The following is a 57,671-nucleotide window of genomic DNA, read 5'->3' on the forward strand; positions in this document are numbered from 1 at the left end:
GTGCCGTGCCCGGGCAGCAGGGGCAGGGACACGGTCAGGCCGTGTGCCGCATGGTGTTCCGCCCAGGGGCGCAGCGACTGGGGCGAGCCGGTGAAACCGTGGCAGAGGAGGACGCCGGCCTCCCCGCCGGCATGGCGGTACGGCTCGGCTCCGGGGAGAACCGGCACCTTCGGTCTCCAATTCATTTCGAGTTCGTTCGAGGATGCGGAACTGCGGGAGCCGTGGACGACGACTCCAGTTGTGCTTCACCGTACGCGACGGCACTGACACCGACCAGGGTCGTCGGGCCCATTCCCGGCGCTCCGGGTTAAGGTCTGATCGACGGAAACAGGAGGCACTCGGTTGTTGTACGGCGCGATGAAGGTCGCTATCGGGGGACCGCTGAAGGTCACCTTCAGGCCCTGGGTGGAGGGCCTGGAGAACGTCCCGGCCGAAGGCCCGGCGATCCTGGCCAGTAACCACCTGTCCTTCTCGGACTCGTTCTTCCTGCCCGCGGTGCTGGACCGCAAGGTCACCTTCATCGCGAAGGCCGAGTACTTCACCACGCCCGGTGTGAAGGGCCGCCTCACCGCGGCCTTCTTCAAGGGCGTCGGCCAGCTCCCGGTGGACCGCTCCGGCGCGCGCGGCGCCGGCGAGGCGGCGGTGCAGAGCGGCATAGACGTGCTCAAGCGCGGGGAGCTGTTCGGCATCTACCCGGAGGGCACCCGCTCGCCCGACGGCCGTCTCTACCGGGGCAAGCCCGGCGGCCTCGCGCGCGTGGCGCTCGCGACCGGCGCCCCGGTCGTCCCGGTCGCCATGATCGACACGGAGAAGATCCAGCCGCCGGGGCAGGTGATGCCCAAGCTGATGCGGCCGGGCATCCGGATCGGCAAGCCGCTGGACTTCAGCCGCTACCAGGGCATGGAACACGACCGGTTCGTGCTGCGCGCGGTGACCGACGAGGTCATGTACGAGATCATGAAACTCTCCGGCCAGGAGTACGTGGACATCTACGCGACGGCCGCCAAGCGGCAGATCGCGGAGGCCGCCAAGGCCGAGAAGGACGCGGCGAAGGCCGAGAAGAAGGCCGCCGAGTCCTAGACCGGCGGCAGGGGGCCCGCGGCCGGGGGGACCGGCGGCCGGGGAGGGCAGGGGGGACCGGGGGACATGAGCAAGCGGGAACGCGTCGTACGGATGTCGGTCGAGCAGCCGCTGTGGCGCGCCCTCACCGGCTACCGCGTACTGACCCTGCTGTACGCCATCGGCCTGTTCGCCTCCGCCTACGACGACTACGACCGCGCGGGCGTCGCCATCGCCTACTACGCCGTCCTGACCGTCTGGACCCTGGCGACCCTGCCCCGCGTGCAGAACGCGGCGGCCTGCACCAAGCGCTTCCTCGCCGTCGACCTCGCCGTCGCGCTCACCGGCATCGTGCTGACCCCCTGGGTGGTCACCCAGGGCCACATCGACCGCGGCGGCCCGACCCTGCCGTCGATCTGGACCGCCGGCTCGGTCCTCGCCTACGCCCTCAAGGGCGGCTGGCGCTGGGCCGCGTTCGCCTCCACGCCGGTCGCCGCGGCCAACCTGATCGAGCGCGGCCACCCGGCCCGCGACACCGTCCACAACGTGATCCTGGTCTGGGTCGCCTCCATCGCCATCGGGTACGTCGTCGAGGTCGCCCGCGCCTCCGAGCGCACCCTCGCCCGCGCCCTGGAGATCGAGGCGGCGACCCGGGAACGGGAGCGGCTCGCCCGGGACATCCACGACGGCGTGCTCCAGGTGCTCGCCATGGTGCAGCGCCGCGGCACGGTCCTCGGCGGCGAGGCGGCCGAACTCGGGCGGCTCGCCGGGGAGCAGGAGGTGGCCCTGCGGACGCTGGTCTCCGGCGGCCTGGTGCCGCCCTCGCGGCTTTCCGAGGACGAGGCCGAGGGCGCCGTCGTACGCCTGGTCGAGGAGCCGGACGACGGCGGGCCCGTCGACCTGCGCACGCTGCTCTCGCGGTATGCCGGATCCCGGGTCGGCCTGGCCGAGCCCGGCGCTCCGGTGGAGCTGCCGCCGGGCGCCGCACGCGAGGTGGCGGCCGCCGTCGGCGCCGCCCTGGACAATGTGCGCAGGCACGCGGGCGAGGCGGCGCGGGCCTGGATCCTGGTCGAGGACGAGCCCGGCGAGGTCGTGGTGACCGTACGGGACGACGGCCCCGGCATCCCGGAGGGACGGCTGGCCCAGGCGGAGGGGGAGGGGCGGCTCGGGGTGGCCCAGTCGATCCGGGGGCGGCTGCGCGACCTGGGCGGCAGTGCCGAGCTGTTCTCGACTCCCGGGCAGGGCACCGAAGTCGAGCTGAAGGTACCGAAGGTCTCCCCGGGGAAGGCGGAGCGGCGATGAGCATCAAGGTCATGGTGGTCGACGACCACCCCATGTGGCGGGACGCGGTGGCCCGGGACCTGACCGAGTCCGGTTTCGAGGTGGTCGCCACCGCCGGGGACGGCGACCAGGCGGTGCGCCGCGCCAAGGCCGCCGCACCCGACGTCCTCGTCCTGGACCTCAACCTGCCGGCCAAGCCGGGCGTCCAGGTCTGCAAGGAACTCGTCGGCCACAACCCGGCGTTGCGGGTCCTGGTGCTCTCCGCGAGCGGGGAGCACGCCGACGTCCTGGAGGCGGTGAAGTCCGGCGCGACGGGTTACCTGCTGAAGTCGGCCTCGACGGAGGAACTCCTCGACGCGGTCCGCCGTACCGCCGTCGGCGACCCGGTGTTCACGCCGGGCCTCGCCGGCCTGGTCCTCGGCGAGTACCGCCGGCTGGCCTCCGAGCCCGCCCCGGAGGCGGACCCCGACCGGCCCGACGCGCCCCGGCTCACCGACCGCGAGACCGAGGTGCTGCGGCTGGTCGCCAAGGGCCTGAGCTACAAGCAGATCGCCGAGCGCCTGGTCATCTCCCACCGCACGGTCCAGAACCACGTGCAGAACACCCTCGGCAAGCTGCAGCTGCACAACAGGGTGGAGCTGGTGCGGTACGCGATAGAGGCGGGGCTCGACGACGACTGAGGCGGCTGATCTGATCTGATCTTCGGGCGGCGCGTAAACCAACCGCCCGACAATTCACCGGAATTGCCCTTCCGCGCCCATCCCTGTGTGAGCTGGATCACCATTAGCGTGAGTCCCACAGGCAACCGCGGCGAAGGGACATTTCCATGCGGGTCGGAGTACTGACCGGAGGCGGCGACTGCCCCGGGCTCAACGCCGTCATCCGGGGCATCGTCCGCAAGGGCGTGCAGGAGTACGGCTACGACTTCGTCGGCTTCCGGGACGGCTGGCGCGGGCCCCTCGAAGGCGACACCGTCCGCCTCGACATCCCCGCCGTACGCGGCATCCTGCCCCGCGGCGGCACCATCCTCGGCTCCTCGCGGACCAATCCGCTCAAGCAGGAGAACGGCATCCGCCGGATCAAGGACAACCTCGCCAAGCTGGAGGTCGACGCGCTGATCGCGATCGGCGGCGAGGACACCCTCGGCGTCGCCGCCCGTCTCACCGACGAGTACGGCGTGCCGGTCGTCGGCGTGCCGAAGACCATCGACAACGACCTGTCCGCCACCGACTACACCTTCGGCTTCGACACCGCGGTCGGCATCGCCACCGAGGCCATCGACCGGCTGCACACCACCGCCGAGTCCCACATGCGGGTCCTGGTCTGCGAGGTGATGGGCCGGCACGCCGGCTGGATCGCCATCCACTCGGGGCTCGCCGGCGGCGCCAACGTCATCCTCATCCCGGAACAGCGCTTCGACGTCGACCAGGTGTGCGCCTGGGTCACGTCCCGCTTCAAGGCGTCCTACGCCCCGATCGTGGTCGTCGCCGAGGGCGCCATGCCCAAGGACGGCGAGATGGTCCTCAAGGACGGCACGCTGGACTCCTTCGGGCACGTCCGGCTCTCCGGGGTCGGCGAGTGGCTGGCCAAGGAGATCGAGAAGCGCACCGGCAAGGAGGCCAGGACCACCGTCCTCGGGCACATCCAGCGCGGCGGCACGCCCAGCGCCTTCGACCGCTGGCTGGCCACCCGCTTCGGCCTGCACGCCGTCGACGCCGTCCGCGACGGGGACTTCGGCACGATGGTCGCGCTGCGCGGCACCGACATCGTCCGGGTCCCGATCGCGGAGGCCACGGCCAGGCTGAAGACCGTCGACCTGAAGCTGTACGAGGAGGTCGGGGTGTTCTTCGGCTGACCGCCGGCTTCTCCTGCTCGGCCCGCGCGCGCGGGCCGAGCTTCGACGCAACGGCTACGGCGGGACACCTGAGGGGCGCGGGGCTGTATTCGGTATGCGGCTCCGCCGCGTGGGCGCGACAAGCCCCCACGCCCGAAACTCAAGCCTGAACTGTTCCAGTGCCGCGCAGCTCTCCCACCAGCTCCCGCACGATCACCGCCCCGTTCAACGTGAGCACCGACTCGGGATGGAACTGCACCCCGGCGAACCCGGGGCCCCGCACCGCGTGCACCTCGCCGTTGTCCGCCCGGCTCACCTCGACGCCGTGCGCCGCCAGCTCCCGTGCCGCCTCGTCGTCGCAGCGGGCCACGAAGCTGTTGTAGAAGCCGACCGTCTCCGGCCGCCCGAACAGGTCCACGGTCGTCTGCGCCCCCTGGTAGGGGACCTCCTTGCGGACGAGCTCCAGCCCCAGCTCCGCCGCGATCAGCTCGTGCCCGAGGCAGACGCCCAGCACCCCGTGCCGGTGCTCCCGGATCGCGGCCGCCGTCAGCTCCCGCAGGATCCGCATCTTCGGATCGTCCAGGTCGGACGGGTCACCGGGCCCCGGGCCCAGCACCACCGGGCCCTGGTGCGCGAGCACGGCCGCCCGCAGCCCCGGCTCGTCGTAGCGCCGGACGGTGACATCGAGCCCGCCGGCCCGCAGCACGTGCCCGAGCATCGCCGTGAACGTGTCCTCGCCGTCCACCACGAGCGCGTGCCCCGCCGGCTCGCCGCTCCGCTCCTGCATTCGCAGCCAGAACGGCGCGAGCGAGGCGCGGCGCCCGTCCAGCGCGGCCCGCACCCGGGGGTCGTCGGCCAGCCGCGGGCCGGTCCGCTCGGCGCGCGGCCGTGACGGCCGTACCCCGAGGGCCGCCAGCACGCCCGCCGCCTTGGCATGCGTCTCGGCGACCTCGCTCGCCGGGTCCGAGCCGCGGACCAGGGTGGCGCCGACGGGGACCCGCAGCCGGCCGTCCGCGTCGATGTCCGCGGTGCGGATCAGGATGGGGGAGTCCAGGGTCTGGGCGCCGCCGGAGTCGCGGCCGAGCAGGGCCAGGGCACCCGCGTAGTAGCCGCGGCCGCCCACCTCGTGCCGCTCGATCACCCGGCAGGCGTTCTGCACCGGCGACCCCGTGACGGTCGCCGCGAACATGGTCTCCCTGAGGACCTCCCGCACGTCCAGCGAGGACCGCCCGCGCAGCTCGTACTCGGTGTGCGCGAGGTGCGCCATCTCCTTGAGCCGCGGCCCGACGACCACACCGCCCATGTCGCCCACCGTGCACATCATCTTGAGCTCCTCGTCGACGACCATCGACAGCTCCTCGATCTCCTTGCCGTCGGCGAGGAAACCGAGCAGGTGCTCGGGGGTGGGGCCCTCGGCGGGATAGCGGTACGTGCCGCTGATCGGGTTCATGACCACCGTGCCGCCGGACATCCGCACGTGCACCTCGGGGCTCGCGCCGACCAGCGTCCGGTCCCCGGTGTGCACGACGAACGTCCAGTACGCGCCGCGCTCGCCCTCCAGGAGCCGCCGGAACAGCGCCAGCGCGTCGGCGCGTCCGAAGCCCGGGATCTCGCCCTGGTACGTCCGCCGGATCACGAAGTTCGCGCCCTCGCCCCGGCCGATCTCCTCGCGCAGGACGCGGCCGACGATCTCGGCGTACGCGTCGTCCTCGACGTCGAAGGCGCCGGAGTCGACCTGGACGTCGTGGGAGGGGAGGGTGGCGAGGGCCTCGTCGAGTGGAATGTGACATACCACTGTCGGGGTCAGCACCAGCAGCGGTGTCCCGTCGTCCCGCACGTCGAACCCCCGCTCCCGGATCTGCCGGTACGGGATCAGGGCCAGCCCCTCCTCGGGCAGGTCGGCGAGACGGTCACGGGCGGTGACTGGGCCGAGCAGGAGCTCCACCGTGCTCTCGTCGTGGCCGGGGGTGCGGCGGCGGAGCAGGGCGAAGGGGCGGTCGTCGTCGAGCAGCTGGGTCAGGTCCATGGTTCCTCTGCCTGGGGGGCTGGTGAGGGAGGAACGACCCCGGGAACGCCGAAGGCCGCCCCTCCGGGCGGCCTTCGCGAAGTCTTGCGTACGCGCAGTCAGTGGGCCGCCGGAGAAGCGGTCCACCACCAGTTCTGGGTCGAATGCGCGAACATGCCGGAAACCCTACCCCACCGCGCACCCTGTCCACAGGACAATCGCAGCGTCTCACCAGTCGAGCCGGAGGAAAAATATGGCGACACGACCCCGTAATGTTTACGAGGTGACCGTGAACGCTAAGACCAGCCTCGGTGCTGGCAACACCTGGCGAAACCTGCCCGCGGCGCAGCAGCCCGAGTACCCCGACCCCGAGGCTCTGCGCAAGGTCGTTGCGGAGCTGGAGTCGTATCCGCCCCTCGTCTTCGCGGGCGAGTGCGACCAGCTGCGCGCCCGGATGGCGGCCGTCGCCAAGGGCGAGGCGTTCCTCCTCCAGGGCGGCGACTGCGCCGAGGCCTTCGACGCGGTGTCCGCCGACCACATCCGCAACAAGCTCAAGACCCTCCTCCAGATGGGTGCCGTACTGACGTACGCCGCGTCGGTGCCCGTGGTGAAGGTGGGGCGGATCGCCGGCCAGTACAGCAAGCCGCGCTCCAAGCCCACCGAGACCCGCGACGGCGTGACGCTGCCGACCTACCGCGGCGACTCCGTCAACGGCTTCGACTTCGACGAGGCCTCGCGGATCCCGGACCCCGAGCGGCTGAAGCGGATGTACAACGCCTCCGCCTCGACGCTGAACCTGGTGCGGGCCTTCACCACCGGCGGCTACGCGGACCTGCGCCAGGTGCACGCCTGGAACCAGGACTTCGTGAAGTCCTCCCCGTCCGGCCAGCGCTACGAGCAGCTCGCCCGCGAGATCGACAACGCGCTGAACTTCATGCGGGCCTGCGGCGCGGAGCCCGAGGAGTTCAAGACGGTCGAGTTCTTCTCCTCGCACGAGGCGCTGCTGATGGACTACGAGTCCGCCCTGACCAGGGTCGACTCGCGCACCGGCAAGCTGTACGACGTCTCCGCGCACATGGTGTGGATCGGTGAGCGGACCCGGCAGATGGACGGGGCGCACATCGAGTTCGCCTCGAAGATCCGCAACCCGATCGGCCTCAAGCTCGGCCCGACGACGACCGCCGAGGACGCGCTGAGGTACATCGACCGCCTCGACCCGGACCGCGAGCCGGGCCGGCTGACCTTCGTCGTCCGCATGGGTGCGGACAAGGTCCGCGACAAGCTCCCCGAGCTGGTCGAGAAGGTCACCGCCTCGGGCGCGACCGTCGCCTGGGTGACCGACCCGATGCACGGCAACACCTTCGAGGCGGCCTCGGGCCACAAGACGCGCCGCTTCGACGACGTGCTCGACGAGGTCAAGGGCTTCTTCGAGGTCCACAAGAGCCTCGGCACCCACCCCGGCGGCATCCACGTCGAGCTCACCGGTGACGACGTCACCGAGTGCGTGGGCGGCGGCGACGAGATCTTCGTCGACGACCTGCACCAGCGCTACGAGACGGCCTGCGACCCGCGGCTGAACCGCAGCCAGTCCCTGGACCTGGCGTTCCTCGTCGCGGAGATGTACCGCGACCAGTAGGGCGGCTTCATGGGGGTGGGGGGGGGGGGGGGGGGGGGGGGGGGGGGGAGGGGGGCGGGGTGGGGGGGGGGGGGGGTGGGGTGGGGGGGGGGGGGGGGGGGTGGGGGTGTGTGTTTCGTCCCCTGTCCCCCCCCCCCCCCCCCCCCCCCCCCCCCACTCCGCTTTTGCGTCCGCCGAGTGATGGGTAAGGTTAGGTTTGCCTCACCGATCAGTCGGGACGGCACCACTGGTCGATCCCGGCGGGAGGTGAATCCGCGTGTACGTCTGCAGCTGCTTCGGAGTGACCGAGGCGCAGGTCAAGCAGCACGCGGAGGACGGTGCCTGCACCCCCCGCCAGATAGCGTCCGCCTGCAAGGCCGGCACGGACTGCGGTTCGTGCGTCCGCCGCATCCAGGCGATCCTCGGCCGCGGCGCCTGCCCGCGCCGCGAGCCGGCCGACCAGGGCCGTCCGGTGCTCTCCGGGCTCGAAGCGGTCGACGCGCTCGGCGAAGCGGCCTGACTCAGCTTGTCTCGGGCTGCTCGATGATCTGCGAGATGTAGAGCGCCTCGCCGAGCTTGTCCACCAGCTCCAGCTGGGTGTCGAGGTAGTCGATGTGGTGCTCCTCGTCCTCCAGGATGTCCTCGAAGATGTTCGCGGACGTGATGTCGCCCTTGTCGCGCATCACTTTGATCCCGCGCCTGAGGCGGTCGATCGCCTCCACCTCGATCTGCCGGTCGGCCTCGAACATCTCCTTCACGGTCTGTCCCACGCGGACGTGGAACAGCCGCTGGTAGTTGGGCAGGCCCTCCAGGAACAGGATCCGGTCGGTGAGCACCTCGGCGTGCTTCATCTCGTCGAACGACTCGTGCCGGGTGTACTTCGCGAGCTTGTACCAGCCGAAGTTCTCCTGCATCTTCGCGTGCAGGAAGTACTGGTTGATCGCGGTGAGCTCGCCGGTGAGCTGCTCGTTGAGGAATTCGATGACCTCGGGGTCGCCCTGCATCGCAGAGGCTCCTTCCAGGGGCTGGGGTGCTTGCGGCGCATGATTGCACCGGCATGGAAGATCGTCCAGTAAGTGCGTACTTAGTAAGTAAGTGCATGGTTGGCGCCAGTTGGCCGATTTGCCGATTTCCGGGGGGTCTGCCTGGTCAGGTGCACTGCCCGTGGTCTGTCAGGATGGAGAGCATGGGTCATCGGGTGGAGCGCGCGTCTCGGGAAACCGCGGGAGCCGGGCTTCCGCCGGGGCAGCGACTCCAGCGCGGCTGGCCCGTCACGCACTACGGTCCGGTCCCCAGGTTCCGGCCCGAGCGCTGGGAGTTCCGGATCTTCGGCGCCACCGCCGACGGGGGCGCGCACGTCTGGAACCACGAGCAGTTCACGGCCCTGCCGTACGCCACCGTGGTCGCCGACCTGCACTGCGTGACGAAGTTCAGCATGCTCGGCGCGGAGTGGGGCGGGATCCCGGCGCGGACCGTCCTGGAGCTCGCGCCGCCCGCTCCCGAGGTCACCCACGTGATGGTCTGGGCGGAGTACGGCTTCAGCTCCAACCTGCGCCTCGCGGACTTCGCCGCCGAGGGCGCCCTCTTCGCCACCCACAAGGACGGTGAACTGCTCACCGCCGAGCACGGCTTCCCGGTCCGCCTGGTCGTCCCGCACCTGTACGCCTGGAAGGGACCCAAGTGGGTCCGCGGCGTCGAGTACATGACCGCCGACCGCCGCGGCTTCTGGGAGGAGCGGGGCTACCACAACATCGGCGACCCCTGGAAGGAACAGCGCTACTCCTACCAGGAGGAGCCGGGGGACGGCCCGGAACTCTGAGCCGCCGGAGCCGGGCCGGCTCAGCTCTCCCGGAGCCGCTTGAGGCGCTCCACGTCGGCCGCGTGCCCCTCCTTGCCGCCGGGCGTCTCGATGACCAGCGGTACGCCCGCGGTCGCCGGGTGGGTCATCAGCGCGCGGAACGCGTCCTCGCCGATGTGTCCGGCGCCGATGTTCTCGTGCCGGTCCTTGTGCGCGCCCACCACGTCCTTCGAGTCGTTGGCGTGGATCAGCTTCAGCCGTCCCTCGCCGACGGTCGACACGAGCAGGTCCAGCGTCCGGTGCATCCCGCCCGGCCCGGTCAGGTCGTGCCCGGCGGCGAAGACGTGGCAGGTGTCCAGGCAGACGCCCAGCTTCGGATGCGCGTCCAGCGCCTCGAAGTACGGGCCGAAGTCCCAGGTCCGCGAGCAGAGCGAGGCGCCCTGCCCGGCGGTGGACTCGAGCAGCAGGAACGGGTCGTCGTCGTGGGTCAGCTCGTCGAGCAACGGCAGCAGACGCGTCCGTACCTGCTTCAGCGCCACGTCCCGGGCCCGGCCGCCGGTCGCGCTCCCGGTGTGCACGACCACCCCGAGCGCCCCGATCTCCCGGCCGCGCCGCAGCGAGTGCCGCAGCGACTCCACCGACCTCTCCACGGTCGCCTCGGTGTGCGAGCCGAAGTTGATCAGGTACGGAGCGTGCACGTAGGCCGGGATCGACTCCTCCGCACAGGCCGCGCGGAACGCCTCGTCCTGCTTCGGGCTGCCTGCCGGGGTGGCCCAGCCGCGCGGGTTGGCGACGAACACCTGCACGGTCTCGGCCCGCAGCTCACGGGCGTAGGACAGCCCCACGGAGTGCAGACCGCCGGCCACCGGGACATGGCCGCCGACGGGATTGCGGGAAGGACCTGACTGCTCGCTCTTCACCCGTCAAGGGTGTCACGCCGCGGACCGGTCCCCGTCACCGGATGGTGATCGTGATCGTCGACCCCTTGGGCGCCTGCTCCCCGGCGTCCACCGACTGCTTCTTCACGGTGTCGCCGAACAGCCCGAGCAGCCCGCGGTCCTCCTTGACCTGGAAGCCGGACTGCTCCAGCAGCTTGGTCGCGTCGTCCACGGTGGCCCCGACCACATTCGGCACCTCGACCAGCTCCGGGCCCTTGGACAGCGTCAGCGTCACCGTCTCGCCCTCGGCGGCCTGCGCGTCGCCCGCCGGGGTCTGCCGGGCGACCTGCCCCTGGTCGTACCCGGAGTTGACCTCGGTGGCGGAGACCGTCACCTTCAGCCCGGCCTCCTGGAGCTCCTGCCGGGCGTCGTCCAGGTCGTCGCCGGTGACGTCCGGGACGTCGACCGGGGCGCCCTTGCTGACGACGAGCGCGATCGCGGTCCCCGCGTGCCGCTGGGCCCCGGCACCCGGATCGGACGAGATGACCGAACCCTTGGGCACGTCCTCGCTGAACTCCCGCGTCACCATGCCCGGTTCGAGCCCGTCGGCGGTCAGCAGCAGCCTGGCCCTGGCCAGCGTCCGCCCCTGCACGTCAGGCACCTTCACCGTCTCGGGGCCGTCGGAGATGGTGAGCCGCACCGAGTCGTTGCTGCGGATGCGCTTGCCGGCCGCCGGGTCGGTGCTGATCACCGTGCCCCGCCTCACGGTGTCGCTGTAGGCGTGCTCGACCGATCCGACGTCGAGCCCGGCCTCCTTGAGCCGCGCGGTGGCCTGGGCCTCCGTCTTCGACAGCAGCGGCGGGACCTTGGTGAACTGCCCCGAGTTGATGTACCAGACGCCGGCGCCGGCACCGAGGACGATCAGTACGGCGACGACCAGCGTCAGCAGCCCACGCCGGGACCGACGGCCCCCGCGCCGCCGCTCCGGGACCGGCGGCGCCTCGAACCTGCTGGTCCGCAGCACCTCCTCGTCCTCCTCGTTGACGGGCAGCGGCCGCGGCACCGTCAGCGACCGGGGTATGACACTGGTCCGGTCCTCGGCGATGTCGTGCCCGTCCGCCAGCGCCTGCGGCGGTACGGCGTCCAGCTGCTCGGCACGGAGCACGGCCCGCGTCTGCCGCAGCAGGGCGAGCAGCGCGACGGCGTCGTGCGGCCGGACCGCGGGATCACGGGCGGTTCCGTGGGCGACCAGTTCGTCCAGCTCGTAGGCGAGCCCCGGCACCACGCCGGACGGCGCGGGCACGTCCTCGTGCAGGTGCTTGTAGAGGATGACCGCGGGCGAATCCGAGTCGTGCGGCTTCTCCCCGGTGAGCATCTCGTACAGCACGACGCCGCACGCGTACACGTCGACGCGCGGATCGGCGGCCCCGCTCTCGACCTGCTCGGGCGCGAGGTAGGACACGGTGCCGAGCACGGCGCCGGTCGTACTGGTGACGGAGTCCACGGACCGCACCAGCCCGAAGTCCGCGACCTTGACCCGGCCGTCGTCCCCTATCAGCACGTTCTCGGGCTTCATGTCCCGGTGCACGAACCCGGCCCGGTGCGCGGCGCCCAGCGCGGCCAGCACCGGCTCCAGGATGTCCAGCGCGGCCCTCGGCTGCAGCGCGCCGCGCTCGCGCAGCACGTCACGCAGGGTGCAGCCGGCGATGTACTCCATGGCGAGGTACACGTACGTGCGGTCGGCCCCCTGGTCGTAGACCTGCACCACGTTGGGGTGGGCCAGCCGGGCGACCGACTTCGCCTCCCGGATGAACCGCTCGACGAAGGACCCGTCGGCGGCGAGCGCCGGGTGCATCACCTTCAGCGCGAGCACACGGTCCAGCCGGATGTCCAGGGCCCGGTAGACCGTGGCCATCCCGCCGACGGCGATCCGCGCGTCGACGCGATACCGGCCGTCGAGCACCTGCCCGACGAGAGGGTCCTGAAGGGTCATATCCACCCGGCGAGTGTACGAGCACCGGCTGACACCCCCACAGGTGAGACCGCTTTCTCAGTGACTTGCAGCGCACCTGTGACGCTTCGCACCTGGCCGAAATACGCACCTACTCCCCACCCCACCGCCCCCACCCACCCCCGACCGCCCTCCCACCCACCGCCCCCGACCAGCCCTCCCACCCAGCCGCAGCCGCCGCCCCCACCCGCATCCGGGCCAGATCTCCCACCCACCCGCAGCCGCCACCCCCCACCCGCCCCCGGGCCAGGCCTCCCACCCACCCGCAGCCGCCACCCCCACCTGGCCCCGGGCCAGGCCTCCCACCCACCCGCCGCCGCCCCCACCCGCCCCCGGCCAGGCCCCCCGCGCACCCGCAGTCGCCGACGGCGGTCGGCCCCCGCGGGAGAGTTCCGCTTCTCGGCAGACGGTTTCGGGTGGTGCGTGGGTGGGAGAGGGGGGCGGGAGTGGAGAGGGGCTCAGAACGCAGGGCGCTCGGGGTCCAGCACGGCCAGGCCCTCCGCAGGAGACGACGCCTCCGCGAGGTAGCGGCGGGGAATCCGCCCCGCCAGCCGGGCCAGCCGCCCCGCCTCCACCCCGGCCCGCATGGCGTGAGCCATCCGCTCGGGATCCTGGGCCCGCGTCACCGCCGACGCCAGCATCACCCCGGCGCACCCCAGCTCCATCGCCAGCGCCACGTCCGACGCCGTACCGGCCCCCGCGTCCAGGATCACCGGCACGCGCGCGTGCTCGACGATCAGCTGGAAGTTGTGCGGGTTGCGGATCCCGAGCCCCGACCCGATCGGCGACCCGAGCGGCATCACCGCGGCGCACCCCACGTCCTCCAGCTTCCGGGCCAGCACCGGATCGTCGTTCGTGTACGGCAGCACCGTGAACCCGTCGTCCACCAGCGTCTCCGCCGCGTCAAGGAGCTCCACCGGATCGGGGAGCAGGGTCCGCTCGTCGGCGATGACCTCCAGCTTGATCAGGTCGGTCCCCAGTGCCTCCCGCGCCAGCCGGGCCGTCAGCACCGCCTCGCCCGCGGTGAAGCACCCGGCCGTGTTGGGCAGCACCCGGATCCCGAGCCGGTCGAGCACCGAAAGGACGGAGCCCCGCACCCCCGGGTCCACCCGCCGCATCGCGACCGTGGTCAGCTCGGTCCCGGACGCGACGAGCGCCCGCTCCAGCACCTCCAGGCTGGGCGCACCCCCGGTACCCATGATCAGCCGGGAGGAGAACGTCGTACCTCCGAGGACGAAGGGATCGTCGGCCATGGCGCTCAGCCTCCCTGCACGGCGGTCAGGACTTCCACCCGGTCGCCGTCGGCGAGCCCGGTCGTCGCCCACTGCCCGCGCGGTACGACGGTCTCGTTGACGGCCGCGGCCACCCCGGAGGGCGCGGCGGTGAGGGACCGTACGAGCGAGTCGAGAGCGGTGCCCGGGGCGATCTCCCGGCGCTCCCCGTTGACGGAGATGGTGACGGAGAGGTTCATGCGGTCTGCTCCACAAGGACGCGGGGGACGGAATCGAATCGCCTCGGCGTGAACGGACGGGCCTCCGCCGGCAGCTCGCCGCCGGTCAGCAGCTCCGCCATGACGTCTCCGGTGACCGGCGTGAGCAGCACCCCGTTGCGATAGTGCCCGGTGGCCAGCAGCAGCCCGGCGAGGCGGGTCGGCCCGAGCAGCGGCGCGTTGTCGGGGGAGCCGGGACGCAGTCCGGCCCGGGTCTCGGTCAGGGGCAGCTCGGTGATCCCGGGCACCAGCTCGTGCGCGTCGCGCAGCAGTTCGTACACGCCGCCCGCGGTGACCGTGGTGTCCCAGCCCAGCTCCTCGCTGGTGGCGCCGACGACCAGCTCGCCGTTCTCCCGGGGCACCAGGTAGACGTTCCCGCCACGCACCACGGCCCGTACGGTCCGGCTGAGGAACGGCGCGTACCGCGCGGGCACGGTCAGCCGCAGCACCTGCCCCTTCACCGGCCGTACCGGCGGCAGCACGTCGTCGGGCACGCCCGCCAGACGCCCGCTCAGGCTGCCGCCCGCGAGCACCACCTGCCCGGCGCCCAGGGCGTCACCCGCGCGGGTGCGGACACCGGCGGCGCGCTCCCGCACCACCTCCAAACGCTCGGCCCAGTCGCGGTGGAACACCACCCCGGACCGCTCGCACGCGGCCACCAGCGCGGCCGCCAGCCGGCGCGGGTCGATCTGGTGGTCGCCGTCCACCCGCAGCCCGCCGCGCACGCCCGGCGCGAGCATCGGCTCCAGGCGCCGGCACTCCCGTCCGGACAGCCACTCGGACTCCAGGCCCGACTGCTGCTGGAGGGTGTGCAGCTCGCGCAGGTGGGCGCGGTCGTCGGCGTCCAGCGCGACCGCGAGCGTGCCGCAGCGCCGGTAGCCGAGATCGTGGCCGGTGAACTCGGTCAGCTCGGCGGCGAAGGCCGGATAGCGGCGCGCGGAGGCCAGGTTGAGCCCCAGCAGGGTCTGCTCGCCGTAGTGCAGCTCGGTGACCGCGGCCAGCATCCCCGCCGCGACCTGCGCGGCACCGCCGCCGGGTTCGGGGTCGACCACGGCGACGGCGAGCCCGCGCCGGGCCGCCCGCCAGGCCGTGACCAGGCCGATGATTCCGCCCCCGATGACGAGGACGTCGGACGTACGTGAGGACATGGGCGTCCAGCCCCTCCCTTCGCCGGCATGACCCGGATCAGGTTCGTACGGTCGGAGGCCGCCAGCCTCCCTCTCAGCCCGGTGCGTCCGGGCTCCCGCGTGTGCTTCACCGCCACCCTAGCCCGCGGGGCTCCGCCCCCGTAAGACGGCCCCGTACCGCTCCTTGTACCGCGCCGCGGGCCGTGCTGTGGAACAGGTCACCCGCCACGCCCCCTGACTGACTCTTTGTCAGTTGTCTATCGTTCTTGTCTATGGTGATCACGTGAGCGAGCAGACGCAGCGACGGAGCACGTCACAGACGCGGCGCGTGGTCGTCGTGGGCGCGGGGATGGCCGGGGTGCAGACCGCGGTCGCCCTGCGCGAGCAGGGGTTCACCGGGACCGTCACGCTGATCGGCGCCGAGCCGCACCAGCCGTACGACCGGCCGCCGCTCTCCAAGGCCGTGCTGCTCGGCAAGTCGGAGGGTTCCGCCTTCGAGGTGGACTTCGAGGCGCTCGGCATCGAGCTGGCGCTGGGCCGCGAGGCGCTGGGCGTGCGCACCGCCGACCACGAGCTGGACACCGAGGCGGGACCGGTGCCCTACGACGTCCTGGTCCTCGCCACCGGTGCCGAGCCGATCACGCTGCCCGGCACCGAGGGTGTGCCCGGCGTCCATCTGCTGCGCACCCTGGACGACGCCGAGCGGCTGCGGCCCGTGCTCGCCCGGCAGCACGACATCGTGGTCGTCGGTGCGGGCTGGATCGGCGCCGAGTTCGCCACCGCGGCCCGCGAGGCCGGTTGCGCGGTCACCGTGGTCGAGGCCGCCGACCGGCCGCTCGCGGGAGCGCTCCCCGCCGAGGTCGCCGCGCCGATGACCGCCTGGTACGCGGACAGCGGCACGGATCTGCGCACGCACGCGCGCGTGGCGGGCGTCGAGCCCGGCGCGGTGGTGCTCGACGACGGCTCGCGGCTGCCCGCGGGCGCCGTCGTGGTCGGTATCGGTGCCCGCCCCGCCACCGCCTGGCTGACCGGCTCGGGCATCGGGCTCGGCGCGCACCGCGAGGTGCTCGCCGACGACCGGCTGCGCACCACGGTCCCCGACGTCTACGCGGTCGGCGACTGTGCGTCCTTCCCGTCCGGCCGCTACGGCGAGCGCCTGCTGATCCACCACTGGGACAACGCCCTCCAGGGCCCGCGCACGGTCGCCGCCAACATCCTCGGCGAGACCGACGCCGTCTACGACCCGGTCCCGTACTTCTGGTCCGAACAGTTCGGCCGCTTCGTCCAGTACGCCGGCCACCACGCCGCCGCCGACCGCCTGGTCTGGCGCGGCGACCCGTCCGGCCCGTCGTGGAGCGTCTGCTGGCTGCGCGAGGATTGCCTGGTCGCTCTGCTGGCGGTAGGCCGCCCACGCGACCTCGCGCAAGGACGGCGTCTGATCGAGGCAGGCCGCCACCTGGACCCGGAGGCCCTGTCCGACCCGGGGAATCCGCTCAAGAACGCCACGACCGCCTGAAAGCGCCCTGCCGGAAACCCGCCCCGAAGGGGCGCGGGGACCTGCGCGACCAGCCCTCACCGCGCCGCACCCGAACGACCACCCATCGCGACCTCACCGGCGAAGCGCCTACCCTGGATCCCGTGACCGAGATTGACACGAAGATCGATGCTCTCGTCCCCGCCTGGCTCACCCTCCCCGACATCGCAGAGATGATGGACGTCGAGGTGACGCGCGTGCGGCAGCTGGTCAAGGAGGGCCAGCTCATCGCCGTCCGCCGCGGTGAGAACAGGGCACTGCACGTCCCCGCCGCCTTCATCGACGGGGACAAGGTCGTCAAGGGCCTGACCGGCACCCTGACGCTCCTGCGGGACGACGGCTTCACGGACGAAGAGATGCTGGAGTGGCTCTTCACTCCCGACGCGACCCTGCCCGGCACCCCCGCGCAGGCGCTCAGCGAGAATCGCGGCACGGAGGTGAAGCGCCGCGCCCAGGCGCTCGCCGTCTGAGGCAGCAGCCGGTACCGACACAAGACGGGGGACCACCGATGACCGACACCGCCCGCGCCCAGCTGGCCGACGCCCGGCTCTACCTGTGCACGGACGCGCGCAAGGAGCAGGGCGACCTCGCCGCGTTCCTGGACGCGGTCCTGGCGGGCGGTGTCGACATCGTGCAGCTGCGCGACAAGGGCATGGAGGCCGCCGAGGAGCTGGAGCACCTCGCCGTGTTCGCCGATGCCTGCGCCCGGCACGGCAAGCTGCTCGCGGTCAACGACCGCGCGGACGTGGCCCACGCGGCCGGTGCCGACGTGCTCCACCTCGGCCAGGGCGACCTGCCGGTCCCGGCCGCCCGCGCGATCCTGGGCCCGGACGTCCTGATCGGCCGTTCCACGCACGCCGCGTCCGAGGCCGCCGCGGCCGCCGTGCAGGACGGCGTGGACTACTTCTGCACCGGCCCCTGCTGGCCCACCCCCACCAAGCCCGGCCGCCCCGCCCCCGGCCTCGACCTGGTGCGCCACACCGCCGCCCTGGGCACCGACCGCCCCTGGTTCGCCATCGGCGGCATCGACCTCGGCAACCTCGACCAGGTCCTGGACGCGGGCGCCCGCCGGGTGGTCGTGGTCCGCGCCCTCACCGCGGCCGACGACCCGGGCGCGGCGGCGGCCGAGTTCGCGAAGCGGCTGCGGTCGCTGTAGCCGCGGCGGCAGTGCGGCGCGGTGGCAGTGCGGCGCGGTGGCAGCGGCAGCGGCAGTGGGAGCTGTGGGGCCCGGCTGTCCGGAAACTTGTCCAGTATCCGGACACGAGCTCCGCAAGAGGCCGACAATTCGGGCAATTGTCCCGAGTGTGGTTGGGTGACCGGCCGCCCCTGACTAACCTGCGGGTATGGCCCTCGGAACCGCATCCACCAGGACTGACCGCGCACGCACCGTGCGCGACATGCTCGCCGGCGGCAAGACCACGTACTCGTTCGAGTTCTCGGCGCCGAAGACCCCCAAGGGTGAGCGGAACCTGTGGAGCGCCCTCCGGCGTGTCGAGGCGGTCGCCCCCGACTTCGTCTCCGTGACCTACGGCGCCGGCGGTTCCACCCGCGCGGGCACCGTCCGGGAGACCCAGCAGATCGTCGCGGACACCACGCTCACCCCGGTCGCCCACCTCACCGCGGTCGACCACTCGCTGGCCGAGCTGCGCAACATCATCGGCCAGTACGCGGACGCCGGGATCCGCAACATGCTCGCCGTGCGCGGCGACCCGCCCGGCGACCCGATGGGGGAGTGGGTGGCGCACCCGCAGGGCCTGACCTACGCGGCCGAACTCGTCCGCCTCATCAAGGAGTCCGGCGACTTCTGCGTGGGCGTCGCCGCCTTCCCGGAGATGCACCCGCGCTCCAGCGACTGGGACACCGACGTGCGGCACTTCGTCGACAAGTGCCGCGCGGGCGCCGACTACGCCATCACGCAGATGTTCTTCCAGCCCGAGTCGTACCTTCGCCTTCGCGACCGGGTCGCGGCGGCCGGCTGCGAGACTCCGGTGATCCCGGAAATCCTGCCCGTCACCAGTGTGAAGATGCTGGAACGGCTGCCCAAACTCAGCAACGCGGTATTCCCGGACGCCCTGAAAGAGCGGATCCTCACAGCGAAAGGCGATCCGGCGGCGGTACGCTCCATTGGCATCGAACACGCCACGGAGTTCTGCGCGCGGCTGCTGGCCGAGGGAGTGCCAGGACTGCACTTCATCACGCTCAACAACTCCACGGCGACGCTGGAAATCTACGAGAACCTGGGCCTGCACCAACCTCCGCAGGCCTAGACCGGCCGCACCGGAGTACGACACACTGCGTAGCGGTTACAGGGAGAGGGGCGTACATGGGCTGGACGGTCCTCTACGTAGCGTTCGGCATCGTCGCGCTGTGGCTGCTGGGCGAGGTACTGCTGCAGTACAAGGCGCGGCTGCGCTGGCGGCTGCTCGCCTTCGTCGGCTTCCTCGGCGTCGTCTTCGGTGTCCTGATCCCGTCGGTCGTCGTGATCGGCGTGGGCGCGATCGCCTTCGCGGTCGGCCAGACCTACGTCACGCTGTCCTTCCGCCGCGGCTTCGAGGCCGGCTGGGCGGTCAAGCGCCCCGGTGCGGACGGTGACGGCGGCGGCCTGACCAAGCGCCGCCGCGGCGAGCCCGACGAGGACGAGGACCAGGGGCCGACGGCCGGCGACCCGGACGCGGCCGACTCCTCCTACGCCGACCAGCAGGGCGGCCACGCCACGGCCGGCGGCGGTCCGTCCTACGGCGGCGACGACTACGACCGCGACGACGTCTTCACCCCGGCGGCCCGCACCATGGAGCCCGGCGCGGCCGAGGCCACCGCGGTCTACGAACCGCAGCCGATGCCCGAGGACACCGGCTCCTACGGCGTCTACCGCGACGGCTACGCCGCCACCGGCGACCAGCAGGCCGCCTACGCGACCGCCGCCCAGGACCAGGCGTACGCCGCCCAGGGCACCGACCAGAGCTACGCCTACGACTACTCCGGCTACGGCCAGCAGCAGTACTACGACACCAGCGGCGGCCAGCAGCAGTACGCCAACTACTCCGACCCGTACATCGGCAACCAGACCTACGGCGGCGCCGGGTACGACCAGTCGTCGTACGGCACCCAGCAGTACGACCAGCAGGGCTACGCCCAGGGCCAGTACGGCACCGGCGGCTACGGCGAGACCCCGGCCGGCGGGGTCTGGGTCCCGCAGCAGCGCGCCGACGAGACCTACGGCGGCGAGCTCCCGCAGGAGCAGCAGTACCCCTACCAGGGCCAGGGCGACGGCCAGGGGCAGCAGCACGGCCACCAGGGCAACGGGTACGACGAGCAGTACCGTTTCTGACGTCTTCTTCTCTGACGTCTTCTTCTCTACGTCTTCTTCTGAAGTCTTCCCGCGGCGCCCGGCTCACTGCGAGCCGCGGAACTCCGGCCCCTCCACGATCAGCCCGGCCACCAGCGCCCCCGACATACCGGCATGCGCCAGCCCGCCACCGGGGTGCGACCAGCCGCCGACCCGGTACAGCCCCGGCAGCCGGGTGGTGTTGGCCGGGTGCAGGAACCGCCCCCCGCCCGCGGCCAGAGCGGGAGCGGAGATCCCCCCGAACCCCGTGCCGTCCGTAGCGGGTTCCGGCAGCCGCGTCTCGTGCCAGAGCAGACGCTCCCGCAGCCCCGGCACGGCCGCCTCGGCGGCTTCGACGAGGAGGTCCGTGCAGGCCCGGCCCGTGCTGTCCTGCTCCCAGCCGGCCTCGGCCGGCAGCACCGCCGACAGCACCACGGACTCGTGCTCGCCGTCCGGTCTGAGCGCCGGGTCGGCGGGGCGCAGTACCGTCACGGTGGGGCGTACCAAACGGTCGCCGCCGGGCGCGGTCAGCAGGTCCAGCTCGGTCTCGTCGTCCGGGGCGTGCACGACCGTGCGGTGCGCGGCACCGGCCTCCGGCCCGCCACGGAGCGCGAGCAGCACGGTGAGGCGGACCGGGCGGGGCGCCTTCGGTCCGGCCGCCACGTCGCCGTCGGCGTCGAGCCGGTACCCCGTGGCCCGGGTGAGGGTGTCGAGCCGCACCGGATCCACTCCGGCCACCACATGGTCCGCGTCGACCACACGGCCGTCGGCAAGCGCCACCCCCGCCGCCCGGCCGTCCTTCGCCCGCACCGCCACGACCTCGGCACCGAACACGAACTCGACTCTCCTGCGCACACACCGCTCGTACACCGCGCGCGCCAGCTCGCGTATGCCACCGCGCACATACCAGGTGCCGAAGGCGTGCTCCAGGTACGGCAGCACGGCCGCGCTCGCCGGCGTGTCACGGGGGTTGAGGCCGTACGCGAGCGCGTGGCTGTTGAGGAGCGCGGCCAGCCGCTCGTCGCGCAGCTCCCAGGCGCCGATCTCGTAGAGGGTGCTTGCCCGGCGGGTGCGGAGCAGCTTCTTGTGCGGGACCGACGGGTACGGCTCGCGCTCGGCCAGCACCTGCCAGTTCGGCCACAGCGGCTCCTCCAGGAGCGGGCGCCGGGTGCGGTCCCAGGCCTCCCGGGCGCGCACCAGGAAGTCGCCCCAGCGCTGACCCGCACCGGCGCCGAGGGCCTCGTCCAGGGCGGTGACGACACCCGCACGGGACGCGTTCGGCAGCGACACCTGCGTGCCGTCCGCGAACACGTGCCGTGCCGACGGGTCCACCTGGACCAGCTCGACGCAGTCCTCCAGCGGCTCCTTGCCGGTCTTGACGAACAGGTCGCGGTAGACGGCGGGCAGCGGCAGCAGCCCCGGGCCGGTGTCGAAGGCGAAACCGTCGCGCTCGAAGCGGCGCACCTCGCCGCCGTACGTCTCCGTACGCTCGTACACCGTCACCCGGTGGCCCGCGACGGCCAGCCGGGCGGCCGCCGCCATGGCGCCCATCCCGGCCCCGATCACCGCAATCCGTCCCATGCCCGCGACTTTATCGACCGCCACCGACAGTCCGGACCGGCGGGCCGTCAGCCGGGCGGCCGTCCCACCTGCGCCGCGAGCCGCCGTTCCTCCCGGCGCTGGGCCCGGCGGCGCCAGAAGCGCCGGATCCGGGAGATCAGGAACACCAGCACGACCAGGCCGGTCGCCAGCAGCACCGCCGCGACGACCGCCGCGGCCAGCGGGTGGAACATCGCGAACGACACGATCCCGGCGACCCCGAGATCCTCGGCGAAGCTGAGCACGATGTTGCTGAACGGCTCCGGGGAGGTGTTGACCGCCATCCGCGTCCCGGCCTTGACCGTGTGGCTGGCCAGGGCCGTGGAACCGCCGACCAGCCCGGCCACCACGTCGTTGACCGAGCCGCTGTGCCCGGCGAGCAGCGCGCCGACCCAGGCGCCCGCCACCGGCCGGACCACCGTGTGCACGGAGTCCCACACCGAGTCGACGTACGGGATCTTGTCGGCGACCGCCTCGCACAGGAACAGCACGCCCGCGACGATCAGCACCTCGGGGCGCTGCAGCGTCTCGGGGACGTCGTCGCTCAGGCCCGTCGCGCCGAAGAGGCCGAGCAGCAGCACCACCGCGTAGGCGTTGATTCCGCTGGCCCAGCCGCTGGTGAAGACCAAGGGGAGTACCGACACGGACGCGATCGTAGCCAGTCGGCCGCCGCGCGTCGTGGGCCTCGGTGCGCAGACCTGAGTACAGGTACCCAGGGAGCGAGTTGAGTACGCGCACGGATGGGCCGCGACCTGCGTGAACGAGAGAGTGGGAACACGGAAAGGGGCGCGGGGTCCGGCACCGCCGACACGGGGCGGCGGAACGGCACCTTCGCCCTCGACCGCTCCTTCCGCCGATGCGCGTCGGCGGAAGCGAGACACGGGGGAGAGGGGACCCGGGGGAACAGCGGGAAACCGGGGGAGCACGGGGGTGCACGGAAGGCGCCGGTCCGACGGCGGCCCGCGGGGGACGCGGCCGCCGACGGCCGGCGCTTTCGCACGCCCACGCGCGCGTGCCGGTGCCCCGAGGGCTCTCAGCCCTTGCCGCTCACCCGCCCCTGGAGCAGCCGGGACAGCGCCGCGTGGACGTCGTCCAGGGAGCGCTCCGGCTGGAAGGACTTCCAGTCCAGCGCGGCCACCAGCACCATCCCGACCAGTGCGGCCGCCGTCAGCTGGACGTCGATCTCGTCGCTGAACTCGCCGTTCGCCACGCCCTCGCGCAGCACCCCCTCGACCACCGCGACCGCCTGCTGCCGGACCACCATCAGCGTCGACTGCCAGGCCCGGTTGGTGCGCCACAGCTCCGCCACGTAGAGCTGCGTGAAGGCCGGGTAGCGGTCGATGAAGACCAGGCCCGCGCGGACCATCGCGTCCAGGGCGTCGACCCGGCTGCCGCCCTCCCGCGCGGTCTGCTCGGCGGCGTCCTTCAGGGAGGCCGTGAGCAGGCCCACGCCGTGCCGCAGCAGCTCCTCGAAGAGGACCGACTTGCTCGCGAAGTTGTAGTAGACCGTGCCCTTCGCGACGCCCGCCCGTTCGGCGATCTCGTCCACCGTGGTGGCCGAGAAGCCCTGCTCGGCGATGAGCGTGACGGCGGCCTCGTAGAGCTTCTGCCGGGTGGCCTCACGGCGTGTGCTGCCCCCCGTGGTGCTGCTGCTTTCCATGGTCCTGATTCTCACAGGAACGGCGGGCCCGGTGGGCACGGAGGACGAGGTCATCGAGGTCCTCACAGACTCAGCTCGGGATGCAGCCGGTCCAGCGTCCACACCTGGCGGCGCCGGGCCGAGAGGGCGGTGAGCGCCAGGGCACCCGCGGTGAACGCCACCAGGACGGCACAGGCCTGCCAGACCGGCCCGAGCCCGCCGCCCGTGATCAGCCGCCGCAGCGCCGACACGACGTAGCTCATCGGCAGGAACGGGTGGATCGCGTTGAAGAAGCCCGGGCTGGTCTGCACCGGATACGTGCCGCCCGCCGACGTCAGCTGGAGCATCAGCAGCGCGAGGACCAGGATCCGTCCCGCCGCCCCGAAGCGCGCGTTCAGCCACTGCACGATCGCCGCGAAGCAGGCCGCCACCAGGAACAGGAACCCGACCGTCCCGGCCGCCCGGACCATCTCCAGGCCGATCGCCCAGTGCAGGACGGCCATCAGCGCGGCCGTCTGCAGCACCCCGACCGCGACCACCGGCAGCCAGCCCGCCAGCGCGATCCGCCAGGCCGCGGAACCGGCCGCCAGGGCACGCCGGTTGAGCGGCTGGATCAGCATGTACGCCACCATCGCGCCGACCCACAGGGAGAGCGGGATGAAGTACGGGGCGAACCCGGTGCCGTAGTTGGGCGCCTTGTGCAGGTCGTGCGAGGCGAGCTGGACCGGGTCGGACATCACCCCGGTGCGCTGGTCCCGGTCCTGCTTGTCGTAGTCGGGGATCTTCGCCGCGCCGTCGTGCAGGCCGCCGGCGAGTGTGTTGGACCCGTCGGCGAGCCGGTACATCCCGCCGTTGAGGTCGTAGGCGCCGGACTTCAGTTTGCCGAGGCCGCTGTCGAGCCCGGTGGCGCCGGTGACGGCCGTACCGAGTCCGGTGTGCAGCTTCGCGGCGCCCGCGGCCACCTGGGCCGCGCCGTCGTTCAGCTTGTCGATCTTCTTGACGGCGCCAGCGACGTCCTCGGAGAGGTGCGGGGCGCGGTCGGCGAGGGCCCGTGCCTGCGTCTGGAGAGTGCCGAGGTTCTTGTCGAGCGTCTTCAGGTCGCCGTTCTGGTCGGCGATCAGCCCGTTCAGGTCGTCGGCGACGCCGGCCACGTCGTCGGCCGCGTCCCTGGCCTTCTTCAGGTCGGGGCAGACCGGGTCGGTCAGCAGGCCCGCCGAGCAGCGCGCCGTGTAGACCTCGTCCAGGGTGTCCGCGGCCGCGTGCGCGGTCTTCGCGGCCGCCGGGGCGGTCTTCACCAGGACGCCCAGGTTGTCGCGGACGGTCTGCGCCGAGTCGGCGACCAGCCGGGCGGTGTCGCCGATGGTCTTCTCGTTCTTCGCCAGGTACGGGCCGACCTTGGCGTAGACCCCGTCGACCTGGTCCGCCAGGGCCTGGGTGCCGGCCGCGACCTGCCGCGAGCCGTCCTCCAGGGTGCCTGCGCCCGTGTCCAGTTTCCTGATCCCCTTGGTGAGCTTCGCGCTGCCGGTCTTGGCGTCCGTCAGGCCGTCAGCGAGGTCCTTCGACCCCTGCTCGGCCTTCCCGATGCCGCCGGCGAGGGTGTCGGCGCCCTGGGCGGCCTTCACGGTCTGCCCGTGGATGTCGGCGAACGAGACGAAGATCCGGTCCAGGAAGGACCGGGACGCCTTGGCCGACGCGGCCGAGCGCACCTCGTTGAAGACCGTGCGGGAGATCTGCCCGACGATGTAGTTGTTCGCGTCGTTCGTGCGCACCTGGAGCGCGCCGGTCTCCGGCGAGTCGCCCGCGCTGGAGGCGACGCGCGCGCTGAAGTCGGCGGGCACGGTCAGCGACAGGTAGTACGTGCCGTTCTCGACACCCCGGCGGGCCTCGGCGTCGCTCACCTCGTGCCAGTCGAAGCTCTTGCTGTCCCTGAGCCCGGCCACGAGGTCGTCGCCCGCGGTGAGCCGCTTCCCGCTCGCGGTCGCGCCCTTGTCGTCGTTGACGAGCGCCACGGGGACACGGTCGAGGCGGCCGTAGGGATCCCAGAACGACCACAGGTACAGCGCGCCGTACAGCAGCGGCAGCACCAGCAGGGCCACCAGGGCCGCGCGCGGCAGCCTGCCCCGTCCGAAGCGCCTGAGCTCAAGCGCGGCCAGTCGCGGAGAACGCATCGCCGGCCTCCTCGTCTTCCGATGTCTTCGCTGTCTTTGACGGCTCCGCTGTCTTTGATGGCTCCGCTGTCTCCGACGGCTCCGATGGCTCCGCTGTCCTCGTCGCCTCCGTGGCTCCGGCTGGCTCGGCGTCTCCGGCGCTCGCGGCGTTCTCGGCCTCGGTGTTCTCGGCGTTTCCGGTGTGGACCACGACGGCCCCCGGCATCGCCTCCCCGCACACCGCCACCACTGTCGTCCCGGCCTCGGCGATCGACGCCAACAGCGCCCGCACCGCGGCCCGTTCGGAGTCCGACAGCTTCAGGTCCGCGTCGTCCACGGCCAGCAGTCGCGGCCTGCCGACCAGCGCAAGGGCCACGGACAGCCGCAGCGCCTCGATCCGCTCCAGATCCCGTACGGCGGTCCGGGCGCCCTTGGGCAGCGACTCCAGGTCGAGCCCGGCGGCGGCCAGGGCGTCGTCGATCCGCCGCTGCGCCCGCGCCCGGCGTTCCGCGCGCGGCCGCACCAGATCCCGCAGGGAGTCGCCGAACCGGCGCTGCAGCAGGGCCCGTTCGCGCAGGTGCTCGCCGACGGTCAGGGCGGGTTCGAGGTCGGTGACCCCGGCCACGTTGGCCACCGCGCTGATCCGCCGTGCCGCCGCGAGCTGTTTGGGCAGCCGGGCCGCGCCGACGGCCGCGGTGCCCTCGGTGGCCTTCATCCGGCCGGTGAGCGCGAGCAGCAGACAGGTGCGGCCGGAGCCGGACGGCCCCTCCACCGCTATCAACGCGCCGGGCCCGGCGTCCAGGGAGATCCCCCGGAACGCCCAGCCCCGTGGGCCCTCGAGCCCGAGGCGCTCGGCCGTGACAGGTACGCCGTGCACAGGTTCCCCCCTGTGGCATCGTTTTTGAACTGACTGGTCAGTGCAAAAACTACTCCGAACCTACGATCGAAGCAAAACCCCAGGTCAGAACCGATTGTCAGTGCCATACCTCACGATGGGCGCATACGGCACCCCGTGTGAGGGCGCCGTCACTCAGACGACAGGAGGTTCGTCATGGCCAACTCGTCAGCGTCCGCCGCCCACCGGCGCCGCGCCACCGGCCCTGCCCCCTCACTGACCGGCCCGGCGAGCGACGTGCACCCCGTGCTCCGCCGGGCCACGGCCCCGCCCGCCGCCCTCGACCTGCTCACCCAGGCCCGCGCCGCACTCGACGAGGCCGAACTGCTCGACACCCCCAACGAGCGCTACGCGACCGCCCACCTGGCCGCCCTGCGCACGGCCGCCGCCGTGCTCGCCGCCCGCGCACGCCCCGAGACCTCACCCCGGCGCCGGGCCCGGATCCGCAGCGCCTGGGAGGTGCTCCCCGAGGTCGCGCCCGAGCTCACCGAGTGGAGCGCCCTGTTCGCCTCCGGCGCCGCCCGCCGGGCCCGCGCCGAGGCCGGCATCCAGGGCGCGGCGGGCCGCCGGGACGCCGACGACCTGATACGGGACGTCGCGATGTTCGTCCGTATCGTCGAGCGGATGCTCGTCCTCCAGCCGGTGCTGCCGCAGCCGCGCCTGCAGGACGGGGAGCGGCCGGCCGGCGACCCGGGAAGGGAGCTGCCCGACGCGGGATGACCAGGCAAGGCGACGGAGGCATCGGGCGGTGGAGGCAATAGGGTGGAGAGCGCCTGAAGCCTTCCCGCCTCCCGCACCCGGGCGCGGGGAGGCACCGAGTTAGCGCCGCCGGGCAACAGGCGGTGCCGCGCCGAGGAGTCAACTGCCGTGCCGGACCCCACTCGACCCCGCGCTTCTCTCCGTACCGCCGTGGTCTGGGAGGTTCTTCAGGACGCCCTCGACCGCCGGGTCAAGGCCACCGGCCGGGACGTGCTGGACGTCCTGGACACCGGCGGCGGCAGCGGCAACTTCGCCGTTCCCCTGGCCCGCCTCGGCCACCGCGTCACCGTCGTCGACCCCAGCCCGAACGCGCTGTTCGCGCTGGAGCGCCGGGCCGCCGAGGCCGGCGTGGCCGACCGGGTCAAGGGCGTCCAGGGCGACGTCCTCGGCCTGTTCGACGTGGTCGAGCGCGGTGCGCACGACGTGGTCCTCTGCCACGGCGTCCTGGAGCACGTCGACGACCCGGCCGCGGGCGTGCGCAACACGGTGGCCGCGCTGCGCTCCGAGGGCGTTCTCAGCCTGCTCGCCGCCGGGCTCGGCGGAGCCGTGGTCGCCCGCGCCCTCGCCGGCCACTTCACGGAGGCCAAGCAGGCCCTGGAGGATCCCGACGGGCGCTGGGGCAGCGGCGACCCGATGCCGCGCCGCTTCACCGCCGAGCAGCTCACCGGCCTCGTCGAGGGCGCGGGCCTGGCGGTGACCGCCGTGCACGGCGTGCGGGTCTTCGCCGACCTGGTCCCCGGCGTCCTGGTGGACACCGAGCCGGGCGCCCTGGACGCGCTGCTCACGCTGGAGGCCGCCGCGGCCGAGATCCCCGCCTTCCAGGCCCTCGCCACCCAGCTGCACGTGCTCGGCGAGACACCGGGTGCCACCGGGGTCTGAGAGTCTCCTGAGACGAGCCCGCTGATCAGGGCCTCGACAGCGGATGGAGTACGCCACAGGCCCCCCGATCGAGGGGTTTGCGCCGTATGATCGAGGGAGACCAGCCCGGCATGACGGGTCGGCTGCCGGGGAATGGAAGCCTCAGCGAGCCGGGACTGCCATGGCGGGCTCCGGTTGGCCAATTGGCCTAGAGGGGCGGGTTTCACGGGGGCGATTCCCTGCCTATCCTGAAGGGACCCCCCGGGTCGCCCCGGCGACTGCACGATGAGGAGGACGCCGTGCCGCTCTCGGAGCACGAGCAGCGAATGCTTGAGCAGATGGAGCGAGCGCTGTACGCCGAAGACCCCAAGTTCGCGACAGCGCTTGAGGGAAGCGGCCTGCGGACGTACACCCGGCGCCGGGTCTACCAGGCGGTGGCCGGCTTCCTCGTCGGTATCGCGCTCCTCATCGCCGGAATGGTCGTCCAGCAGGTCTGGGTCAGCGTGGTGGGTTTCCTCGTCATGCTGGGCTGCGCGGTCCTCGCCGTCACCGGCTGGCGCAAGGCCCCCAAGCCCGGCGAGCAGCCCGCGGGCCCGCAGGCCCGGCGCCAGGGCCGGCCGAAGCGGTCGATGATGGACCGCATCGAGGAGCGCTGGCAGCGGCGGCGTGACGAGCAGGGCCGCTGAGGGCTCCGCCGGAGGGGCCGACAGGCCGAACTGAGCGTGACTGAGGGGTGACCGCCGACTGGTGGTCACCCCTCAGGCGTTGTTCCGTCGGCCGGAGCCAAGGAACTTTGCTGCGGACCGTGCGTCACCGCGGGTGCGTGGGGGCTGGTCGCGCAGTTCCTCCCCCAGCCTTCGGCCGGGGGCCCCAGCGCCCCTTACGGGGCGCTGCAGCCAGCCACATAGCTGCGGGCAGGCGTGCCGCAGGGCGGCACGGGTGGGCGCAGCGGCACCCTGCCAGCGCCGGTGAGCGTCCCCACCCCCCGGCGCCGGCCCCCTTCAGCCCTCCTGCTCCGACGGCTTTCGCAGGGTTGGCCTTGCTGCGGCCAGGCGTTCCCGCAACCGGGCCCAGCCCGCCGACGTCGCCCACACCGCGCGCACGCTCGACCGCGGAGCGAACAGGGTCCGCAGGCGCGCGGCGACACCGACGGTGCCGTTGAACGCGGCCGTCACCCTGCGGACGTCGTCCGCGAGGCCCGCCGCCGGTTGCGGCCGCGGCGCGTACAGCACCTGTTCGACCGCGTCCGCCACCCGGTGCACCGAGGCCGCGGCGGCCGGATCCAGACGGCCGAGCCGGACGATCCGGACGGCCGCGTTGCGCGGGGTCTGCGACTCGTCCGGAAGGATGCCGAAGTCCCAGGCGGTGTCGGTCAGTTCCAGCCAGACCGCCATCGTGTGCGCCGCCATGCCCGAAGACGTACGGTCGTGCGCCCCGAGCCGGGCCGCCCGCGTCCGCTGCCGGTACAGCATCGGTGACAGCGGCACCGCCAGGACGACGAGACCGCCGAGCGCCCACAGCGCCAGCTGCCACCACGGCGGGCCGCCGTCGCCGCTGGGCACCGCGGCCGCCGCCGACGGGCCGCCGCAGGCGTCCTGCCTGCGCTGCTGCGGCGTGCAGCTCTCGCTCTGCGAGGCCGAGGCCGACGGCGCCGCCGAGGCGCCCTTGGAGGGCAGGGTCTCGTCCGGCACCGAGGAGCCGGGCGTCTGCGACACCGTGTACGACGGGGTCGTGCCCCGGGTCGGAGTCGGTTCGAAGCGGGTCCAGCCCACGCCCTCGAAGTACAGCTCGGGCCAGGCGTGCGCGTCCTTCAGGCCCACCGAGACCGTGCCGTCGGCCTGCGGGGTGCCCGGTGCGAAGCCCACCGCGACCCGGGCCGGGATGCCCAGCGTCCGGGCCATCGCGGCCATCGCGAAGGAGAAGTGCACGCAGAAACCACGCTTCTGCTTGAGGAAGTTCGCGATCGCGCCCTCGCCCCGGCCGACCTCCACCTGGGTGTCGTACTGGAAGCCGCCCGTGACCGCGAAGTAGTCCTGGAGCTTGACCGCCTCCTCGTAGTGGTTCGCCGAACCCGCGGTGACCTCCTTCGCCGTCTGCGCCACCACCGACGGCAGCGAGGAGGGCACCTTGGTGTACTCCTTCTTCATCGCGGCCGAGGCCTCGGGCGCCGCGGCCAGCTGCTCCGCCGTCGGCTGCACGTCCAGGCTGGTGACGAGGTAGGTCTCACCGCGTGTGTTCTGCCCGTGGTCGCCGACGAGGGTCATCCCGACCGGCTCGTAGCGCCAGGTGCCGGCCACCTTCACCCTGCTCGGCGGGTACGGCATCGGCAGCCAGTCCTGGGCGTACCAGTCGGCGGCCGCGATCGACGACGTCACCGTCGTCCGCCGGACGTCGGCGCCCAGTCCCGCCGGGGTCGGGAACTTGTCCGGCACGCCGGTGATGTGCCGCTGGGCCGGCTTCCAGGTGGTGCCGTCGAAGTCGTCCAGGGAGACGATCCGCAGGTACAGGTCCGAGACGTCGTCGCTGCTGGTCCGCACGGACAGCACCTGGCGGTCCTCGTCCACGTTGAGGCTGTCCCGCAGCGACACCAGCGGGTTGACCGCGGAGATCGTGCCGCCGTTCCCGTCGCCCACGCCGACCCCGGCCCCCGCGCCGTCCAGCAGGCCGCCCTGGATCGAGGGCATCACGAACGGCACGAACAGGGCGAGGCCCAGCACGGCGAAACCGATCCGGCGCCCGGTGCGCACCGGGGCCACCGCGCCGCTCTCCTGACCGCCCGGGGTGCGCGCGGCCCCGCCGAACACCCGGCCCCACTGCGAGAGCCGGTCCCGGCCCTCGGCGAGCAGCAGCATCAGATAGCCGGCCGCCGCCACCAGGAACCACAGCCAGTCGGTCGGCCCGTCGGAGAGCCCGGCTGCCACCGAGTACAGCGCGAGCAGCGGCAGCCCGGCCGGGGCCGCGCTGCGGAAGGTCACCGCGAGGGTGTCCACGATCAGCCCGACGACCAGGACTCCGCCGATCACCATCAGCCGGATGCCGGGTGTCAGCGGCGCGGGTATCGCGTACCGGCTGACGTCGTCCGAGCCCTGCTGGAGCAGGTCGCCGAGGTAGCGGATGGTGTCCGGGCCGGGGATCACCCCGGCGATCGCGTGGCTCCGGGCGCAGACCGCGCTCAGCATCAGCAGTGTGGCCAGGGCCTGCGCGGCCACGGTCAGCGGCCGGGCCAGCGGCACCCGCCGGGCGGTCGCGCCCACACCCGTCTGGACCGCCAGCAGGAACGCCGCCTGGAACAGCCAGGTCACCGGGGTGACCAGCGGCAGCAGCGCGCAGGACGCCATCAGCGTCGCCGCGGCCGCGGTGAGGGCGAGCCGGGCGCGGCCGCTCATCGCCGTGCCTCCCCGCTCAGCGCGGCGGCGCCGGTGCGTTCCCGGTCGGCCTGCCGCCACAGCTCGGCCACGCCGACGCCGCGTGGCACGCTCACGGCCGTCCAGCCGGCCTCGCGCAGCATCCGCAGCCGCTCCTCGTGCGCGTCGCCGGGGGCGGGCACGTCGGCCGGCTCCCTGATCCAGGTGTCCGGGTCCAGCACGAAGGCCACGGCACCGCCGCTGCGCTGGCGCATCTTCGCGGCCACCGTCGCCTGTTCCTCGTCCAGGTCGCCCAGGAAGGCCACCAGCAGCCCCTCGTTCCCGCCGCGCAGCACGTCGTAGGCGCGGGACAGGCCCGTGCCGTCCGAGTGGTCGATCACCGCCAGGGTGTCCATCATCAGCCCGGCCGCCTCCGCCGACTCCTGGCCGCTGCCCGCGAAACCGTCGGCGCCCTCGCCGGGCACCGAACTGCCGGTGTCCGTCAACAGCCGGACCGAGAAGCCGCGTTCGAGCATGTGGACCAGGACCGACGCGGCACCGGACACCGCCCACTCGAAGGCCGAGTCCGGGCCCGCGCCTTCGTACGCACCGCCCCGGGTGTCGAGGAGGACCGTGCAGCGGGCCCGCTGCGGCTGCTCCTCGCGGCGCACCATCAGCTCGCCGTAGCGGGCGGTGGAGCGCCAGTGCACCCGGCGCAGGTCGTCGCCGTGGCGGTAGCCGCGCGGGATCACGTCGTCCTCGCCGGCCAGGGCCAGCGAACGCTGCCGCCCGTCGCCGTACCCCTTCGCCTCGCCGCTGAGCCGGATCGGCGGCAGCGGCTCGACCTTCGGGATGACGGTCAGGGTGTCGAACGTGGAGAAGGAGCGGGTCAGTTCGCACATGCCGAACGGGTCGGTCAGGCGCAGCTGGAGCGGGCCCAGCGGATAGCGGCCGCGCAGGTCCGAGCGGACCCGGTAGGACACCTCGCGGCGGCCGCCCGGCTCCACCCGGTCCAGGACGAAGCGGGGGCGCGGGCCGAGGACGTAGGGCACCCGGTCCTGGAGCATCAGCAGGCCGGTGGGCAGCCGCGAGACGTTGTCCATCCGCAGGTGCACCCGGGCCTCGCTGCCGGCCGGCACCCGCGCGGGGGAGAGCCGGCGGCTGCCGGCCACGCGGTAGCGGGTGCGGTGCAGCACGGCCGCGCAGAGCAGCGGCAGCACGGCGAGCAGCAGCCCGACCCGGCGCAGATCGGCCTGGCCGAGGATGTACGCGCAGATCACCGCCGCGATGCCGGCCGCGAGGAAGGAACGCCCGCGGGTGGTCAGCCCGGCCAGGGCCGTGCGGATGCCGCCCGTCTCCCCGCGGTCGGCCTCCGCCGGAGCACCCATCACAGACTCCGCGGAGGCTGCTGGGGATACGCCGGCACGCCCCGGCCCAGACCGCCGAAGCCGGTCTGCTGCTGGGGGGCCGCGGGCACCGGGGTGGACTGCAGGATCTCCTGCACGACCTGCTCCGCGGTGCGCCGGTTGAGCTGGGCCTGGGCGGTGGGCAGCAGCCGGTGCGCGAGGACCGCCACGGCGAGCGCCTGCACGTCGTCCGGCAGTGCGTACTCCCGGCCGCTCAGGGCCGCGGCCGCCTTCGCAGCGCGCAGCAGGTGCAGTGTCGCGCGCGGGGAGGCGCCGAGTCTGAGGTCGGGGTGGGTGCGGGTGGCCGAGACCAGGTCCACCGCGTACCGGCGGACCGGCTCGGCGACGTGCACCCCGCGCACCGCCTCGATCAGCTTCACGACGTCATGGGCGTGCGCGACCGGCTGGAGGTCGTCGAGAGGGTTGACCGCGCCGTGGACGTCGAGCATCTGCAACTCGGCCTCCACGCTGGGGTAGCCCACCGAGACGCGGGCCATGAAGCGGTCGCGCTGGGCCTCGGGCAGCGGGTAGGTGCCCTCCATCTCGACCGGGTTCTGGGTCGCCACCACCATGAACGGGCTCGGCAGTTCGTAGGTCTGCCCGTCGATGGTGACCTGCCGCTCCTCCATCGACTCCAGCAGCGCGGACTGGGTCTTGGGCGAGGCGCGGTTGATCTCGTCGCCGATCACGATCTGCGCGAAGATCGCGCCCGGCTTGAACTCGAAGTCCCGGCGCTGCTGGTCCCAGATGGACACGCCGGTGATGTCCGACGGCAGCAGGTCGGGCGTGAACTGGATGCGCCGCACCGTGCAGTCGATGGACCGCGCCAACGCCTTCGCCAGCATCGTCTTGCCCACGCCCGGGACGTCCTCGATCAGAAGATGCCCCTCGGCGAGCAGCACGGTCAGCGAAAGCCGTACGACCTCGGGCTTGCCCTCGATCACACCCTCCACCGAACTGCGGACGCGCTCCACAGTGGCGGTCAGATCAGTGAGGCTCGCTCGATCGTCATAGGTCGTCACCCGGCCCTCCTCGGCCCGTCATTGCCCGGCCGGCGCGTCGTTTCGCACAACCGGCCCACCCCGAATCACGGACACCACGCGTGAATGGTTCCGCGCGACGTCCCACACCGCATTCTTGCTGCCGTTACCGATTCGTGTCACTCGCCTGTGGACAACTGCCCGCAGTATGTCGGTCTTACGGCCTTTCGACCGCCTATTCGACAGGGAGCCGACAGCTTACGGCGGGCGCGTTCCGGGGCGTGCGGTCCGCTCCGCGCGGGCGAGGTGACCTGTGGGGTGCGCGGCGAAGCGGCCGGCCGCACGGCGGGGCGATCGGGGCGGGGCGGCCGAGGCGGGCGGGCGGCGTGGGGTGCCGCGGACCGCCGGCCCGGCGCGGAGAGGGCGGGCCGGGCCGGAGCAGACCCGAACGGTCCGCCGGCCCGGCGGCGGGGCGACGCGGGTGGCCCGGTCGGCCGGGTGAGGCCTTCGGTGCGCGCGGGCCGGGCCGGTTCCCGGTCAGGCCGGGTCGATCTCGCGGAGGAGGCCGGTGCGGACGTCGAAGACGAAGCCGCGTACGTCGTCGGTGTGCTGCAGGAACGGCGAGGTGCGCACCCGCTGCATGGACTGCCGTACGTCCTGGTCGACGTCCCGGAAGGACTCCACCGCCCAGGCCGGGCGCTGGCCGACCTCCATCTCCAGCTCGGTGCGGAAGTCCTCGGTGAGGGCCTCCAGACCGCATCCGGTGTGGTGGATCAGCACGATGCTGCGGGTGCCGAGCTTGCGCTGGCTGATGGTGAGAGAGCGGATCACGTCGTCGGTGACCACGCCGCCGGCGTTGCGGATGGTGTGACAGTCGCCGAGCTGCAGGCCGAGCGCCTTGTGCAGGTCGAGGCGGGCGTCCATGCAGGCCACCACGGCCACGTGCAGCACGGGCCGGGCGTCCATGCCGGGGTCGGTGAAGGCCGACGCGTAGGTCCGGTTGGCGTCCACCAGGCGGTCCGTCACGGTGCCGTCCGTGGTTATGGCGCCTTCGGATCCAGTGGGAACTGCTGCGGAAGTCGTCATAGTCATGACGTTACTGGTCACGCGTGGTCACGGCCTCCTGTGAGAGGGGACAAAGAACGTCATCGTGGCTTGTTGTGAGCTAACCCACACGGAGGGCAAAAGACATCCGCACGGGTGAATCCCGGTGAATCCCCATCCCGGCCGGGACGCCGTACGCGCCGCGCAGGCCGGTTGATTGACCGCGCGACACGGTGGACTAAAGTGACGCGAAGCGGGAGGCGAGGCTCTCCCCGCTGGTGAAATCCCCTGGAGACCCCGGCACGGTGCCCGGGCCGTCTCCCCACGTGCGCGGTGCGCGTACCGAGCGGGCGGGGACCCGGCGGTGCGTCCCCGCGCCGGAACTGAGAGGCCCCCTTGAGCCAGAGTCGACACGTCCCGGTGATGCTCCAGCGGTGCCTGGACCTGCTGGCACCCGCCCTGGAGCGGCCGGGCAGCGTGGTCGTCGACTGCACCCTCGGCCTCGGCGGCCACAGCGAGGCGCTGCTGACCCGCTTTCCCGAGGCCCGCCTGGTCGCCCTGGACCGCGACAAGGAGGCCCTGCGCCTGTCCGGCGAGCGGCTCGCCCCCTTCGGTGACCGCGCCACCCTCGTGCACGCCGTCTACGACGAGCTCCCCGCCGTACTCGAACGCCTCGGCATCGCGCGCGTGCAGGGCGTCCTCTTCGACCTCGGCGTCTCCTCCATGCAACTCGACGAGGCCGACCGGGGCTTCGCCTACGCCCAGGACGCGCCCCTGGACATGCGCATGGACCAGTCGACCGGCATCAGCGCCGCGGAGGTCCTCAACACCTACCCGGCCGGCGATCTCGTCCGCGTGCTGTTCCAGTACGGCGAGGAGAAGCAGGCCAAGCGGATCGTCTCGGCGATCGTCCGGGAACGCGAGAAGGAGCCGTTCAGCAACAGCGCCCGGCTCGTCGAGCTGATCCGGGACGCGCTGCCGCAGGCCGCCAAGCGCACCGGCGGCAACCCGGCCAAGCGCACCTTCCAGGCGCTGCGCATCGAGGTCAACGGCGAACTCGCCGTCCTGGAAAGGGCGATCCCGGCCGCCGTGAAGGCCCTCGCGGTCGGCGGCCGGATCGCCGTGCTGTCGTACCACTCGCTCGAGGACCGCCTCGTCAAGCAGGTGTTCGCGGCCGGCGCCGCCACCACCGCGCCGCCCGGACTGCCGGTCGTGCCCGAGCAGTACCAGCCCCGGCTCAAGCTGCTCACGCGCGGTGCCGAACTTCCCACCGAGGAAGAGGTCGCCGAGAACCGCCGGGCCGCTCCGGCGCGTCTTCGGGGGGCCCAGCGCATCAGGGAGGAAGCCGAGTGAGCGAGCGGGGTTCGCGGACCCACCGGAGGACACGTGAGTAGGAAACCCGAGCTGCGGGGGCGGGCGGCCCGGCTCGCCCGGCTCTTCCCGGCCGGCCGTGCCCGCCAGGCCGCCCGCACCCCGTTCGTCCTGCTCGTCGTCCTGCTGCTCGGCGGCGGCCTGATCGGCCTGCTGGTGCTGAACTCGGCGCTCAGCGAGGGCTCGTTCAAACTCGACGACCTGCAGAAGCAGACGAAGAACCTCACCGACGAGGAACAGGCGCTGCAGCGGGACATCGACGCCTACTCCGCCCCCGACGCCCTCCAGCGCCGCGCCCACGAGCTCGGCATGGTCCCCGGCGGCGACCCGGTCTTCCTCGGTCCGGACGGCACCGTGAAGGGTGTCCCCAGCCCCGCCGCCCTCCGGCAGACCACCGTGCCGCCCGCCCCCGAGGCGCTCGGCACACAGTCCGCGGGCGCGCCCGCCCCGACGCCCACCGGCTCCGCGACGGGGACGGCTCCCGCGGCCTCCGCGCCGGTGACGGCGGCCGGACCGACGCCCACCCCGGCCCTCACGCCCGGGACAGCCCCGACCACGACCCCCGGCAGGTGACGGAAGTGCCCGACACTTCTGGAAACAGGCAGCCGCCGCGCCGCCGCGTGCCCGGCCCCGCCAAGCCACCCCGTCCCCGGGACCCCAGGGGCGCCGTCCGGAGCCGGTCCGCCCCCGGACCCGGCGCCCGCCCGGTCCGCCGCCCGGGCGGACCGCGCCCCCCGGCCGCACCTCCCCTGCGGCTCGGCAGCCCCCGGCCCCGGCTGCGCATGGTCGGCCTCGCCCTGACCCTGGTGCTGATGGTCTTCGTCGGCCGCCTGCTCCAGGTCCAGGCCGTCGACGCCAGCGCGTACGCGGCGAAGGCCGAGCAGAACCGGTACGTCGTGCACACCCTGGCCGCCGAGCGCGGGGGGATCACCGACCGCAACGGCGTGGCGCTGGCGATCAGCGAGGACGCGTACGACATCACCGCCGACCCCACGATGTTCACCGGCAAGCAGCTCAAGGTGGCCGACGGGCCCGAGCAGGCCGCCGCGCTGCTCGCCCCGATCCTCGGCAAGAGCCAGGCCGACCTCGTCAAGCTGCTGCGGCCCGCGAACAAGGACCTGCGCTACGTCCGGCTCGCCACCCGGCAGACCCCGCAGGTCTGGAAGCAGATCAAGGACCTGAAGGCCGCGCTCACCGCCAAGGCCGCGACCGACCACACCACCGTCAACGTGCTGGCCGGCGTCTTCGCCGACCCGAGCAGCCAGCGCGTGTACCCCAACGGCGACCTGGCCGCCGGGATACTGGGCTGGGTCAACGCCGACGGCAGGGGCGGTGGCGGCATCGAGCAGCAGCTCGACAAGGAGCTGACCGGCAAGGACGGCAAGATCCGCTACGCCCAGTCCGGCGGCCGCGAGGTGCCCACCGCGGGTTCCACCGAGACCCCGGCCGTGCCCGGCTCCGACGTCGAGCTGACCATCGACCGGGACATCCAGTGGGCCGCGCAGAACGCCATCACCGAGCAGGTCAAGAAGTCCAAGGCGGACCGCGGCTACGTGGTCGTCCAGGACACCAGGACCGGGCAGATCCTGGCGATGGCCGACTCGCCGGGCTTCGACCCGAACGACCTGTCGACGGCCGACGCCGACGCGATGGGCAACGCGGCCGTCCAGGACGCCTACGAGCCCGGCTCCACCGCCAAGGTGATGTCGATGGCGGCGGTCCTGGAGGAGAACGCCGCCACCCCGCTCACGCACGTGGTGGTGCCCAACCGGCTGCACCGCGGCGACCGGCTCTTCAAGGACGACGTCGACCACGACACCTGGTACCTCACGCTCAACGGCGTGCTCGCCAAGTCCAGCAACATCGGCACCATCCTCGCCGCCGGCCAGCTCGGCAGGACCCAGCAACAGGCCAACCAGGTCCTCTACTCGTACCTGCGCAAGTTCGGCATCGGCAGCTACACCGGGCTGGACTTCCCCGGCGAGACCAAGGGCATCCTGGCCGCGCCGGGCAAGTGGTCGACCTCGCAGCAGTACACGATTCCTTTCGGTCAGGGCTTCTCCATCAACGCCATGCAGGCGGCCTCCGTCTACTCGACGATCGCGAACGGCGGGGTCCGGGTCGAGCCGACCCTGGTGCGCGGTGCCAAGGGCGCCGACGGACGCTTCACCCCGGCCGCCCAGCCGAAGAAGACCCGGGTGATCAGCCAGAAGACGGCGAGGACCCTGGCCGAGATGCTGGAGTCCGTGGTGGACGACGAGCAGGGCACCGGTGCCAAGGCGGCCATTCCCGGGTACAACGTCGCGGGTAAGACCGGTACCGCCAACCGAGTGGATCCGGCCACCGGGAGGTACCGCGGCTACACCTCGTCGTTCGCCGGGTTCGCACCCGCCGACAAGCCCCGCATCACCGTCTACTGCGCCATCCAGAACGCCACCGCCGGCAGCTACTTCGGCGGCCAGATCTGCGGCCCGATCTACAAGCAGGTGATGGAGTTCGCCCTCAAGACGCTGCAGATCCCGCCGACCGGCGCCAAGGCGGCGAACCTGCCCGTCGACTACAAGCCCTGATCAGCACTTCAGCACCTCGCACAGACCACCAGGAACGAGCTCGTGACAACGATCACCCCCGACCCCGGGAACCACGGGACGCCGCGCCCCTCGCTTCGCTCCGGAGCGGGTGCGCCCGGTACGCTCACCGCCGTGCCACACGCTGATCAGTCCCAAACCACCCAGAAGGGCGCATCCGTGACATATCCGGGGCCGCCCAGGCCGGTTCAGGTCTCCGCAACACCCCTCGCGGAGCTCGCCGATCAGCTGGGTGCCGCCGAGCCGGAACCCGCGGAGAGCACCGTCGAGGTCACGGGCATCACCCACGACTCGCGCGCGGTCCGCCCCGGCGACCTGTACGCCGCCCTGCCGGGCGCCCGGCTGCACGGCGCCGACTTCGCCGCCCAGGCCGCCGGTCTCGGCGCGGTCGCCGTGCTGACCGACCCGGCGGGCGCCGAGCGCGCCGCCGCGACCGGCCTGCCGGTCCTGGTCGTCGACGATCCGCGGGGGCGGATGGGCGAGCTGGCGGCCACCATCTACGGCCGTCCGGGCCGCGACCTGCTGCAGATCGGCATCACCGGCACCTCGGGCAAGACCACCACGGCGTACCTGGTCGAGGGCGGCCTGAAGACCGCGCACAGCACCGGTCTCATCGGCACCGTCGAGATGCGCATCGGCGACGAGCGCATCAAGTCCGAGCGCACCACCCCCGAGGCCACCGACCTCCAGGCCCTGTTCGCGGTGATGCGCGAGCGAGGGGTCGAGGCGGTCGCCATGGAGGTCTCCAGCCACGCCCTGGTCCTCGGCCGGGTCGACGGCTGCGTCTTCGACATCGCCGTCTTCACCAACCTCAGCCCGGAACACATGGAGTTCCACTCCGACATGGAGGACTACTTCCGGGCCAAGGCACAGCTGTTCACCCCGGAACGCAGCAGACGGGGTGTGGTCAACGTCGACGACGAGTACGGCCGCCGGCTCGCCCGGGAGGCCTCCGTCCCGGTCGTCACCTACTCCGCGGAGGGCCACCCCGACGCCGACTGGCGGGCCGCGGACGTGCACATCGGCCCGATGGAGTCGACGTTCACCGTCACCGGGCCCGAGGGCGTCCGGATCGCCGCCAAGTCGCCGCTGCCGGGCCCCTTCAACGTGGCGAACACCCTCGCCGCGATCGTCGCCCTCGCCGTCGCCGGGCTCGACCCGCAGACCGCCGCCGACGGCATCGCCGCCGTACCGGGCGTGCCGGGCCGCCTGGAGCGCGTGGACGCCGGGCAGCCCTACCTCGCGGTCGTCGACTACGCCCACAAGACGGACGCCGTCGAGTCGGTCCTCAGGGCCCTGCGCAAGGTCACCAAGGGCCGGCTGCACATCGTCCTCGGCTGCGGCGGCGACCGCGATCGGACCAAGCGGGCCCCGATGGGCGCCGCCGCGGCCCGGCTCGCCGACATCGCCGTGCTGACCTCCGACAACCCCCGCTCCGAGGACCCCCTCGCCATCCTCGCGACCATGCTCGAGGGTGCCGCCTCGGTGCCCGCCCACGAGCGCGGCGAGGTACTCCTCTTCGAGGACCGGGCCGCCGCGATCGAGGCCGCCGTCGCCCGCGCGCACCCCGGCGACACCGTGCTGGTCGCCGGCAAGGGCCACGAGCAGGGCCAGGACATCGCCGGCGTGATCCGCCCCTTCGACGACCGCCAGGTCCTCCGCGAAGCCATCCGGAAAACCCAGGGATGAAAATCCAGAAGACCCAGGGGATGAACTTGTGATCGCCCTCTCTCTCGCCGAGATCGCAGAAGTCGTCGGCGGGCAGACGCACGACATACCGGATCCGTCCGTCCAGGTCACCGGGGAGGTCGTCCGGGACTCCCGCGAAGCGGGGCCGGGCAGCCTGTTCGCAGCCTTCGCGGGCGAGCGCGTGGACGGCCACGACTTCGCCCGGCAGGTCGTGGCCGCCGGCGCGGTCGCCGTCCTGGCGTCGCGCCCCGTCGGCGTGCCCGCGATCGTCGTGGACGACGTCCAGACCGCTCTCGGCGCCCTCGCGCGTCATGTCGTACGACGGCTCGGCGCGACCCTCGTGGCGCTGACCGGATCGGCCGGCAAGACCAGCACCAAGGACCTCATCGCCCAGGTGCTGCGCACCAAGGCGCCGACCGTCTTCACGCCCGGCTCGCTCAACAACGAGATCGGGCTGCCGCTGACCGCCCTGTCCGCCACCGAGGCCACGAAGTTCCTGGTGCTGGAGATGGGCGCCCGCGGCATCGGCCACATCCGCTACCTCACCGATCTGACGCCCCCGAAGGTCGGCCTGGTCCTCAACGTCGGCACCGCCCACATCGGCGAGTTCGGCGGCCGGGAGCAGATCGCCCAGGCGAAGGGCGAGTTGGTGGAGGCGCTGCCCGCGGCCGAGGACGGCGGGGTCGCGGTCCTCAACGCCGACGACCCGTTGGTGCGGGCCATGGCCTCCCGTACCAAGGCGAAGGTGGTCCTTTTCGGAGAGTCGGCCGAAGCGGACGTTCGGGCCGAGAACGTGCGACTCACGGACACGGGACAGCCCGCGTTCAGCCTTCACACACCCTCCGGTGCAAGCGATGTGACCATGCGCCTGTACGGTGAGCACCACGTGTCGAACGCGCTCGCCGCGGCCGCCGTCGCCCATGAGCTGGGCATGTCCGCGGAAGAGATCGCCCTCGCGCTCTCCGAGGCGGGCTCCCTCTCCCGCTGGCGTATGGAGGTCACCGAGCGCCCGGACGGCGTGACCATCGTCAACGACGCCTACAACGCCAACCCCGAGTCCATGCGAGCCGCGCTGCGCGCGCTCGCGGCCATGGGCCAGGGGCGCCGCACGTGGGCGGTGCTCGGCAAGATGGCCGAGCTCGGGGACGAGGCGCTCGCCGAGCACGACGCGGTCGGACGGCTCGCCGTCCGGCTCAATGTCGGCAAGCTCGTCGCCGTCGGGGGAGTGGAAGCCTCCTGGCTGCAACTGGGCGCATATAACGAGGGTTCGTGGGGTGAGGAGTCGGTGCACGTGTCCGACGCACAGGCGGCGGTCGACCTGTTGCGCAGCGAGTTGCGCCCGGGGGACGTCGTACTCGTGAAGGCGTCACGGTCGGTGGGCCTGGAGAGCGTTGCGCAGGCGCTCCTGGAGTCCGGTGCCGAGGGTGTTGATGCCCGATGATGAAGCAGATCCTCTTCTCGGGCGTCATCGGTCTCTTCCTGACGCTGATCGGCACCCCGCTGCTGATCAAGCTCCTCGCCCGCAAGGGCTACGGCCAGTACATCCGTGACGACGGCCCGCGCGAGCACGCCAGCAAGCGCGGTACGCCGACGATGGGCGGTATCGCCTTCATCCTGTCGACGGTCGCCGCCTACTTCCTGTCCAAGGTGATCACCGGCTACACCCCGACCTACTCGGGCCTGCTGGTGCTCGGTCTGATGTGCGGGATGGGCCTGGTCGGCTTCCTGGACGACTACATCAAGATCGTCAAGCGGCGCTCGCTCGGTCTGCGGGCCAAGGCGAAGATGGCCGGGCAGCTGATCGTCGGCATCTCCTTCGCGGTGCTGTCGCTGCAGTTCGCCGACGCCCGCGGCAACACCCCGGCCTCCACCAAGCTGTCCTTCATCACGGACTTCGGCTGGACCATCGGCCCGGTGCTGTTCGTGGTGTGGGCGCTGTTCATGATCCTCGCGATGTCCAACGGCGTGAACCTGACCGACGGTCTGGACGGTCTGGCCACCGGCGCCTCCGTGCTGGTCTTCGGCGCCTACACGTTCATCGGCGTCTGGCAGTTCCAGGAGTCCTGCGCCAACGCGACGACCCTGACCAACCCCAACGCCTGCTACGAGGTGCGCGACCCGCTGGACCTCGCGGTCATCGCGTCCGCGCTGATGGGTTCCTGCCTCGGCTTCCTGTGGTGGAACACCTCGCCGGCCAAGATCTTCATGGGCGACACCGGTTCGCTCGCGCTCGGTGGCGTCCTCACGGGCCTGGCGATCCTCTCCCGCACGGAGCTGCTCGTCGCCATCATGGGCGGCCTGTTCGTCCTCATCACCATGTCGGTCGTCATCCAGGTCGGCTCCTTCCGGCTCACCGGCAAGCGCGTCTTCCGGATGGCACCACTCCAGCACCACTTCGAACTCAAGGGCTGGTCCGAAGTCCTTGTGGTGGTCCGCTTCTGGATCATCCAGGGCATCTGTGTGATTGTCGGACTCGGCCTCTTCTACGCAGGATGGGCAGCGGACAAGTGACCGACTGGCAGGGCAGGCACGTCACCGTCGCCGGGCTCGGCGTCTCCGGTGTCCCGGCGGCCAGGGTGCTGCACGCGCGCGGGGCGGTCGTCACGGTCGTCAACGACGGCGACGACGCACGCGCGCGTGAACAGGCCGCCGAACTGGAGGCCCTGGGCGTCACGGTACGGCTCGGCGACGGCGCGACCCTGCCGGAGGGCACCGAGCTCATCGTCACCGCGCCCGGCTGGAAGCCGGACAAGCCCCTGTTCCAGGCGGCCCGCGCGGCCGGCGTCGAGATCTGGGGCGACGTCGAACTCGCCTGGCGGCTCCGGGGTCCCGACGCGGCTCCCTGGCTGGCCGTCACCGGCACGAACGGCAAGACCACCACCGTCCAGATGCTGGCGTCCATCCTCAAGGCCGCCGGCCTGCGCACGGCCGCCGTCGGCAACATCGGCGTCTCGCTGCTCGACGCGGTCCTCGGGGACGAGGAGTACGACGTCCTCGCGGTGGAGCTGTCCAGCTACCAGCTGCACTGGGCGCCCTCGCTGCGCGCCCACTCGGCGGCCGTGCTGAACCTCGCCCCCGACCACCTCGACTGGCACGGCTCCATGGAGGCGTACGCCAAGGACAAGGGCCGCATCTACGAGGGCAACCGGGTCGCCTGCGTCTACAACGTCGCCGACAAGCTCACCGAGGAGCTGGTCCGGGAGGCCGACGTCGAGGAGGGCTGCCGGGCCGTCGGCTTCACCCTCGGCACCCCGGCCCCCTCCCAACTCGGCGTCGTGGACGGCATCCTGGTCGACCGCGCCTTCGTCGAGAACCGGCAGAAGAACGCCCAGGAGCTGGCCGAGGTCTCCGACGTCAACCCGCCGGCCCCGCACAACATCGCCAACGCCCTTGCCGCCGCGGCCCTCGCACGCGCCTTCGGGGTGCCCCCCACGGCCGTACGGGACGGGCTGCGGGCCTTCACGCCGGACGCCCACCGCATCGCGCACGTCGCCGACGTGGACGGGGTCTCCTACGTGGACGACTCCAAGGCGACCAACACCCATGCGGCCGAAGCCTCGTTGGCGTCATATGAGTCGATCGTATGGATTGCGGGCGGTCTGGCGAAGGGCGCGACCTTCGACGAACTGGTCGCCAAGTCGGCAAAGCGACTTCGCGGCGCGGTGCTCATCGGTGCCGATCGCGCCCTCATCCGGGAGGCCCTCGCGCGACACGCGCCGGAAGTCCCGGTCGTCGACCTCGACCGGACCGACACTGGGGCGATGCTCGCGGCGGTCCAGGAGGCCCGGCGACTCGCCGTCGCCGGAGACACGGTGCTGTTGGCACCCGCCTGTGCCTCCATGGACATGTTCGCCAACTACAACCAGCGCGGTGACGCGTTCGCCCAGGCGGTTCGCGAACTCGGCGCCTGACCCGGCCGCCTGCCGGGCGACCTTGGGAGGGACGCGTGGGACGGTCGACGTTCAGTGGAGGCGTTGATGTCCGGTAGCCGCACCGGCCGGCCGCCCGTACAGCGGGCGGTCCGCCGGCCCGTCGCGCCCCGCGCCTCGCGCGACAACCCGCTGCGGCGGCTCTACACGCGCGCGAACCGGGCCTGGGACCGACCGCTCACCGCGTACTACCTGATCCTCGGCGGCAGTCTGCTCATCATCGTGCTGGGCCTGGTGATGGTCTACTCGGCCTCCCAGATCACCGCGCTGCAGATGTCGCTGCCGGGCTCGTTCTTCTTCAGGAAGCAGTTCCTGGCCGCCTGCATCGGGGGAGTGCTGCTGCTCGTGGCGTCCCGCATGCCGGTGAAGCTGCACCGGGCGCTCGCCTACCCGATCCTCGCCGGAGCCGTCTTCCTGATGGCGCTGGTGCAGGTGCCGGGGATAGGGATGTCCGTCAACGGCAACCAGAACTGGATCTCCCTCGGCGGCTCCTTCCAGATCCAGCCCAGCGAGTTCGGCAAGCTCGCCCTGGTGCTGTGGGGCGCCGACCTGATGGCGCGCAAACAGGAGAAGCGGCTGCTGAACCAGTGGAAGCACATGCTGGTGCCGCTCGTTCCGGTGAGCTTCCTGCTGCTCGGGCTGATCATGCTCGGCGGCGACATGGGCACGGCGATCATCCTGACCGCGATCCTGTTCGGCGTGCTCTGGCTGGCGGGGGCGCCGACCCGGCTGTTCGCCGGTGTGCTGTCCATCGCGGGCGTGCTCGGCGTGATCCTCATCAAGACCAGCCCCAACCGCATGGCCCGGCTCGCCTGCATCGGCGCCACCGAGCCGAAGAGCGGTGTCGCCGACTGCTGGCAGGCGGTTCATGGCATCTACGCCCTGGCCTCCGGCGGACTCTTCGGATCCGGCCTCGGTGCGAGTGTGGAGAAATGGGGACAACTCCCCGAAGCCCACACCGACTTCATCTTCGCCGTCACCGGTGAGGAACTGGGCCTGGCGGGGACGCTGTCGGTACTGGCCCTCTTCGCGGCTCTAGGCTATGCGGGTATCCGCGTGGCCGGACGCACGGAGGACCCCTTCGTGAGGTACGCCGCGGGAGGCGTGACCACCTGGATCACCGCCCAGGCAGTGATCAACATCGGTGCGGTGCTCGGCCTGCTGCCGATCGCCGGCGTCCCCCTCCCGCTGTTCTCCTACGGAGGCTCCGCCCTGCTGCCGACCATGTTCGCCATCGGGCTGCTGATCGCCTTCGCGCGCGACGAGCCCGCTGCGCGGGCGGCGCTTGCGATGCGGCAACCTCGCTTTGGTAGAAAGCGGGGAGGCGGGGGCCCTCAGGGGTCTCGGAGATGGAACACGATGCGACGGCGTGCCTCGGCGGCGCGCTCGTCCGGAGAGCGGTGAATTTCGGTGCATGTCGTACTCGCTGGTGGGGGGACCGCCGGCCACATCGAGCCCGCGCTCGCCCTCGCGGACGCCCTGCGCAGGCAGGACCCCACCGTGGGGATCACGGCCCTGGGCACGGAACGCGGCCTGGAGACCACGCTCGTCCCGCAGCGCGGCTACGAGCTGGCGCTGATCCCTGCGGTGCCGCTGCCCCGCAGGCCCACCCCCGAGCTGATCACCGTCCCGGGCCGGCTGCGCGGCACCATCAAGGCCGCCGAGCAGGTCCTGGAGCGCACCAAGGCGGACTGCGTCGCCGGCTTCGGCGGCTACGTCGCCCTCCCCGCCTACCTCGCCGCCAAGCGCCTCGGCGTGCCGATCGTGATCCACGAGGCCAACGCCCGCCCCGGCCTCGCCAACAAGATCGGCTCCCGGTACGCCGCCAGGGTCGCCGTCTCCACCCCGGACAGCAAGCTGCGCGACGCCCGCTACATCGGCATCCCGCTGCGCCGCTCCATCGCCACCCTGGACCGGGCCGCCGCCCGCCCCGAGGCCCGGCACCGCTTCGGCCTCGACCCCAACCTGCCCACGCTGCTGGTCTCCGGCGGTTCCCAGGGCGCCCGCCGCCTCAACGAGGTCGTCCAGCAGGTCGCGCCCTGGCTGCAGCAGGCCGGCATCCAGATCCTGCACGCGGTCGGCCCGAAGAACGAACTGCCGCAGGTGCACCAGATGCCGGGGATGCCGCCCTATATCCCGGTAAGTTACCTGGACCGGATGGACCTCGCGTACGCCGCGGCCGACATGATGCTCTGCCGTGCGGGCGCGATGACCGTCGCCGAACTCTCCGCCGTCGGGCTCCCGGCCGCCTACGTCCCGCTGCCCATCGGCAACGGCGAACAGCGGCTGAACGCCCAGCCGGTGGTCAAGGCCGGCGGCGGTCTGCTGGTCGACGACGCCGAACTCACCCCGGAGTGGGTGCAGCAGAACGTCCTGCCGGTGCTCGCCGACCCGCACCGGCTGTACGAGATGTCGCGTGCGGCAAGCGAGTTCGGCCGCCGGGACGCCGACGACCTGCTCGTCGGCATGGTGTACGAGGCGATCGCCTCAAGCCGGTAAGACCGTATGACGAAAGGCAAGTGAGCAGCGTGGCCGGACCGACCACCACCGCGGAACGCGGTGAGCGCCAGCAGGAGTCGTCCGGCCCGCCGCTCCTCAGGCGGCTACGGAACCGCCGCTTTCGTAGGATGGTCATTCTGGTAATGGCCGTGGTGCTCCTCGGCTCCGGCTCCACCTGGCTCCTGTACGGCTCCCCGTGGCTGCGGGTGCGCCATGTCTCCGTGTCCGGTACGGCCGTTCTGACCCCCGAGGACGTCCTGGAGGCGGCCGACGTGCCGGTCGGGGCGCCGCTGGTCTCCGTCGACACCGACGGGATCGAGGCCCGGCTGCGCCGGAGACTGCCCCGCATCGACACGGTGGACGTGGTCCGTTCCTGGCCCCGCGGAATCGGGCTGAAAGTGACCGAGCGCACCCCCGTGCTGCTCATCGAAAAGGGCGGAAATTTCACCGAAGTGGACAGGAAAGGCGTCCGGTTCGCCACGGTTTCGCAGGCGCCGAAAGGCGTTCCGGAGCTGGAATTGAGTCCGGCCCGGTCGGGTTCGGCAACCGCGAGCCTGCGCCGGTTCGGCACCGACCGGCTGGTGCGGGAGGCGGTCGACGTCGCGCGCGCCATTCCGGCCGCCGTCCGGCAGGACACCCGGACCCTCAAGGTCCGTTCCTACGACGACATCTCGCTGGAGCTGAGCGGTGGCCGCGTCGTGGAGTGGGGCAGCTCCGAGAACGGCGCCGCCAAGGCGCGCACCCTCACCGCACTCCTGAAAGCCGCTTCCGGTGCCCGGCACTTCGACGTGAGTGTTCCCACCGCCCCTGCGTCAGCGGCGAGTTGACGCACATCAGCGCAGGCCAGCACCCTGGTTGGGCACTGCTACGGCTGATCACATAGGGTGAAAAGAAAAACGGGAGGTTCGGCGTGTTCGTTGAACGGGCGCCACTTGTCGACTTAGTGTCCTGTTCAGAAGACTTCAAGGAACGGACACACTGGTAACCCTAAACTTCAACGTTAGGGTTCGGGTCGGCGCTACGGACCGTCCCAATCGGCATCTGCCGTCCCGCACGGGGCACCGCACGTGGACGGCAACGTAATTCGAGGCGAGAGGCCTTCGACGTGGCAGCACCGCAGAACTACCTCGCAGTCATCAAGGTCATCGGTGTCGGCGGCGGTGGTGTCAATGCCATCAACCGGATGATCGAGGTCGGTCTCAAGGGCGTCGAGTTCATCGCCATCAACACGGACGCACAGGCGCTGTTGATGAGCGACGCCGACGTCAAGCTCGACGTCGGCCGTGAACTCACCCGCGGACTCGGGGCCGGCGCCAACCCGGCCGTCGGCCGCAAGGCCGCCGAGGACCACCGCGAGGAGATCGAGGAGGTCCTCAAGGGGGCCGACATGGTCTTCGTGACGGCCGGTGAAGGCGGCGGCACCGGCACCGGCGGCGCGCCCGTCGTGGCCAACATCGCGCGCTCGCTGGGCGCGCTCACCATCGGCGTGGTCACCCGCCCGTTCACCTTCGAGGGCCGGCGCCGGGCCAACCAGGCCGAGGACGGCATCGCCGAACTCCGCGAAGAGGTCGACACCCTCATCGTCATCCCGAACGACCGGCTGCTGTCCATCTCGGACCGCCAGGTCTCCGTGCTCGACGCCTTCAAGTCGGCCGACCAGGTCCTGCTCTCCGGTGTCCAGGGCATCACCGACCTCATCACCACCCCCGGCCTGATCAACCTCGACTTCGCCGACGTCAAGTCGGTCATGTCCGAGGCCGGCTCGGCCCTCATGGGCATCGGCTCGGCCCGCGGCGACGACCGTGCGGTGGCCGCCGCCGAGATGGCGATCTCCTCGCCGCTCCTGGAGGCCTCCATCGACGGCGCCCGGGGTGTGCTGCTCTCCATCTCCGGCGGTTCCGACCTCGGCCTGTTCGAGATCAACGAGGCCGCCCAGCTGGTCAGCGAGGCCGCCCACCCCGAGGCCAACATCATCTTCGGCGCGGTCATCGACGACGCCCTCGGCGACGAGGTCCGCGTCACCGTCATCGCGGCCGGCTTCGACGGGGGCCAGCCCCCGGCCCGCCGGGACAACGTCCTCGGCTCGTCCTCGGCCGCCGCCCGCCGCGACGAGCCCGCGCCGGCCCGGCGGGAGCCGGAGCGCCCGTCCTTCGGCTCGCTCGGCAGCGTGACCCCGAAGGAGGAGCCGGAGCCGGCGCCCGAGCCGGTGGCCGACATCCCGGTCGCCCCGCCGGTCCCGCAGTCCCGCTCCTACACGGACAGCGCGGCCGAGGAACTGGACGTACCGGACTTCCTCAAGTGATCCTTACGACGTGATAGGACAGCGCGAGACCGTGAGCGGCGCGCACTTCGCCTTCACCGACAGGTGGGGTGGGGTGAGCGCCGCTCCGTACGAGGAGCTCAACCTGGGCGGGGCGGTCGGCGACGACCCCGACGTGGTACGGACCAACCGGGAGCTCGCCGCCAGGTCGCTCGGACTGGACCCCGGCCGGGTGGTCTGGATGAACCAGGTGCACGGGAACGACGTGGCCGAGGTCGAGGGTCCGTGGACCACCCGGCTCGCCCCGGAGGTCGACGGGCTGGTGACCGCGGTCCGCGGGCTCGCCCTCGCCGTGCTGACCGCCGACTGCGTGCCGGTCCTGCTGGCCGACCCGGTGGCCGGAGTGGCCGCCGCCGCCCATGCCGGCAGGCCGGGCATGGTCAAGGGGATCGTGCCGGCCGCGATCGACGCCATGGAGTCGCTGGGCGCCGACCCGGCCCGGATCGTCGCCCGCACCGGACCCGCCGTGTGCGGCCGGTGCTACGAGGTGCCGGAGGCGATGCGCGCCGAGGTGGCCGCCGTCGAGCCGACGGCGCACGCCGAGACCAGTTGGGGCACTCCGGCGGTGGATGTGGCCGCCGGAGTGCACGCACAGCTCGCGCGCGCCGGAGTGCTCGACCGGGCGCAGTCGCCGGTGTGCACGCTGGAGTCGGGTGATCACTTCTCGTACCGGCGGGACCGCAGCACCGGGCGGCTCGCCGGCTATGTGTGGCTGGACTGATGGGGCATGACGGACCGTAAGACCGAACTCGCCGGAAACCTGGCGAAAGTGGAGGAGCGCATCGCCGCCGCCTGTGCGGCGGCCGGGCGCAAGCGGGAGGAGGTGACCCTGATCGTGGTCACCAAGACCTACCCGGCGAGCGACGTGCGGATCCTGTCGGGGCTCGGGGTGCGCCACGTCGCCGAGAACCGGGACCAGGACGCGGCTCCCAAGGCCGCTGAATGTTCGGATCTGCCCTTGGTTTGGCACTTTGTCGGTCAATTGCAGACCAATAAAGTGCGATCCGTAGTCGGTTATGCGGATGTCGTGCAGTCCGTCGACCGCGCCAGGCTCGTGGACGCGCTGTCCAAGGAGGCGGTGCGGGCCGGGCGTGAGGTCGGGTGCCTCCTCCAGGTCGCGCTCGACGCGGGCGCGAGCGGCCGAGGGGAGCGCGGCGGCGTGGCTCCGGACGGAATCGAAGAGTTGGCCGCCCTCGTCGCCCGTTCGCCGGGGCTGCGGCTCGACGGCCTCATGACCGTCGCTCCGCTCGCCGGGGAGTACGCGGGGCGCCAACGCGCGGCGTTCGGGCGGTTGATGGATTTGTCGACCGACCTGCGCCGAGCCCATCCGGCTGCGAACATGGTCTCCGCAGGGATGAGTGCGGACCTTGAGGAAGCCGTGGCCGCCGGGGCGACACATGTACGCGTCGGCACTGCGGTACTCGGAGTCCGCCCCAGGCTCGGGTAACGTCGCCAGGAAGTCGGACCACAGCAGAAAATATGGTCAATGCCGCCCAATACGGGCACAACGGCCGTGTGGATCGCGGGACTTGGCAGTCGTCACCGATCCACCACAGAGCGGAGGACTCAGAGCATGGCCGGCGCGATGCGCAAGATGGCGGTCTACCTCGGCCTCGTGGAGGACGATGGGTACGACGGCCGCGGATTCGACCCCGACGACGACTTCGAGCCCGAACTGGACCCGGAGCCCGAGCGGGATCATCGACGGCACGAGCCGTCACACCAGTCCCACGGTTCACACCAGTCCCAAAGGGACGATTCGGTACGAGTGGTACAGCCGCCGTCCCCGCGCGAGCCGGTGTCGCATTCCGCCGGGCTCCCCGCGGAATCGGGACGCCCGGCGCGCATCGCCCCCGTGGCGTCCATCACACAAGAACGCGCAAGCCTGGAGAAGAACGCACCGGTGATCATGCCCAAGGTCGTGTCGGAACGAGAGCCTTACCGGATCACCACGCTTCACCCCCGGACCTACAACGAGGCCCGTACCATCGGGGAACACTTCCGTGAGGGCACCCCGGTGATCATGAATCTGACTGAGATGGATGACACAGATGCGAAGCGACTTGTCGACTTTGCGGCCGGTTTGGTGTTTGGTCTTCACGGCAGCATCGAGCGGGTGACGCAGAAGGTGTTCCTGTTGTCTCCTGCTAACGTCGATGTCACGGCGGAGGACAAGGCCCGCATCGCAGAGGGCGGGTTCTTCAACCAGAGCTGAGACGCAAGACCGGTACGAGGCACGGAAACAGGGGAGAGGGAAAGCACGGACCATGAGCGTGTTCCTGGATGTGATCTACATCGCGCTGATGTGCTTCCTCATCGTGCTCATCTTCCGGTTGGTCATGGACTACGTGTTCCAGTTCGCCCGCTCATGGCAACCCGGCAAGGCGATGGTGGTCGTACTTGAGGCCACCTACACTGTCACCGATCCACCGCTCAAGCTTCTGCGGCGGTTCATTCCGCCGCTGCGTCTCGGGGGCGTGGCGCTCGACCTGTCCTTCTTCGTACTGATGATCATCGTCTACATCCTGATCGCGATCGTTGGTCGGCTGTGATGAGCGATGTGACCTACCGTCTTGCCGATGCCGACGACTACGTTGAGGTGAAGAGATGCCGTTGACCCCCGAGGACGTGCGGAACAAGCAGTTCACGACCGTCCGCCTCCGAGAAGGCTATGACGAGGACGAGGTCGATGCCTTCCTCGATGAGGTCGAAGCCGAACTGACGCGCCTGCTCCGCGAGAACGAGGACCTGCGCGCCAAGCTGGCCGCGGCCACGCGCGCTGCTGCCCAGAACCAGCAGAACATGCGCAAGCCTCCGGAGCAGGACCAGCAGGGCGGCATGCCTCAGGGCGGGATGCCCCAGCAGGGCGGGATGCCCCAGGGCATGCCGCAGCAGGGCATGCCGCAGGGCGGGATGCCGCAGCAGGGCATGCGAGGTCCCGGCGCTCCGGTGCCCGCCGGCATATCGGGCCCGCCGCAGCAGCAGATGGGTGGCCCCATGGGCGGTCCCCCGCAGCTGCCGAGCGGCGCCCCGCAGCTGCCGGCCGGTCCCAGTGGCCAGGGCGGCCCGCAGGGTCCCGGTCCGATGGGCCAGGGTCCGATGGGCCAGGGTCCCGGTCCGATGGGACAGGGCATGCAGGGTCCCGGCCCGATGGGTCAGGGCATGGGCCCGATGGGTGGCCAGCCCCCCATGCAGCAGCAGATGGGTGGCCCGATGGGCGGCCCCATGGGCGGTCCGATGGGCGGCCCCGGTCAGGGCCCCGGCGGCGACAGCGCCGCCCGTGTCCTCTCGCTGGCCCAGCAGACCGCCGACCAGGCGATCGCCGAGGCCCGCTCCGAGGCCAACAAGATCGTCGGCGAGGCCCGCAGCCGCGCCGAGGGTCTGGAGCGTGACGCCCGTGCCAAGGCCGACGCGCTGGAGCGGGACGCGCAGGAGAAGCACCGCGTCGCCATGGGCTCCCTGGAGTCCGCGCGCGCCACGCTGGAGCGCAAGGTCGAGGACCTGCGCGGCTTCGAGCGCGAGTACCGCACGCGTCTGAAGTCGTACCTGGAGTCGCAGCTGCGTCAGCTGGAGACCCAGGCCGACGACTCCCTGGCGCCGCCGCGCACCCCGGCCACGGCCTCCCTCCCGCCGTCCCCGGCGCCCTCCATGGCACCGGCCGGCGCGAGCGCCCCGTCCTACGGCGGCAACCCGTCGATGGGTGGCCCGTCCCCCGCTGCCCCGTCCTACGGCGGCCAGCAGCAGATGACGCCGGCGATGACCCAGCCGATGGCACCGGTACGCCCGCAGGGCCCCTCTCCGATGGGCCAGGCGCCGTCCCCGATGCGCGGCTTCCTCATCGACGAGGACGACAACTGACGGCGGGCGCGTAGCGCGCGTAGCCGTCGGCAGAGCACCACAGGGCGGGGCCCCGGATTTCCGATCCGGGGCCCCGCCCTTTTTACGCGGGTTGCGCATGCACCCAAGGGGCGCGAGGAGGCGCTGCTTGAAGGGGCACGGGGTGCTTGAAGGGGCACGGGGTGCTTGAAGGGGCACGGGGTGCTTGAAGGGGCGCGGGGTGCTTGAAGGGGCGCGGGGAACCGCGCACGGTACCCGCTCCGGCACGCACCTACGAAAAGGGGCCCGATCCCCACCGTGGAGACCGGGCCCTTCTCGAACAGGCCGGCGCTTACGCCTTGCGGAGCCGGAACGTCAGAGACAGCCCCTCGTCCACGAACGGTTCGCCGTAGCCGCCGTCGGCCTCGCCCTGCGCGAAGTCCGTCGCCAGTACCTCGTCGGCGATCAACCCGGCGTGCTCCGCCAGCGCCGCGATCACCGCCGGGTCGGTCGACACCCACCGCAGCGCGATCCGGTCGGCGACGTCCAGCCCGCTGTTCTTGCGCGCCTCCTGGATCAGCCGGATCGCGTCCCGGGCGAGGCCCGCCTGGCGCAGCTCCTCCGTGATCTCCAGGTCGAGCGCGACGGTCGCACCGGAGTCCGACGCCACCGACCAGCCCTCACGCGGCGTCTCCGTGATGATCACCTCGTCCGGCGCCAGCGTCACCGTCTCGCCCTCGACCTCGACCGACGCGGTGCCCTCGCGCAGCGCCAGCGACAGCGCGGCCGCGTCCGCCGCGGCGACCGCCTTGGCGACCTCCTGCACCCGCTTGCCGAACCGCTTGCCGAGCGCCCGGAAGTTGGCCTTCGCGGTCGTGTCGACCAGGGAGCCGCCCACCTCGGAGAGGGACGCCAGCGACGACACGTTCAGCTCGTCGGTGATCTGCCCGTGCAGCTCCGGGTCGAGCGCGTCGAAGCCGACCGCCGCCACCAGCGCGCGGGACAGCGGCTGCCGCGTCTTGACACCCGACTCCGCGCGCGTGGCCCGGCCGAGCTCCACGAGCCGTCGTACCAGGACCATCTGCTGGGACAGCTCCGGGTCGATCGCCGACAGGTCGGCCTCCGGCCACGACGCCAGGTGCACCGACTCCGGTGCGCCCGGGGTCACCGGCGCCACCAGGTCCTGCCACACGCGCTCGGTGATGAACGGGGTCAGCGGGGCCATCAGCTTGGTGACGGTCTCCACGACCTCGTGCAGCGTGCGCAGCGCGGCCTTGTCGCCCTGCCAGAACCGGCGCCGGGAACGGCGCACATACCAGTTGGACAGGTCGTCGACGAAGGCCGAGAGCAGCTTGCCGGCGCGCTGGGTGTCGTACGCCTCCAGCGCCTGCGTCACCTGGTCGGTGAGCGCGTGCAACTCGGAGAGCAGCCAGCGGTCCAGCACCGGGCGGTCCGCCGGAGCCGGGTCCGCCGCGGAGGGCGCCCAGTTCGACGTACGGGCGTACAGCGCCTGGAAGGCGACCGTGTTCCAGTAGGTCAGCAGCGTCTTGCGGACGACCTCTTGGATCGTGCCGTGCCCGACCCGGCGGGCCGCCCACGGGGAGCCGCCGGCCGCCATGAACCAGCGCACCGCGTCCGCGCCGTGCTGGTCCATCAACGGGATCGGCTGCAGGATGTTGCCCAGGTGCTTGGACATCTTGCGGCCGTCCTCGGCGAGGATGTGCCCCAGGCAGACCACGTTCTCGTACGACGACTTGTCGAAGACCAGCGTGCCGACGGCCATGAGGGTGTAGAACCACCCGCGCGTCTGGTCGATCGCCTCGGAGATGAACTGCGCCGGGTAGCGGGACTCGAACAGGTCCTTGTTCTTGTACGGGTAGCCCCACTGCGCGAACGGCATCGAACCCGAGTCGTACCAGGCGTCGATGACCTCCGGCACGCGCGTGGCCGTCTTCGCGCACTGCGGGCACGCGAAGGTGACCTCGTCGATGAACGGGCGGTGCGGGTCCAGCTCCGACTGGTCGGTGCCGGTCAGCTCGGTCAGCTCCGCGCGGGAGCCGACCACGGTGAGGTGGTCGTCCTCGCAGCGCCAGATCGGCAGCGGAGTGCCCCAGTAGCGGTTCCGGGACAGCGCCCAGTCGATGTTGTTGTTCAGCCAGTCCCCGTACCGGCCGTGCTTGACCGTCTCGGGGAACCAGTTCGTCCCCTCGTTCTCCGCGAGCAGACGGTCCTTGATCGCCGTCGTGCGGATGTACCAGGACGGCTGCGCGTAATAGAGCAGCGCGGTGTGGCAACGCCAGCAGTGCGGGTAGCTGTGTTCGTACGGCAGGTGCTTGAAGAGGAGGCCGCGCTGCTTGAGGTCCTCGGTGAGCCGTTCGTCGGCCTTCTTGAAGAAGACGCCACCGACCAGCGGCACGTTCTCCTCGAAGGTGCCGTCCGGGCGGACCGGGTTCACCACCGGCAGGCCGTAGGCGCGGCAGACCCTGAGGTCGTCCTCGCCGAAGGCGGGGGACTGGTGGACCAGGCCCGTACCGTCCTCGGTCGTGACGTACTCCGCGTTCACGACGTAATGCGCCGGTTCCGGGAACTCCACGAGCTCGAACGGACGTTGATAGGTCCAGCGCTCCATCTCGGCGCCGGTGAAGGACTGGCCCGTGGTCTCCCAGCCCTCGCCGAGCGCCTTGGCGACGAGCGGCTCGGCGACGACGACCTTCTCCTCGCCGTCGGTCGCGACGACGTAGGTGACCTCGGGGTGCGCGGCGACCGCCGTGTTGGACACCAGGGTCCACGGGGTGGTCGTCCACACCAGGAGCGCGGCCTGGCCGGCGAGCGGACCGGAGGTGAGCGGGAAACGGACGTACACGGAGGGGTCGACGACCGTCTCGTAGCCCTGCGCCAGCTCGTGGTCGGACAGGCCGGTGCCGCAGCGCGGACACCAGGGGGCGACGCGGTGGTCCTGGACCAGCAGACCCTTGTCGAAGATCGTCTTCAGCGACCACCAGACCGACTCGATGTACTCGGGGTCCATCGTGCGGTAGGCGTCGTCCAGGTCGGTCCAGTACCCCATGCGGGTCGTGAGCGCCTCGAAGGCGTCGGTGTGGCGGGTCACCGACTCGCGGCACTTGGCGTTGAACGCGGCGATGCCGTACTTCTCGATGTCCGGCTTGCCGCTGAAGCCCAGCTCCTTCTCGACCGCGAGCTCCACGGGCAGGCCGTGACAGTCCCAGCCGGCCTTGCGGGCCACGTGGTAGCCGCGCATGGTGCGGAAGCGGGGGAAGACGTCCTTGAAGACGCGCGCCTCGATGTGGTGGGCGCCGGGCATGCCGTTGGCGGTGGGCGGGCCCTCGTAGAACACCCACTCGGGGCGGCCCTCGGACTGCTCCAGGGTCTTGGCGAAGATCTTCTGCTCGCGCCAGAAGTCGAGCACGGCGTGCTCGAGGGCGGGCAGGTCGACCTGTGCGGGCACCTGGCGGTACGTCGGCGCTGTCATCTGCGAGCTTCCTCCAACGGACTTGCTGCCTTCCGTCGGAGGGACGAGAGCCTTGTCCTGCCTACGCCGTGTGCGGCGCGCTCCCGCGGTACCACCCTCCTTGGCCCGCCGGACGCCGTGCGCGCCGGTGAGCCCCCTCATTGGGGTCGCGAAGCCGGTTCTACCGACCCTTGCAGGGCTTTCTTCCGGCGGCTCCGGGGTGATCTTCACGTCGCGCTCGCCCCCGGGCTTCCACCGTCCCCGGGTCGCTCTGGGCTGCGTACGCCGCTACTCGTCCCCATCCACGCTTCTCGCTCCGCCCAGTGTACGGCGCCGCACGGACAGCGGCGGACCCGTTTTCCGGACGCCGCCGGGGTGCGACGGCCCGCCCGCCGAGATGACCCGAATGGCGCGGTACGCGTGTTCGCATCCTGGGATGTCCGGCTCGGCGGATTACCGCGCGGGGAGCTGGGCACAACGGATGCATACCTGCTGCGTGGGGGGTGCGGGGCAGGCGGATCGGGCGGCGTGCCCCGTTGCCGCGGGACTCGAGTCGATTTATCGTCCCAGCACGATTCGCGTGCAAAATCACAATATGTGAAGGGGCTGCGGCCATGGTGGCGAAGAAGACCGCCGTACAGCAGCCGGCGTCCGGCCGGTCCAGGGGCGCGGCCGCTTCCGGCGGCGACACCGAAAAGGGCCGCGGAAGGCAGGGCACGCGCGCGACAGCGGCGGCTCCTTCCAGGAAAGCGCCGGGTGAAAAGGCTTCCGCCGGGAAAGAGGCCGAGAAGAAGGCACCCGTGAGGAAGACGGCCGCGAAGAAGGCCGTCGCGAAGAAGGCCGACGGGGCGAAGTCGGCGAAGGCGGAGAAGAGCGCGTCCAAGGCCGCGGCGACGAAGACCGCGGCGGCGAAGAGCACGGCCAAGAAGAGCACGGCCAAGAAAGCGGGCGCGGCGCGGGCCGCGAAGCAGACGGGAGCCACGACGGTGGTTGCGAAGAAGACTCCTGGCACGGCCACGGCGGCGGACACCGCCGTCCCCAAGGCACGGATCGCCACGGCGGCTCCGGGCGAACTCGCGGTGCGTCCCGGCGAGGACCCGTGGACGCCCGAGGAGGTCGAGGAGGCGCGCACCGAGCTGACGGACGAGGCGATGCGGCTGCGCGCCGAGCTCGACGCGTCGGAGAGCGCCCTGGCCGGGCTGATGCGGGACTCCGGGGACGGCGCGGGTGACGACCAGGCCGACACCGGCACCAAGAACATCACCCGCGAGCACGAACTGGCGCTGGCCGCCAACGCACGCGAGATGCTCGAACAGACCGAGCGAGCCCTGCAGAAGCTCGACGCGGGCACCTACGGCCTCTG

51 protein-coding genes and 1 riboswitch (2 of these 52 cut by a window edge) are annotated in these 57,671 nt (G+C 71.9%); of the genes, 32 read left to right on the plus strand and 19 right to left on the minus strand.

Going from position 1 to position 57,671, the window contains the following annotated elements; genetic code table 11:
• Nucleotides 1–167, minus strand: partial view of an alpha/beta hydrolase gene (locus tag ACZ63F_RS10960; RefSeq protein WP_469710141.1) — the 5' end (the start) only. The gene continues 613 nt to the left of window position 1, outside the view; only the first 167 of its 780 coding nucleotides appear in the window; the start codon lies at nt 165–167; its stop codon lies beyond the left edge, outside the window.
• 190 nt (nt 168–357) lie between these two features.
• Between ACZ63F_RS10960 and ACZ63F_RS10965 the strand changes: the two genes are divergently transcribed.
• The 4 genes from ACZ63F_RS10965 to ACZ63F_RS10980 all read left to right on the plus strand — a co-directional run bounded on the left by ACZ63F_RS10965 (nt 358) and on the right by ACZ63F_RS10980 (nt 4,195).
• Complete coding sequence (locus tag ACZ63F_RS10965) at nt 358–1,080, plus strand: lysophospholipid acyltransferase family protein (protein ID WP_352363668.1); 723 nt, start codon at nt 358–360, stop codon at nt 1,078–1,080.
• 66 nt (nt 1,081–1,146) lie between these two features.
• Nucleotides 1,147–2,361, plus strand: coding sequence for a MacS family sensor histidine kinase (macS, locus tag ACZ63F_RS10970; protein WP_469710142.1), 1,215 nt, complete (start codon nt 1,147–1,149; stop codon nt 2,359–2,361).
• Nucleotides 2,358–3,020 (plus strand): response regulator transcription factor, encoded by a 663-nt coding sequence (locus ACZ63F_RS10975; protein ID WP_351715910.1) that lies wholly within the window; start codon nt 2,358–2,360, stop codon nt 3,018–3,020. The genes macS and ACZ63F_RS10975 overlap by 4 nt, the downstream gene beginning before the upstream one ends.
• Before the next feature lie 146 nt (nt 3,021–3,166).
• Complete coding sequence (locus ACZ63F_RS10980; RefSeq protein WP_469710143.1) at nt 3,167–4,195, plus strand: 6-phosphofructokinase; 1,029 nt, start codon at nt 3,167–3,169, stop codon at nt 4,193–4,195.
• A 139-nt stretch (nt 4,196–4,334) separates the two neighbouring features.
• On the opposite strand, the gene ACZ63F_RS10985 is transcribed toward ACZ63F_RS10980, so the two are convergent.
• Entirely contained in the window at nt 4,335–6,200 is a 1,866-nt protein-coding gene (locus ACZ63F_RS10985) for an anthranilate synthase family protein (protein ID WP_469710144.1), read from the minus strand.
• Between the two features lie 98 nt (nt 6,201–6,298).
• Nucleotides 6,299–6,355, minus strand: coding sequence for a trp operon leader peptide (locus ACZ63F_RS10990; RefSeq protein WP_071659820.1), 57 nt, complete (start codon nt 6,353–6,355; stop codon nt 6,299–6,301).
• Between the two features lie 107 nt (nt 6,356–6,462).
• Between ACZ63F_RS10990 and ACZ63F_RS10995 the strand changes: the two genes are divergently transcribed.
• Together ACZ63F_RS10995 and ACZ63F_RS11000 are read left to right on the plus strand one after the other, a co-directional pair.
• Nucleotides 6,463–7,815 carry a class II 3-deoxy-7-phosphoheptulonate synthase gene (locus tag ACZ63F_RS10995; RefSeq protein WP_469710145.1) on the plus strand — a complete coding sequence of 451 codons (1,353 nt, stop codon included), beginning with the start codon at nt 6,463–6,465 and terminating at the stop codon, nt 7,813–7,815.
• Between the two features lie 256 nt (nt 7,816–8,071).
• Complete coding sequence (locus ACZ63F_RS11000) at nt 8,072–8,314, plus strand: (2Fe-2S)-binding protein (protein WP_469710146.1); 243 nt, start codon at nt 8,072–8,074, stop codon at nt 8,312–8,314.
• A 1-nt stretch (nt 8,315) separates the two neighbouring features.
• On the opposite strand, the gene bfr is transcribed toward ACZ63F_RS11000, so the two are convergent.
• Entirely contained in the window at nt 8,316–8,798 is a 483-nt protein-coding gene (gene bfr / locus ACZ63F_RS11005; protein ID WP_469710147.1) for a bacterioferritin, read from the minus strand.
• A 182-nt stretch (nt 8,799–8,980) separates the two neighbouring features.
• Between bfr and ACZ63F_RS11010 the strand changes: the two genes are divergently transcribed.
• Nucleotides 8,981–9,613 (plus strand): sulfite oxidase-like oxidoreductase, encoded by a 633-nt coding sequence (locus ACZ63F_RS11010; protein ID WP_366364719.1) that lies wholly within the window; start codon nt 8,981–8,983, stop codon nt 9,611–9,613.
• A 20-nt stretch (nt 9,614–9,633) separates the two neighbouring features.
• Here the strand turns inward: ACZ63F_RS11010 and ACZ63F_RS11015 are convergent, their stop codons facing one another.
• From ACZ63F_RS11015 to thiO, 5 genes are all read right to left on the minus strand, one after another.
• Nucleotides 9,634–10,512: a deoxyribonuclease IV gene (locus ACZ63F_RS11015; RefSeq protein ID WP_388597182.1), complete on the minus strand. Its 879-nt coding sequence runs from the start codon at nt 10,510–10,512 to the stop codon at nt 9,634–9,636.
• Between the two features lie 34 nt (nt 10,513–10,546).
• Nucleotides 10,547–12,469, minus strand: a complete 1,923-nt coding sequence (pknB, locus tag ACZ63F_RS11020) for a Stk1 family PASTA domain-containing Ser/Thr kinase (RefSeq protein WP_469710148.1) — start codon at nt 12,467–12,469, stop codon at nt 10,547–10,549.
• Nucleotides 12,470–12,939: 470 nt separating this feature from the next.
• Complete coding sequence (locus tag ACZ63F_RS11025; RefSeq protein WP_469710149.1) at nt 12,940–13,734, minus strand: thiazole synthase; 795 nt, start codon at nt 13,732–13,734, stop codon at nt 12,940–12,942.
• A gap of 5 nt (nt 13,735–13,739) precedes the next feature.
• A complete protein-coding gene (gene thiS / locus ACZ63F_RS11030; RefSeq protein ID WP_351490443.1) occupies nt 13,740–13,952 on the minus strand; it encodes a sulfur carrier protein ThiS in 213 nt (70 codons plus the stop codon).
• A complete protein-coding gene (gene thiO, locus ACZ63F_RS11035) occupies nt 13,949–15,118 on the minus strand; it encodes a glycine oxidase ThiO (RefSeq protein WP_469710150.1) in 1,170 nt (389 codons plus the stop codon). Before thiO ends, thiS begins: the two co-directional genes overlap by 4 nt.
• A riboswitch (TPP riboswitch) is annotated at nt 15,116–15,227 on the minus strand. It overlaps the preceding gene by 3 nt.
• Nucleotides 15,228–15,380: 153 nt before the next feature.
• On the opposite strand from thiO, the gene ACZ63F_RS11040 reads away from it, so the two are divergent.
• From ACZ63F_RS11040 to ACZ63F_RS11060, 5 genes are all read left to right on the plus strand, one after another.
• Nucleotides 15,381–16,613, plus strand: coding sequence for an NAD(P)/FAD-dependent oxidoreductase (locus ACZ63F_RS11040; protein ID WP_469710151.1), 1,233 nt, complete (start codon nt 15,381–15,383; stop codon nt 16,611–16,613).
• Nucleotides 16,614–16,735: 122 nt separating this feature from the next.
• Nucleotides 16,736–17,101, plus strand: a complete 366-nt coding sequence (locus ACZ63F_RS11045) for an Rv2175c family DNA-binding protein (protein ID WP_093504045.1) — start codon at nt 16,736–16,738, stop codon at nt 17,099–17,101.
• A gap of 38 nt (nt 17,102–17,139) precedes the next feature.
• Entirely contained in the window at nt 17,140–17,787 is a 648-nt protein-coding gene (gene thiE / locus ACZ63F_RS11050) for a thiamine phosphate synthase (RefSeq protein WP_469710152.1), read from the plus strand.
• A 187-nt stretch (nt 17,788–17,974) separates the two neighbouring features.
• Nucleotides 17,975–18,898 (plus strand): methylenetetrahydrofolate reductase [NAD(P)H], encoded by a 924-nt coding sequence (gene metF / locus ACZ63F_RS11055; protein ID WP_352367386.1) that lies wholly within the window; start codon nt 17,975–17,977, stop codon nt 18,896–18,898.
• A 56-nt stretch (nt 18,899–18,954) separates the two neighbouring features.
• A complete protein-coding gene (locus ACZ63F_RS11060; RefSeq protein ID WP_469710153.1) occupies nt 18,955–19,959 on the plus strand; it encodes an SCO2102 family sporulation regulator in 1,005 nt (334 codons plus the stop codon).
• A 63-nt stretch (nt 19,960–20,022) separates the two neighbouring features.
• Here ACZ63F_RS11060 and ACZ63F_RS11065 read toward each other — a convergent pair whose 3' ends face one another.
• From ACZ63F_RS11065 to ACZ63F_RS11085, 5 genes are all read right to left on the minus strand, one after another.
• Nucleotides 20,023–21,537 carry a phytoene desaturase family protein gene (locus ACZ63F_RS11065; RefSeq protein ID WP_469710154.1) on the minus strand — a complete coding sequence of 505 codons (1,515 nt, stop codon included), beginning with the start codon at nt 21,535–21,537 and terminating at the stop codon, nt 20,023–20,025.
• 47 nt (nt 21,538–21,584) lie between these two features.
• Entirely contained in the window at nt 21,585–22,199 is a 615-nt protein-coding gene (locus tag ACZ63F_RS11070; protein WP_469710155.1) for a DUF4126 domain-containing protein, read from the minus strand.
• Between the two features lie 389 nt (nt 22,200–22,588).
• Nucleotides 22,589–23,215 (minus strand): TetR/AcrR family transcriptional regulator, encoded by a 627-nt coding sequence (locus ACZ63F_RS11075; protein ID WP_093504057.1) that lies wholly within the window; start codon nt 23,213–23,215, stop codon nt 22,589–22,591.
• Between the two features lie 62 nt (nt 23,216–23,277).
• The gene (locus ACZ63F_RS11080; protein ID WP_469710156.1) at nt 23,278–25,362 is read right to left on the minus strand and encodes a YhgE/Pip family protein; all 2,085 of its coding nucleotides are present in this window, start codon (nt 25,360–25,362) and stop codon (nt 23,278–23,280) included.
• Nucleotides 25,334–26,218, minus strand: a complete 885-nt coding sequence (locus ACZ63F_RS11085; RefSeq protein ID WP_469710157.1) for an ATP-binding cassette domain-containing protein — start codon at nt 26,216–26,218, stop codon at nt 25,334–25,336. Before ACZ63F_RS11085 ends, ACZ63F_RS11080 begins: the two co-directional genes overlap by 29 nt.
• Before the next feature lie 174 nt (nt 26,219–26,392).
• Between ACZ63F_RS11085 and ACZ63F_RS11090 the strand changes: the two genes are divergently transcribed.
• From ACZ63F_RS11090 to ACZ63F_RS11100, 3 genes are all read left to right on the plus strand, one after another.
• Nucleotides 26,393–26,956: an SAV_6107 family HEPN domain-containing protein gene (locus tag ACZ63F_RS11090; protein WP_469710158.1), complete on the plus strand. Its 564-nt coding sequence runs from the start codon at nt 26,393–26,395 to the stop codon at nt 26,954–26,956.
• Nucleotides 26,957–27,103: 147 nt separating this feature from the next.
• A complete protein-coding gene (locus tag ACZ63F_RS11095) occupies nt 27,104–27,874 on the plus strand; it encodes a methyltransferase (protein ID WP_469710159.1) in 771 nt (256 codons plus the stop codon).
• Nucleotides 27,875–28,152: 278 nt separating this feature from the next.
• Nucleotides 28,153–28,539 carry a DUF3040 domain-containing protein gene (locus ACZ63F_RS11100; protein WP_093504067.1) on the plus strand — a complete coding sequence of 129 codons (387 nt, stop codon included), beginning with the start codon at nt 28,153–28,155 and terminating at the stop codon, nt 28,537–28,539.
• Nucleotides 28,540–28,854: 315 nt separating this feature from the next.
• Here ACZ63F_RS11100 and ACZ63F_RS11105 read toward each other — a convergent pair whose 3' ends face one another.
• From ACZ63F_RS11105 to ACZ63F_RS11120, 4 genes are all read right to left on the minus strand, one after another.
• Nucleotides 28,855–31,239 (minus strand): transglutaminase TgpA family protein, encoded by a 2,385-nt coding sequence (locus ACZ63F_RS11105; RefSeq protein ID WP_469710160.1) that lies wholly within the window; start codon nt 31,237–31,239, stop codon nt 28,855–28,857.
• Nucleotides 31,236–32,585: a DUF58 domain-containing protein gene (locus ACZ63F_RS11110; protein WP_469710161.1), complete on the minus strand. Its 1,350-nt coding sequence runs from the start codon at nt 32,583–32,585 to the stop codon at nt 31,236–31,238. The genes ACZ63F_RS11105 and ACZ63F_RS11110 overlap by 4 nt, the downstream gene beginning before the upstream one ends.
• Nucleotides 32,585–33,625 (minus strand): AAA family ATPase, encoded by a 1,041-nt coding sequence (locus tag ACZ63F_RS11115; protein WP_352365977.1) that lies wholly within the window; start codon nt 33,623–33,625, stop codon nt 32,585–32,587. The genes ACZ63F_RS11110 and ACZ63F_RS11115 overlap by 1 nt, the downstream gene beginning before the upstream one ends.
• A 495-nt stretch (nt 33,626–34,120) precedes the next feature.
• The gene (locus ACZ63F_RS11120; RefSeq protein ID WP_093504075.1) at nt 34,121–34,669 is read right to left on the minus strand and encodes a beta-class carbonic anhydrase; all 549 of its coding nucleotides are present in this window, start codon (nt 34,667–34,669) and stop codon (nt 34,121–34,123) included.
• Between the two features lie 354 nt (nt 34,670–35,023).
• On the opposite strand from ACZ63F_RS11120, the gene rsmH reads away from it, so the two are divergent.
• From rsmH to ACZ63F_RS11200, 16 genes are all read left to right on the plus strand, one after another.
• Nucleotides 35,024–35,980, plus strand: a complete 957-nt coding sequence (rsmH, locus tag ACZ63F_RS11125) for a 16S rRNA (cytosine(1402)-N(4))-methyltransferase RsmH (protein WP_352365974.1) — start codon at nt 35,024–35,026, stop codon at nt 35,978–35,980.
• A gap of 33 nt (nt 35,981–36,013) precedes the next feature.
• The gene (gene ftsL, locus ACZ63F_RS11130) at nt 36,014–36,571 is read left to right on the plus strand and encodes a cell division protein FtsL (protein ID WP_352365972.1); all 558 of its coding nucleotides are present in this window, start codon (nt 36,014–36,016) and stop codon (nt 36,569–36,571) included.
• A gap of 209 nt (nt 36,572–36,780) precedes the next feature.
• Nucleotides 36,781–38,568 (plus strand): peptidoglycan D,D-transpeptidase FtsI family protein, encoded by a 1,788-nt coding sequence (locus ACZ63F_RS11135; RefSeq protein ID WP_469710162.1) that lies wholly within the window; start codon nt 36,781–36,783, stop codon nt 38,566–38,568.
• 42 nt (nt 38,569–38,610) lie between these two features.
• Nucleotides 38,611–40,275, plus strand: coding sequence for a UDP-N-acetylmuramoyl-L-alanyl-D-glutamate--2,6-diaminopimelate ligase (locus ACZ63F_RS11140; protein ID WP_469710163.1), 1,665 nt, complete (start codon nt 38,611–38,613; stop codon nt 40,273–40,275).
• A 28-nt stretch (nt 40,276–40,303) separates the two neighbouring features.
• On the plus strand, nt 40,304–41,716 hold the full coding sequence (locus ACZ63F_RS11145) for a UDP-N-acetylmuramoyl-tripeptide--D-alanyl-D-alanine ligase (protein WP_469710164.1): 1,413 nt from the start codon (nt 40,304–40,306) through the stop codon (nt 41,714–41,716).
• On the plus strand, nt 41,716–42,786 hold the full coding sequence (gene mraY / locus ACZ63F_RS11150) for a phospho-N-acetylmuramoyl-pentapeptide-transferase (protein ID WP_093504086.1): 1,071 nt from the start codon (nt 41,716–41,718) through the stop codon (nt 42,784–42,786). The genes ACZ63F_RS11145 and mraY overlap by 1 nt, the downstream gene beginning before the upstream one ends.
• Nucleotides 42,768–44,186, plus strand: a complete 1,419-nt coding sequence (gene murD, locus ACZ63F_RS11155) for a UDP-N-acetylmuramoyl-L-alanine--D-glutamate ligase (protein ID WP_469710165.1) — start codon at nt 42,768–42,770, stop codon at nt 44,184–44,186. The genes mraY and murD overlap by 19 nt, the downstream gene beginning before the upstream one ends.
• A gap of 66 nt (nt 44,187–44,252) precedes the next feature.
• Nucleotides 44,253–45,608, plus strand: coding sequence for a putative lipid II flippase FtsW (gene ftsW, locus ACZ63F_RS11160; protein WP_469710166.1), 1,356 nt, complete (start codon nt 44,253–44,255; stop codon nt 45,606–45,608).
• 6 nt (nt 45,609–45,614) lie between these two features.
• Nucleotides 45,615–46,703 carry an undecaprenyldiphospho-muramoylpentapeptide beta-N-acetylglucosaminyltransferase gene (gene murG, locus ACZ63F_RS11165; protein WP_093504093.1) on the plus strand — a complete coding sequence of 363 codons (1,089 nt, stop codon included), beginning with the start codon at nt 45,615–45,617 and terminating at the stop codon, nt 46,701–46,703.
• 29 nt (nt 46,704–46,732) lie between these two features.
• A complete protein-coding gene (locus tag ACZ63F_RS11170; protein ID WP_469710524.1) occupies nt 46,733–47,530 on the plus strand; it encodes a cell division protein FtsQ/DivIB in 798 nt (265 codons plus the stop codon).
• 278 nt (nt 47,531–47,808) lie between these two features.
• The gene (gene ftsZ / locus ACZ63F_RS11175; protein WP_469710167.1) at nt 47,809–49,005 is read left to right on the plus strand and encodes a cell division protein FtsZ; all 1,197 of its coding nucleotides are present in this window, start codon (nt 47,809–47,811) and stop codon (nt 49,003–49,005) included.
• 10 nt (nt 49,006–49,015) lie between these two features.
• A complete protein-coding gene (gene pgeF / locus ACZ63F_RS11180; protein ID WP_469710168.1) occupies nt 49,016–49,744 on the plus strand; it encodes a peptidoglycan editing factor PgeF in 729 nt (242 codons plus the stop codon).
• Nucleotides 49,745–49,750: 6 nt separating this feature from the next.
• A complete protein-coding gene (locus tag ACZ63F_RS11185; protein ID WP_469710169.1) occupies nt 49,751–50,470 on the plus strand; it encodes a YggS family pyridoxal phosphate-dependent enzyme in 720 nt (239 codons plus the stop codon).
• 126 nt (nt 50,471–50,596) lie between these two features.
• Nucleotides 50,597–51,238 (plus strand): cell division protein SepF, encoded by a 642-nt coding sequence (locus ACZ63F_RS11190; RefSeq protein WP_469710170.1) that lies wholly within the window; start codon nt 50,597–50,599, stop codon nt 51,236–51,238.
• 52 nt (nt 51,239–51,290) lie between these two features.
• Nucleotides 51,291–51,575, plus strand: coding sequence for a YggT family protein (locus tag ACZ63F_RS11195; protein ID WP_046729537.1), 285 nt, complete (start codon nt 51,291–51,293; stop codon nt 51,573–51,575).
• Nucleotides 51,576–51,630: 55 nt separating this feature from the next.
• On the plus strand, nt 51,631–52,881 hold the full coding sequence (locus ACZ63F_RS11200) for a DivIVA domain-containing protein (protein WP_469710171.1): 1,251 nt from the start codon (nt 51,631–51,633) through the stop codon (nt 52,879–52,881).
• Between the two features lie 310 nt (nt 52,882–53,191).
• Here the strand turns inward: ACZ63F_RS11200 and ileS are convergent, their stop codons facing one another.
• On the minus strand, nt 53,192–56,329 hold the full coding sequence (ileS, locus tag ACZ63F_RS11205) for an isoleucine--tRNA ligase (RefSeq protein ID WP_469710172.1): 3,138 nt from the start codon (nt 56,327–56,329) through the stop codon (nt 53,192–53,194).
• A gap of 593 nt (nt 56,330–56,922) precedes the next feature.
• Between ileS and ACZ63F_RS11210 the strand changes: the two genes are divergently transcribed.
• Nucleotides 56,923–57,671, plus strand: the 5' portion of a protein-coding gene (locus ACZ63F_RS11210) for a TraR/DksA family transcriptional regulator (protein ID WP_469710173.1). The gene runs 100 nt beyond the window's last position; only the first 749 of its 849 coding nucleotides appear in the window; the start codon lies at nt 56,923–56,925; its stop codon lies off the right edge, out of view.

The sequence above is a fragment of the Streptomyces sp. NPDC104761 genome (assembly GCF_055583445.1).

Bases quoted from the DNA above. Each gene is read 5' to 3' on its own strand.
- ACZ63F_RS11135 (WP_469710162.1), top strand. From the start codon at position 36,781: ATGGTCGGCCTCGCCCTGACCCTGGTGCTGATGGTCTTCGTCGGCCGC.
- ACZ63F_RS11090 (WP_469710158.1), top strand. From the start codon at position 26,393: ATGGCCAACTCGTCAGCGTCCGCCGCCCACCGGCGCCGCGCCACCGGC.
- ACZ63F_RS10985 (WP_469710144.1), bottom strand. From the start codon at position 6,200: ATGGACCTGACCCAGCTGCTCGACGACGACCGCCCCTTCGCCCTGCTC.
- ACZ63F_RS11110 (WP_469710161.1), bottom strand. From the start codon at position 32,585: ATGGGTGCTCCGGCGGAGGCCGACCGCGGGGAGACGGGCGGCATCCGC.
- ACZ63F_RS11065 (WP_469710154.1), bottom strand. From the start codon at position 21,537: ATGGGACGGATTGCGGTGATCGGGGCCGGGATGGGCGCCATGGCGGCG.
- macS (WP_469710142.1), top strand. From the start codon at position 1,147: ATGAGCAAGCGGGAACGCGTCGTACGGATGTCGGTCGAGCAGCCGCTG.
- ACZ63F_RS11200 (WP_469710171.1), top strand. From the start codon at position 51,631: ATGCCGTTGACCCCCGAGGACGTGCGGAACAAGCAGTTCACGACCGTC.
- ACZ63F_RS11025 (WP_469710149.1), bottom strand. From the start codon at position 13,734: ATGGCCGACGATCCCTTCGTCCTCGGAGGTACGACGTTCTCCTCCCGG.
- ACZ63F_RS11185 (WP_469710169.1), top strand. From the start codon at position 49,751: ATGACGGACCGTAAGACCGAACTCGCCGGAAACCTGGCGAAAGTGGAG.
- ACZ63F_RS11075 (WP_093504057.1), bottom strand. From the start codon at position 23,215: ATGGAAAGCAGCAGCACCACGGGGGGCAGCACACGCCGTGAGGCCACC.
- ACZ63F_RS11105 (WP_469710160.1), bottom strand. From the start codon at position 31,239: ATGAGCGGCCGCGCCCGGCTCGCCCTCACCGCGGCCGCGGCGACGCTG.
- ACZ63F_RS11010 (WP_366364719.1), top strand. From the start codon at position 8,981: ATGGGTCATCGGGTGGAGCGCGCGTCTCGGGAAACCGCGGGAGCCGGG.
- ileS (WP_469710172.1), bottom strand. From the start codon at position 56,329: ATGACAGCGCCGACGTACCGCCAGGTGCCCGCACAGGTCGACCTGCCC.
- metF (WP_352367386.1), top strand. From the start codon at position 17,975: ATGGCCCTCGGAACCGCATCCACCAGGACTGACCGCGCACGCACCGTG.
- thiE (WP_469710152.1), top strand. From the start codon at position 17,140: ATGACCGACACCGCCCGCGCCCAGCTGGCCGACGCCCGGCTCTACCTG.
- thiS (WP_351490443.1), bottom strand. From the start codon at position 13,952: ATGAACCTCTCCGTCACCATCTCCGTCAACGGGGAGCGCCGGGAGATC.
- bfr (WP_469710147.1), bottom strand. From the start codon at position 8,798: ATGCAGGGCGACCCCGAGGTCATCGAATTCCTCAACGAGCAGCTCACC.
- ftsW (WP_469710166.1), top strand. From the start codon at position 44,253: ATGTCCGGTAGCCGCACCGGCCGGCCGCCCGTACAGCGGGCGGTCCGC.
- ACZ63F_RS11195 (WP_046729537.1), top strand. From the start codon at position 51,291: ATGAGCGTGTTCCTGGATGTGATCTACATCGCGCTGATGTGCTTCCTC.
- ACZ63F_RS11120 (WP_093504075.1), bottom strand. From the start codon at position 34,669: ATGACGACTTCCGCAGCAGTTCCCACTGGATCCGAAGGCGCCATAACC.
- ACZ63F_RS11080 (WP_469710156.1), bottom strand. From the start codon at position 25,362: ATGCGTTCTCCGCGACTGGCCGCGCTTGAGCTCAGGCGCTTCGGACGG.
- ACZ63F_RS10965 (WP_352363668.1), top strand. From the start codon at position 358: ATGAAGGTCGCTATCGGGGGACCGCTGAAGGTCACCTTCAGGCCCTGG.
- ACZ63F_RS11060 (WP_469710153.1), top strand. From the start codon at position 18,955: ATGGGCTGGACGGTCCTCTACGTAGCGTTCGGCATCGTCGCGCTGTGG.
- murD (WP_469710165.1), top strand. From the start codon at position 42,768: ATGGGCAGCGGACAAGTGACCGACTGGCAGGGCAGGCACGTCACCGTC.
- thiO (WP_469710150.1), bottom strand. From the start codon at position 15,118: ATGTCCTCACGTACGTCCGACGTCCTCGTCATCGGGGGCGGAATCATC.
- ACZ63F_RS10980 (WP_469710143.1), top strand. From the start codon at position 3,167: ATGCGGGTCGGAGTACTGACCGGAGGCGGCGACTGCCCCGGGCTCAAC.
- mraY (WP_093504086.1), top strand. From the start codon at position 41,716: ATGAAGCAGATCCTCTTCTCGGGCGTCATCGGTCTCTTCCTGACGCTG.
- ACZ63F_RS11190 (WP_469710170.1), top strand. From the start codon at position 50,597: ATGGCCGGCGCGATGCGCAAGATGGCGGTCTACCTCGGCCTCGTGGAG.
- ACZ63F_RS10975 (WP_351715910.1), top strand. From the start codon at position 2,358: ATGAGCATCAAGGTCATGGTGGTCGACGACCACCCCATGTGGCGGGAC.